This window comes from Plantactinospora endophytica (genome assembly GCF_016862915.1).
Lineage (GTDB): Bacteria > Actinomycetota > Actinomycetes > Mycobacteriales > Micromonosporaceae > Plantactinospora > Plantactinospora endophytica.
On the sequence record NZ_BONW01000002.1, the window covers coordinates 461,373 to 506,324 of the forward strand.

At 70.4% G+C, this 44,952-nt stretch carries 38 protein-coding genes, 1 tRNA gene, 1 other RNA gene and 1 pseudogene (1 of these 41 cut by a window edge); 26 read left to right on the top strand and 15 right to left on the bottom strand.

Going from position 1 to position 44,952, the window contains the following annotated elements; all coding sequences use genetic code 11:
- The 3 genes from Pen02_RS04970 to Pen02_RS04980 all read right to left on the bottom strand — a co-directional run.
- Positions 1–655: the 5' end (the start) of a DUF4350 domain-containing protein gene (locus Pen02_RS04970; RefSeq protein WP_203864677.1), read on the bottom strand. The gene continues 704 nt to the left of window position 1, outside the view; the window shows 655 of its 1,359 coding nt (coding positions 1–655); its start codon is at positions 653–655; its stop codon lies off the left edge, out of view.
- Between the two features lie 194 nt (positions 656–849).
- Complete coding sequence (locus tag Pen02_RS04975) at positions 850–1,449, bottom strand: DUF4129 domain-containing protein (protein ID WP_203864678.1); 600 nt, start codon at positions 1,447–1,449, stop codon at positions 850–852.
- Positions 1,446–2,291 carry a hypothetical protein gene (locus Pen02_RS04980; RefSeq protein ID WP_203864679.1) on the bottom strand — a complete coding sequence of 282 codons (846 nt, stop codon included), beginning with the start codon at positions 2,289–2,291 and terminating at the stop codon, positions 1,446–1,448. The genes Pen02_RS04975 and Pen02_RS04980 overlap by 4 nt, the downstream gene beginning before the upstream one ends.
- A gap of 331 nt (positions 2,292–2,622) precedes the next feature.
- Here Pen02_RS04980 and mtrA point away from each other — a divergent pair, with 331 nt between their 5' ends.
- The 5 genes from mtrA (at position 2,623) to hpf (ending at position 8,685) form a co-directional block, all read left to right on the top strand.
- Positions 2,623–3,312 (top strand): MtrAB system response regulator MtrA, encoded by a 690-nt coding sequence (mtrA, locus tag Pen02_RS04985; protein ID WP_101369873.1) that lies wholly within the window; start codon positions 2,623–2,625, stop codon positions 3,310–3,312.
- A 76-nt stretch (positions 3,313–3,388) separates the two neighbouring features.
- Positions 3,389–5,227 carry an MtrAB system histidine kinase MtrB gene (gene mtrB, locus Pen02_RS04990; RefSeq protein WP_372445577.1) on the top strand — a complete coding sequence of 613 codons (1,839 nt, stop codon included), beginning with the start codon at positions 3,389–3,391 and terminating at the stop codon, positions 5,225–5,227.
- The gene (locus Pen02_RS04995) at positions 5,224–7,041 is read left to right on the top strand and encodes an LpqB family beta-propeller domain-containing protein (RefSeq protein WP_203864680.1); all 1,818 of its coding nucleotides are present in this window, start codon (positions 5,224–5,226) and stop codon (positions 7,039–7,041) included. The genes mtrB and Pen02_RS04995 overlap by 4 nt, the downstream gene beginning before the upstream one ends.
- Positions 7,042–7,055: 14 nt before the next feature.
- On the top strand, positions 7,056–7,766 hold the full coding sequence (locus Pen02_RS05000; protein WP_203864681.1) for a ComF family protein: 711 nt from the start codon (positions 7,056–7,058) through the stop codon (positions 7,764–7,766).
- A gap of 265 nt (positions 7,767–8,031) precedes the next feature.
- A complete protein-coding gene (gene hpf / locus Pen02_RS05005; RefSeq protein ID WP_203864682.1) occupies positions 8,032–8,685 on the top strand; it encodes a ribosome hibernation-promoting factor, HPF/YfiA family in 654 nt (217 codons plus the stop codon).
- A 99-nt stretch (positions 8,686–8,784) separates the two neighbouring features.
- Here the strand turns inward: hpf and Pen02_RS05010 are convergent, their stop codons facing one another.
- Positions 8,785–10,074 (bottom strand): GNAT family N-acetyltransferase, encoded by a 1,290-nt coding sequence (locus Pen02_RS05010; protein WP_203864683.1) that lies wholly within the window; start codon positions 10,072–10,074, stop codon positions 8,785–8,787.
- Between the two features lie 171 nt (positions 10,075–10,245).
- Between Pen02_RS05010 and secA the strand changes: the two genes are divergently transcribed.
- A complete protein-coding gene (gene secA / locus Pen02_RS05015; RefSeq protein WP_203864684.1) occupies positions 10,246–13,107 on the top strand; it encodes a preprotein translocase subunit SecA in 2,862 nt (953 codons plus the stop codon).
- A gap of 221 nt (positions 13,108–13,328) precedes the next feature.
- Here the strand turns inward: secA and Pen02_RS05020 are convergent, their stop codons facing one another.
- The 3 genes from Pen02_RS05020 to Pen02_RS05030 form a co-directional block, all read right to left on the bottom strand.
- Positions 13,329–14,096 (bottom strand): Rv3235 family protein, encoded by a 768-nt coding sequence (locus Pen02_RS05020; protein ID WP_239140069.1) that lies wholly within the window; start codon positions 14,094–14,096, stop codon positions 13,329–13,331.
- A gap of 385 nt (positions 14,097–14,481) precedes the next feature.
- A complete protein-coding gene (locus tag Pen02_RS05025) occupies positions 14,482–14,709 on the bottom strand; it encodes a helix-turn-helix transcriptional regulator (RefSeq protein ID WP_203864685.1) in 228 nt (75 codons plus the stop codon).
- 28 nt (positions 14,710–14,737) lie between these two features.
- Positions 14,738–15,220 (bottom strand): Lrp/AsnC family transcriptional regulator, encoded by a 483-nt coding sequence (locus Pen02_RS05030; RefSeq protein WP_203864686.1) that lies wholly within the window; start codon positions 15,218–15,220, stop codon positions 14,738–14,740.
- Between the two features lie 93 nt (positions 15,221–15,313).
- On the opposite strand from Pen02_RS05030, the gene Pen02_RS05035 reads away from it, so the two are divergent.
- Both Pen02_RS05035 and Pen02_RS05040 read left to right on the top strand, forming a co-directional pair.
- Positions 15,314–15,775 carry a rhodanese-like domain-containing protein gene (locus tag Pen02_RS05035; RefSeq protein ID WP_203864687.1) on the top strand — a complete coding sequence of 154 codons (462 nt, stop codon included), beginning with the start codon at positions 15,314–15,316 and terminating at the stop codon, positions 15,773–15,775.
- A 150-nt stretch (positions 15,776–15,925) separates the two neighbouring features.
- Positions 15,926–16,438, top strand: coding sequence for a DUF6912 family protein (locus tag Pen02_RS05040; protein ID WP_203864688.1), 513 nt, complete (start codon positions 15,926–15,928; stop codon positions 16,436–16,438).
- Between the two features lie 33 nt (positions 16,439–16,471).
- On the opposite strand, the gene Pen02_RS05045 is transcribed toward Pen02_RS05040, so the two are convergent.
- On the bottom strand, positions 16,472–17,647 hold the full coding sequence (locus Pen02_RS05045) for a hypothetical protein (RefSeq protein WP_203864689.1): 1,176 nt from the start codon (positions 17,645–17,647) through the stop codon (positions 16,472–16,474).
- Positions 17,648–17,933: 286 nt separating this feature from the next.
- Here Pen02_RS05045 and pruA point away from each other — a divergent pair, with 286 nt between their 5' ends.
- The 9 genes from pruA (at position 17,934) to Pen02_RS05090 (ending at position 27,373) form a co-directional block, all read left to right on the top strand.
- Complete coding sequence (gene pruA, locus Pen02_RS05050) at positions 17,934–19,562, top strand: L-glutamate gamma-semialdehyde dehydrogenase (RefSeq protein ID WP_203864690.1); 1,629 nt, start codon at positions 17,934–17,936, stop codon at positions 19,560–19,562.
- Positions 19,563–19,816: 254 nt separating this feature from the next.
- Positions 19,817–21,292, top strand: a complete 1,476-nt coding sequence (locus Pen02_RS05055) for a serine/threonine-protein kinase (RefSeq protein ID WP_203864691.1) — start codon at positions 19,817–19,819, stop codon at positions 21,290–21,292.
- A 565-nt stretch (positions 21,293–21,857) separates the two neighbouring features.
- The gene (locus Pen02_RS05060) at positions 21,858–22,370 is read left to right on the top strand and encodes a PadR family transcriptional regulator (protein WP_203864692.1); all 513 of its coding nucleotides are present in this window, start codon (positions 21,858–21,860) and stop codon (positions 22,368–22,370) included.
- Positions 22,371–22,479: 109 nt separating this feature from the next.
- Positions 22,480–23,601, top strand: coding sequence for a peptide chain release factor 2 (gene prfB / locus Pen02_RS05065; protein ID WP_203864693.1), 1,122 nt, complete (start codon positions 22,480–22,482; stop codon positions 23,599–23,601).
- Between the two features lie 164 nt (positions 23,602–23,765).
- Positions 23,766–24,446 carry a cell division ATP-binding protein FtsE gene (ftsE, locus tag Pen02_RS05070; protein ID WP_101369892.1) on the top strand — a complete coding sequence of 227 codons (681 nt, stop codon included), beginning with the start codon at positions 23,766–23,768 and terminating at the stop codon, positions 24,444–24,446.
- Between the two features lie 104 nt (positions 24,447–24,550).
- Complete coding sequence (gene ftsX / locus Pen02_RS05075) at positions 24,551–25,426, top strand: permease-like cell division protein FtsX (RefSeq protein ID WP_203864694.1); 876 nt, start codon at positions 24,551–24,553, stop codon at positions 25,424–25,426.
- A 141-nt stretch (positions 25,427–25,567) separates the two neighbouring features.
- A complete protein-coding gene (smpB, locus tag Pen02_RS05080) occupies positions 25,568–26,044 on the top strand; it encodes an SsrA-binding protein SmpB (protein ID WP_101369894.1) in 477 nt (158 codons plus the stop codon).
- A gap of 231 nt (positions 26,045–26,275) precedes the next feature.
- Positions 26,276–26,651, top strand: a transfer-messenger RNA (tmRNA) gene (ssrA, locus tag Pen02_RS05085).
- Positions 26,652–26,959: 308 nt separating this feature from the next.
- Complete coding sequence (locus tag Pen02_RS05090) at positions 26,960–27,373, top strand: hemerythrin domain-containing protein (protein WP_203864695.1); 414 nt, start codon at positions 26,960–26,962, stop codon at positions 27,371–27,373.
- 41 nt (positions 27,374–27,414) lie between these two features.
- On the opposite strand, the gene Pen02_RS05095 is transcribed toward Pen02_RS05090, so the two are convergent.
- Positions 27,415–28,218 (bottom strand): S-methyl-5'-thioadenosine phosphorylase, encoded by an 804-nt coding sequence (locus Pen02_RS05095; RefSeq protein WP_203864696.1) that lies wholly within the window; start codon positions 28,216–28,218, stop codon positions 27,415–27,417.
- A 118-nt stretch (positions 28,219–28,336) separates the two neighbouring features.
- Between Pen02_RS05095 and Pen02_RS05100 the strand changes: the two genes are divergently transcribed.
- From Pen02_RS05100 to Pen02_RS05110, 3 genes are all read left to right on the top strand, one after another.
- Positions 28,337–28,474 carry a hypothetical protein gene (locus Pen02_RS05100; protein ID WP_203864697.1) on the top strand — a complete coding sequence of 46 codons (138 nt, stop codon included), beginning with the start codon at positions 28,337–28,339 and terminating at the stop codon, positions 28,472–28,474.
- Positions 28,475–28,486: 12 nt separating this feature from the next.
- Positions 28,487–29,077: a YqgE/AlgH family protein gene (locus tag Pen02_RS05105; protein WP_239140088.1), complete on the top strand. Its 591-nt coding sequence runs from the start codon at positions 28,487–28,489 to the stop codon at positions 29,075–29,077.
- A gap of 94 nt (positions 29,078–29,171) precedes the next feature.
- A tRNA-Ala gene (locus tag Pen02_RS05110) sits at positions 29,172–29,244 on the top strand.
- A gap of 562 nt (positions 29,245–29,806) precedes the next feature.
- Here the strand turns inward: Pen02_RS05110 and Pen02_RS05115 are convergent.
- Both Pen02_RS05115 and Pen02_RS05120 read right to left on the bottom strand, forming a co-directional pair.
- Positions 29,807–30,169 carry a nucleotide pyrophosphohydrolase gene (locus tag Pen02_RS05115; protein ID WP_203864698.1) on the bottom strand — a complete coding sequence of 121 codons (363 nt, stop codon included), beginning with the start codon at positions 30,167–30,169 and terminating at the stop codon, positions 29,807–29,809.
- Positions 30,170–30,255: 86 nt separating this feature from the next.
- Positions 30,256–32,211, bottom strand: coding sequence for a DNA/RNA helicase domain-containing protein (locus tag Pen02_RS05120; RefSeq protein ID WP_203864699.1), 1,956 nt, complete (start codon positions 32,209–32,211; stop codon positions 30,256–30,258).
- 904 nt (positions 32,212–33,115) lie between these two features.
- Here Pen02_RS05120 and Pen02_RS05125 point away from each other — a divergent pair.
- Positions 33,116–34,361: pseudogene (locus tag Pen02_RS05125) on the top strand (IS256 family transposase).
- 1,055 nt (positions 34,362–35,416) lie between these two features.
- A complete protein-coding gene (locus Pen02_RS05130; protein WP_203864700.1) occupies positions 35,417–36,172 on the top strand; it encodes an SDR family oxidoreductase in 756 nt (251 codons plus the stop codon).
- Between the two features lie 229 nt (positions 36,173–36,401).
- Here Pen02_RS05130 and Pen02_RS05135 read toward each other — a convergent pair whose 3' ends face one another.
- Positions 36,402–37,229 carry a helix-turn-helix transcriptional regulator gene (locus Pen02_RS05135; protein WP_203864701.1) on the bottom strand — a complete coding sequence of 276 codons (828 nt, stop codon included), beginning with the start codon at positions 37,227–37,229 and terminating at the stop codon, positions 36,402–36,404.
- 265 nt (positions 37,230–37,494) lie between these two features.
- On the opposite strand from Pen02_RS05135, the gene Pen02_RS05140 reads away from it, so the two are divergent.
- Positions 37,495–38,925 (top strand): aldehyde dehydrogenase family protein, encoded by a 1,431-nt coding sequence (locus Pen02_RS05140; protein ID WP_203864702.1) that lies wholly within the window; start codon positions 37,495–37,497, stop codon positions 38,923–38,925.
- 282 nt (positions 38,926–39,207) lie between these two features.
- On the opposite strand, the gene Pen02_RS05145 is transcribed toward Pen02_RS05140, so the two are convergent.
- Positions 39,208–39,462, bottom strand: coding sequence for a hypothetical protein (locus Pen02_RS05145; protein WP_203864703.1), 255 nt, complete (start codon positions 39,460–39,462; stop codon positions 39,208–39,210).
- 254 nt (positions 39,463–39,716) lie between these two features.
- Positions 39,717–40,232: a hypothetical protein gene (locus tag Pen02_RS05150; protein ID WP_203864704.1), complete on the bottom strand. Its 516-nt coding sequence runs from the start codon at positions 40,230–40,232 to the stop codon at positions 39,717–39,719.
- A 658-nt stretch (positions 40,233–40,890) separates the two neighbouring features.
- Here Pen02_RS05150 and Pen02_RS05155 point away from each other — a divergent pair.
- Together Pen02_RS05155 and Pen02_RS05160 are read left to right on the top strand one after the other, a co-directional pair.
- Entirely contained in the window at positions 40,891–41,253 is a 363-nt protein-coding gene (locus Pen02_RS05155; protein ID WP_203864705.1) for a hypothetical protein, read from the top strand.
- A 192-nt stretch (positions 41,254–41,445) separates the two neighbouring features.
- Positions 41,446–42,840: a cellulase family glycosylhydrolase gene (locus Pen02_RS05160; RefSeq protein WP_203864706.1), complete on the top strand. Its 1,395-nt coding sequence runs from the start codon at positions 41,446–41,448 to the stop codon at positions 42,838–42,840.
- A gap of 295 nt (positions 42,841–43,135) precedes the next feature.
- Here the strand turns inward: Pen02_RS05160 and Pen02_RS05165 are convergent, their stop codons facing one another.
- Entirely contained in the window at positions 43,136–44,101 is a 966-nt protein-coding gene (locus tag Pen02_RS05165) for a zinc-binding dehydrogenase (RefSeq protein WP_203864707.1), read from the bottom strand.
- A gap of 200 nt (positions 44,102–44,301) precedes the next feature.
- On the opposite strand from Pen02_RS05165, the gene Pen02_RS05170 reads away from it, so the two are divergent.
- Positions 44,302–44,784, top strand: coding sequence for an OsmC family protein (locus Pen02_RS05170; protein WP_203864708.1), 483 nt, complete (start codon positions 44,302–44,304; stop codon positions 44,782–44,784).
- Positions 44,785–44,952 lie beyond the last annotated feature (168 nt).

The window sequence follows — 44,952 nt, forward strand, 5'->3', positions numbered from 1 at the left end:
CGGCCAGCGCGGCGTTGCCCCGCTCTGCTATCCGGTCGTTCCGGAACGGGTCGCTGGCGCCGATCACCACCACCTCGCTGCCGCGCCGCTCCGTCCGGACCAGCCCGCCCGAGTAGCAGTAGTCGGTGCCGTCACCCAACCCGGACGGGTTGGCGTACCGCTGTAGCAGCGCGGCGGCCCGCCCGGCCGCCGCCACCTCGGGCAGCGGGCAGGGCCGGCCGTCCGTGTCGGCCTCGACCGCGTTGGCGGCCCACCGCCGGCCGGTTGCCGCCAGCGGCAGTTCGGCGCCCTCCAGCACCCGCTGGGGCGGGTCGACCAGCACCACCCGGGCGCGGGCGGCCGGCTCGGCGAGGAACGGCAGGTACAGCGGATGCACCAGCCCCGGCGAGGGTACGAACAGGGTGAACCCCTCGCTGGACGCCTCGATCAGGGCCTGGCGGGTACTGGTCATCCGCTCGACGGTGACGCCCTCGGCGCGCAGCCGGTCGGCGAGCCGGCTGCCGCCCTCGTCGTCGGCGTTGACCGGAGAGAGGAAGCCGGGGGAGCCGGGATCGGGCTGGTCGATCGCCTGGGTGATCCCGGTGACGGCGAGCAGCAGGGTGACGATGCCGAGCGGAATGGCGATCCGGTGCCAGCGACGCCGTCGACGGCCCACGGCCGAGGATGCCGGCGACCGGTCCGACGTGGACGATCCGGCACCGGCCGGCCGACCGTCACCCGGCCCGGACCCGTGTGGCCCGGACCCGGGTGAGGTGGACCCCTGCGAGGTGGGCCTGTGCGGAGTGGGGCTGTGCGGAGTGGGCTGGTGTGAGGTGGCGCCGTGCGGAGGTGGGGTGTCCGGGGCGACGGTCATTTCCGGGCCATCCCGTCGTCGTTGGCGGGTACCCCGTCGGTGAGGGTTCGGCCCAGCTCGGTCGCGAGGGCGCGCATCCGCTCGTCGTGCTCGGGTCGGGCGGGCCGCTGGGCGTACCAGAGGTCGGAGAAGACCCGACCGGCCTCGGAGAGCGGCGGATCCACCTCGGGCCGGTTCCGGGCGGCCGCCGCCGCGAGTTCGGTGACGGTCAACCCGGGTCGGTGCTCCAGCACTCCACGGTCGACCAGTTCCCGGATCATTCCCCGGAACCGTTCGCGGGCCGCCTCGGCGTACCGGCCCTCGGCGGCCAGCCGGTCGGCGAGGGCGACCAGCCTCTCCGCCGGTACGTCCGGCAGCTCCGGATCGTCGACCGCCGCCGGCTCCGGCGTGGGTTCCGGGGTCGGTCGGGTCCGCCGCTGTCGCCGCCACCGGGACAGGCGCCAGCGGGGCAGCTGGCGGGGCACCCATGCGGGGTAGTGGTACCAGCCGAGGCCGACCAGCACGGCGGCCAGTATCAGCACCAGTGCGACCAGGGAGAGCGGCAGGCGGTCGCCGAGTGCCGCCACCGTCTCCGTCCACCAGCGGCTGAAGCTCACGGTCGACCCGCCGTCGGAGTGCGGATCGGCTGCCCGGTCTGCCGGGCCCGGCTGACGACGATGTCCAGCCCTTCGGTGCGGATCCGCGTCTCCAGGTAGACGACCGCGTCGATGCAGGCGAGGGCGGGATAGGCGACGCTGTTCACCAGTGCCCAGATCGCCAGGGCGACCGGCACCCGCCACTCCGGCGCGAGCAGGCCGGCCGAGCCCAGGCCGGTGACGGCGCCCACCGCCAGCCCGATCCGCAGCACCCACCAGACCAGGTAGCCGAGTACGCGTACCGCCGCCGCTCGGGCGCCGGTGCGCAGCGCGAGCGTGCCGGAGCGCCAGAGCGCCCGGAACGGCCCGAGCCGGTCCAGCACGATCGCCGGCGCCACCGAGCCGAGCAGCGCGAACCCGACCACCCAGAGCGGCATGACCAGGGACGCCACGAACATGACGGCGCCGGCCAGCAACGCGACCAGGACCGTGGCCGGCAGCCGGGCGTCGCGCGGGCGGAGCAACCGGCGGACCCGGGTACCCGGATCGAGCAGCACCGTACCGCCGGCCCGCGCGGTCAGGTTGCCGAGCAGCGCGATGATCACCCCTTCGCAGGCGGCGCCGACGGCCAGCAGGAACCAGTACGCCGGCAGCTCGTCGATCCGGGGCAGGTAGGCGGGCGGGGTCACCTCGGCGACCAGACGCAGCGGGTGCAGCAGGAGCTGTTCGAGCACGGCCAGTACCAGCGCGACCGGCACCAGCACCCGGGCGTGGTCGCGGAGCAGCAGGACCGCCGAGTCGATCAGCTCACCGACGGTGAGTGGCCGCAGCGGCAGTACGGCGGTCGGGCCGGCGTCGGGCAAACGTACTCCTGGCGGGCTTCGGGGGAGGGCGGGAACGCGCCGCAGCAGTCATGGTGTCACGTCGGCTCATCCCGGGCCGAGCCGCTCGGCCGGTTCCCGTGTCACGGTCCGGTCGGCCGGGGCGGACGAGATCCGGACGGGCGCCGACCGGCGGGCCGGAGCCGCCCCGGGCGGCCGTCCGCACGCCGCTGATCAGCGGCGGTCCATGCCTGGTGCGGGGTGGTTGGCCGGGGTAAGCTTCTGCGCTTCGTGGCCCCGGCACGGGTCCTCGGCGCGCCGCGCCGGAGGGCGCGGGACCACGGTGTGGAAAAGAGAGTGGAATATTAGTGTCATGAGAGCCCGGGTACTGGTCGTCGACGATGACCCCGCGCTGGCCGAGATGCTCGGCATCGTGCTGCGCAGCGAGGGGTTCCTGCCCTCGTTCGTCGCCGACGGAGAACGGGCACTGGCCGCGTTCCGGGAGAATCGGCCCGACATCGTCCTGCTCGACCTGATGCTGCCGGGGATGAGCGGCATCGACGTCGCCCGCGCCATCCGCTCCGAATCGGGCATTCCGATCGTCATGCTCACCGCCAAGAGCGACACCGTCGACGTGGTGCTCGGGCTCGAGTCGGGCGCCGACGACTACGTGGTCAAGCCGTTCAAGCCCAAGGAACTGGTCGCCCGGATGCGGGCCCGGCTGCGCCGGGGCGAGGACGCCGCGCCGGAGCTGCTGACCATCGGCCCGCCCGGCAACCAGATCAACATCGACGTGCCGGCGCACACGGTGAGCCGGGACGGCGAAGAGGTCAAACTGACGCCGTTGGAGTTCGACCTGCTGGTGGCGCTGGCCCGTAAGCCGCGCCAGGTCTTCACCCGCGAGGTGCTGCTGGAGCAGGTCTGGGGCTACCGGCACGCCGCCGACACCCGGCTGGTCAACGTGCACGTCCAGCGGCTCCGGGCCAAGATCGAGCCGGATCCGGAGCGACCCGAGGTGATCCTGACGGTGCGGGGAGTCGGCTACAAGGCGGGTACCGGATAGCCTGGGCTGCACTGTGGCGCCCACCCTGACCTCGTCTTCCGCCCTGCTCGCCCGTGCCGCGGCGACCGGGCGGCGGTTGCGGCGTCTCGGCACGGTGCGGCTGGCGAGGTCCGCGACCGGCCTGCACCGCACCTGGCGGCGCTCGCTCCAGGTCCGGGTGGTCACCATCACCCTGGTGGCGTCCAGCCTGCTGGTCGGCGGGTTCGCCTATCTGGTCGCCGACAACATCACCGAGATCGTGCTGGACAACGCCACCAGCGACGTCAGGAGCCGGCTCGAGGACGGCCAGGAGTACGCCTCCGAGCAGCTCAGCAACCACACGAACGTGCTGGAACAGGGCCTGCGGGCGACCCTGGAGAACACGGTCAACTATCTGGCCGGCGGGGATCCGGCCCAGCTCGGTGGCGTGGTGGTGGCGCTGCGGGCGGGCAACTATCCCGGCGTACCACCCGCGACCTCGCCCCAGGTCGACGTCAGCGGCATCCTCACCCCCGGCCTGGAGGACAGGGTCAAGCGCGGCGACATCGCGCACCAGTTCCGCACCGGCGACCTCTTCGACGAGGGGCCGACGAAATACCTGGTCTACGGTTCGCCGGTGCCGACCCAGTTCGGTCAGGTCGAGCTCTACTACTTCGTACCGCTGACCCGGTGGGACCAGATCGCGGACGGCTCCCGGGCCACCGTGCTTGCCACCGGGTTCGCCCTGGTCGTCCTGCTCGGGCTGCTCTCCGGGCTGGTCACCCGGCTGGTGGTCAATCCGGTACGGGTGGCCGCCCGCACCGCCCAGCGGCTCTCGGCGGGGCTGCTCGACCAGCGGATGGTGGTCAACGGCGAGGACGACCTGGCGATGCTCGCCTCGTCGTTCAACCAGATGGCGACGAACCTGCAACGCCAGATCGTCCGGCTGGAGGAGATGTCCCGGCTGCAACGGCGGTTCACCTCGGACGTCTCGCACGAGCTGCGTACCCCGCTGACCACGGTACGGATGGCGGCCGACCTGATCTACGCGGAGCGGGACGGGTTCGACCCGGCCGTCACCCGTACCGCCGAGCTGCTGCACGCCGAACTCGACCGGTTCGAGGACCTGCTCACCGACCTGCTGGAGATCAGCCGGTTCGACGCCGGTTTCGCCATGCTGGACGCCGAGCCCACCGACGTGGTGCCGGTGGTGCGCCGGGTGGTCGACCGGCTGGAGTCGCTCGCCCGCCGCTGCGGTACGCCGCTGGAGGTGACCGTGCCGGACGCTCCGGTGATCGCCGAGGTGGATCCGCGCCGGGTGGAGCGGATCCTGCGCAACCTGGTCGGCAACGCGGTGGAGCACGGCGCCGGGCAACCGGTGGTGGTGGTGCTGGCCGCGGACGAGACCGCGGTGGCGATCACGGTCCGCGACCACGGCGTCGGACTCAAACCCGGCGAGGAGAAGCTCGTCTTCAACCGGTTCTGGCGGGCCGACCCGTCCCGGGCGCGGCAGACCGGCGGCACCGGACTCGGCCTCTCGATCAGCCTGGAGGACGCCCGGCTGCACGGCGGCTGGCTGGAGGCGTGGGGTGCGCCCGGTGAGGGTGCCCAGTTCCGGCTGACCCTGCCGGCCCGGGCCGGCGACCGGCTGACCTCGTCGCCGTTGCGACTGGTGCCGGCCGACGCGTCGATCGCGGTCGCCGACCCGCTCGGCTGGAGCGTCGCGATCCCGGGCGGCGGTGGCCGGCCCGGCGAGCCGGCCGAGCCGGACCTGCCGGCGGCCACCTCCGACACCGTACGTGCCACCTCCGACTCCGTACGTGCCGCCGCCGGACCGACCGGGCCGGTGCCGTCGGTCGGCCCGGCCGCCCCGGGCGGGGTCGCCGGATCCGCGCCCGGTGCGCTGACCGGGCCGAGGGAGCCGATCGACCCCGAGCGCAGCGAGGTGGCGGGATGAACCGACGGCGTCTGGCGCTCGGCGCCGTGGCGGTGCTGCTCTCCGGGCTGGTCGGCTGCGGTATCCCGGACGAGACCGACGTGCGGATCGACGGTAGGGGGCCGGTGGCCAACACCGCTCCGGAGGCGCGTACCGGTGGCCAGCCGCCGGGCCGTACGGACAGCGGCAGCGACCAGGAGACGTTCGCGATGAACTACCTGACCGCCGCCGCCGGTGAGCCGGGCGACGCCTACAAGCGGGTCAACGAGTTCATCCTGGAGGGGAGCCGGCTCAAGCCGAAGGCGGAGGACGACGGTGCGGTCAACGTCGTCCGGATCGACGCCGACAAGGGTGGGATAGTCGTCACCCAGCGCAATGACGGCACGAGTGTGGTGACGGTCTTCGTCCAGCAGGTCGGGGTGCTTCAGGGCAACGGGTCGATCGACGAGCCGGTCGAGGCGAAGACGTCGTACAGCTTCGTCATCGGTGGGGCACCGACCGACCCCGGGCTGGGCGGTGGGCTCTGGGTTCTCGAACCGCCGTCGGTCCTGCTGATGGCCGACACCGCCCTGGCCACCTACTACCAGGAAACCACCATCTACTTCTGGAACTTCGACAAGACCACCCTGCTGCCGGACCTGCGCTATCTGCCGAGGTCGGTACCGGTGCAGGCGCACGCCACCGCAGTGCTCAACTGGCTGATCGACGGGCCGTCGCACTGGCTCACCCCGGTCGCCGCCCGGCTGCCCGAGGGCACCACGCCGGTGGGCAACGTGCCGGTGCCCGAGCGCGGTGGTCGGCTCGAAGTCAACCTCTCGGTCAAGGCCGGTGCCCTGGAGACCGACCTCGACCTGCAACAGCTCTTCACACAGATCGTCTGGTCGCTGCGCCTCAACCAGTTGCTGGACAACGAGCTGGAGTTGAAGATCCAGAACCAGCCCCGGATGGTCGAGGTCGCCGACGACTACCGGCAGAAGCACCCGCTGTACCAGATCGACGGCGCACCGGTCGGGTACGCCGTGTTCGACGGCCGCATCCACGAGTTGGCCGGCTCGGCCAGTCCGGTTTCGGTCCCGATCCCGGCGACGGAGAACCAGAACATCGTCACCGCGGGGATGAGTCGGGACGGTGACGCCGTCGCGGTGGCGCTGGTCCGCCGCGAGGGTGACTCCGTCCGGTTGCGGACCGGCTCCGGCGTCAAGGTCGCGCAGACCCTGGTGAACAGCGGCGGCCGGTACACCACACTGGGGCGGCCGGTGTGGCTCAAGGAGACGGGGAACGGCGGCCCGGTCGGGCTCGTCGTCGCCGACGACCGGCTGATGACGTTCACCGCCGGTGGCCCGAACCTCAACGCGGTGTCCTTCTCCGGTACGGCTCCCTCGGTGAGCGCGGTGGGCGCGGCGATGGACGGCAACCGGATCGCCTTCGTCAGCAAGGGCCAGCTCTACGTGGCCGGGGTACGGCTGGAGAGCGACGGCCTCAAGGTCGTCTCGACCCGCCGCCTGTCGACCTCGCTGCACGAGTTGAGCGCGGTCGACTGGTTCGGCGAGAACCTGCTCGTGGTGGCCGGCATGGACGGTACCGGCCACCGGGCGATCCATCGCGTCAACGTCGACAGCGCGCGGGAGTCTCCGCAGGGCGTCAACCTCGGCGCCGCCCCCATCGAGGCGCTGGCCGCGTACCCCGTGGAGGGCCAGCCCTTCCAGTTGATGCACGAGGCGAACCAGGTGGCCTTCATGGGCGACCAGGCGATCAGCCCGAAGCAGGTCGCCCCGGGCGAGGTACCGCCACCGTCCAGTTCGACGTCGGCGAACGCGGCCTTCTACCTCTACTGACCAGGGGGAGCGCGGTGCTGGCGGGCGTATTGGCCGAACTGACCGACCTGGTACTGCCGGCCGAGTGCGCGGGCTGTCGCGGTGAGCGGCTACCACTGCGCCAGGGCACCTGCCCGGCCTGCGTCGCCGCCCTCGGTGCGTTGCGCCCGACCGCGGTACGCCCCACCCCGGCGCCGCCGGGACTGCCGGACTGCGTGGCGCTCGGCAGTTACCAGGGCGCGTTGCGGGAGTCGCTGCTGGCCTACAAGGAGCGCGGGCGGCACGGGCTGGCGCGCCCGCTGGGCCGGCTGCTCGCCGAGGTGGTGGCGGAGGCGGCCGGGAACCGCAGGCCGCTGCTCCTGGTGCCGGTACCGGCGACGGCGCGGGCGGTGCGGGCCCGGCACGGGGACCATCTGCGCAGGCTGGCCCGGCATGCGACGGCCCGGTTGCGGGCGGCCGGTTGGCCGGTCGCGGTGGCGCAGCCGCTCCGGGCGCTGCCCCGGCCGGACTCCGCGACGCTGGACAGCGCCGGCCGGGCGGCGGCGGCCAGCGAGGCGTTCCGGCTGCGGGCCGGCCGGTTGCGCGTGGTGCGCTGCAGTGCCGCCGGCCGCGCGGTGGTGCTGCTCGACGACATCGTGACCACCGGGGTCACGCTGGCTGCGGTGACCGGCCGGCTGGAGCAGGCCGGCATTCCGGTGTACGCGGCTGCGGTGCTCGCCGCCACCGTCCGGCGAGGCCGCTGCTAACTCTGCGTGCCACCAATTTCACCCAATCGTGCGCCTCCTGCAAATCTTCTCGAACTGGTCTTGGTGACCGGGGTGACGGACGGGTCGATTGGGGTTAGCGTCTTATTCACCGGGGGTATGACGGGTGTTCCATCGCCCCGCGGACGCACCTGGAGGGAGGCATCGCCGTTGTTCCCGATCCGGTCAAGCCGAATGGACACTCCAGGGGCGGGCTGACCGGGATTTTTGTTACCGCAGACTCTCCGATGGCGCAGGGAGGTCACGCATGGATCTCGTGGTCAAGGGTCGAAACGTCGAGGTGCCGGATCATTACCGGGTGCACGTAGCCGAGAAGCTCGCCAAGATCGAGCGCTACGACCACAAGCTAATTCGGATCGACGTGGAACTCTTTCACGAACGCAATCCGCGACAGTCCGATCACTGCCAGCGTATAGAGATTACCTGCTTCTCCCGGGGCCCCGTGGTCCGCGCGGAGGCGTGCGCGAAGGACTTCTACAGTGCCCTCGACGCGGCAATCTCGAAGCTCGACACCAGGTTGCGCCGGGCGGCCGACCGCCGTCGCGTACACCGTGGCCGGCACGCGCCGGTCTCCGTCGCCGCCGCCACGGCCCGGCTGCCGGTGGTGGACTCCGCCGACTCGGCGCTCGCCACCCTCACCGCGCCCGCACCCGCGCGCGCCAACGGCAACGGCCATGCGGCCCCCGAGCCCGAGTTCGACGAGTACGACGACGCGCAGCCCTGGCACATCGCCCGCGAGAAGCTGCACCCGGCCGATCCGATGACGGTCGACGACGCGCTGTTCCAGATGGAACTCGTCGGCCACGACTTCTATCTGTTCCTGGACAAGGAGTCCGGCCGCCCCAGCGTCGTCTACCGGCGCAAGGGCTACGACTACGGCATCATCGCCCTGGCCGGCTGATCCCCTGCGGTGTCCCACCGGCCCGGGGACCTGCCCCGGGCCGGTGGTACGACCGTTCCCGCCGTCGCTGCCGACGGTCCGGAAGTCGGCGGAAGCCGGTCAGCTGGCGACCTGGGCGTGCCCCGGGGCGGCCGAGAGGCCGAGATCTCCGGGCAGCAGGGCGCCGGACCAGGCGTCGACCCGGGTACCCCGGTGGTTGAGGGCGTGCCGGGCGGTGCCCTCGAAGGTGAAGCCGGCCTTCTCGACGGCCCGACGTGAGGCGGTGTTGCCCACGTTGGCCCGCCATTCGATCCGGGCCAGGTCCAGGGCGGTGAACCCCCAGGCGGAGACGGCGACGACCGCCGCCGGACAGTACCCGCGACCGCGCGCCTGCGGCGCGACCAGGAATCCGAGGTCGCCGATCTGCGGATCTTTCGGCGAGATCCGAAGTTCCATGATCCCGGCGTACCGGTCGGACTCGTCGGCGATCACGAAGACCGCGCCGGTGCCCTGGCGCCAGACGGTCGGGCCGTGTTCGTGCACGAAGAACTCCGCGTCCGACCACTGGTACGGGTCCGGCACGGTGGTCCAGCGGATGACCTCCGGATCGCGGCACGCCTGCACGATCGGCTCCAGGTCCGGCTCGTGCAGCGGGCGGAGCCGGAGTTCCGTACCGTCGCCGGACCGGGCGAAGAGCACCGGCTGGGGTGCGGCGAAGACGGCCGCCCGACGTGCCTGGAGCGAGCCGGGCCCGGCCGGTCCGTCCGCCGCCCGCCCGCCGTCGACCGCCCGTCCGTGGTCCGCCGCCCGCCCGTCGTCCATCGTCCGGTTGTCGTCGGACCGGTCCGGCTCGGCCAGGTCCTCGGGCAGCAGCGAGCCCACCCAGCCGTCCCGGGTGCCGCGCGGGTGCGGATCGGCGAGCCGGAGCCGCCCGTCGACCTGGAAACCGGCCCGCAGCGCGACCAGCCGGGACGCGTGGTTGCCGACCTCGGCCTGCCAGACCACCCGGCGCAGCTTCAACTGCCCGAACGCCCACCGGCAGACCGCCCGGGTGGCCCGGACGGCGACGCCCCGACCCCGGGCCCACGGAGCGGTCCAGTAGCCGACCTCGGCCGATCGGAGCACCGGGTCGACGCTGATCAGCCCGCACGAACCAAGGAGTTCGCCCGTGGCGGCGTCGCAGACCGCGAACGGCGCTCCGGAGCCGGCCGACCAGGCCTGCGGAGCCCGCTTGGTCACGAAGTCGATCGCGTCGTCGAGCCGGTACGGGCTGGGCACGGTGGTCCAGCGTTGGATGTCCGGATCCTGGCACGCCCGGCGTACGTCCTCGGCGTCCTCGGCCCGCCACGGCCGCAACAGCAGCCCCGCCTCGATGATCTCGACCCCGTCCGGCCTGCTGTTGGAGTTCATCGGGTCATCGTGCCGGAGGGTTCGCGCTGGGCGTAACCGGATTTACCGGCCCCCAAGGCTACTATCGGACAGATTGTCCGGTTCGAAGAACGGGAGGGGCGGCGCGACTGACGACAGGGCCGGTGATGCGCCTACGATGGTTCGGCAGACTGTCTAGGGGAGCGTTGATCCGTGTCGATTCTGGAAAAGGTCCTCCGCGCGGGCGAGGGGCGCATGGTGCGCCGGCTCAAGGCGATCGCCGCTGCCGTCAACTCGATCGAGGACGACTACGTCAACCTCACCGACGAGGAACTGCGGGCGCTCACCGACCAGTTCCGGGAGCGGCTGGCCGACGGCGAGACCCTCGACGACCTGCTGCCCGAGGCGTTCGCCACGGTCCGCGAGGCGGCGTCGCGGGTGCTCGGTCAGCGGCACTACGACGTGCAGATCATGGGTGGGGCGGCGCTGCACTTCGGCAACATCGCCGAGATGAAGACCGGTGAGGGCAAGACCCTGACCTCGGTGCTGCCGGCCTACCTCAACGCGCTCTCCGGCAAGGGCGTGCACATCGTCACCGTGAACGACTACCTCGCCGAGCGCGACGCGGCCTGGATGGGCCGGGTGCACGAGTTCCTCGGCCTGACCGTCGGGGTGATCCTGCCGAACCGGCCGGCCGCCGAGCACCGGGCCGCGTACGAGGCCGACATCACGTACGGCACCAACAACGAGTTCGGGTTCGACTACCTGCGGGACAACATGTCCTGGAGCCGGGAGGACCTGGTCCAACGCGGGCACAACTTCGCGATCGTGGACGAGGTCGACTCGATCCTGATCGACGAGGCCCGGACGCCGCTGATCATCTCCGGTCCGGCCGAGCACTCCGCCCGGTGGTACGGCGAGTTCGCCGGGGTGGTGGCCCGGCTCCAGGCCGGCAAGGACGGCGAGGGCGACTACGAGGTCGACTACGCCAAGCGGACCATCGCGGTGACCGAGCGGGGCGTCGCCAAGGTGGAGGACCGGCTCGGCATCGACAACCTCTACGAGTCGGTGAACACCCCGCTGGTCGGCTACCTGAACAACGCCATCAAGGCCAAGGAGCTCTACAAGCGGGACAAGGACTACATCGTCAACGAGGGCGAGGTCCTGATCGTCGACGAGTTCACCGGCCGCATCCTGCACGGCCGCCGCTACAACGAGGGCATGCACCAGGCGATCGAGGCCAAGGAAGGCGTGGAGATCAAGCAGGAGAACCAGACTCTTGCCACGATCACCCTGCAGAACTACTTCCGGCTCTACGGCAAGCTCTCCGGGATGACCGGTACCGCCCAGACCGAGGCCGGCGAGTTCAACAAGGTCTACAAGGTCGGCGTGGTGACCATTCCCACGCACCGCCCGATGGTCCGGGTCGACAAGCCGGACGTGATCTACAAGACCGAGAAGGCCAAGTTCAACGCGGTGGTCGAGGACATCGCCGAGCGGCACGCCCTCGGCCAGCCGGTGCTGGTCGGCACGGTCTCGGTGGAGAACTCGGAGATCCTGTCCCAGCTCCTCCGCCGCCGAGGCATCCCGCACGCCGTCCTGAACGCGAAGTTCCACGCCAAGGAGGCGGAGATCATCGCCCAGGCCGGCCGCAAGGGCGGGGTCACGGTGGCCACCAACATGGCCGGCCGAGGCACCGACATCCTGCTCGGCGGCAACCCGGAATACCTGGCCAACACCGAGCTGCGGCAGCGCGGGCTCGACCCGGTGGAGCACGCCGACGACTACGCCAAGGCGCTGGAGGAGATCCTTCCCCGCTGGAAGGAGGCCTGCGACGCCGAGGCCGACGAGGTCTCCTCGGTCGGCGGGCTCTACGTGCTCGGCACCGAGCGGCACGAGTCCCGGCGGATCGACAACCAGTTGCGCGGCCGGTCCGGCCGGCAGGGTGACCCGGGCGAGTCCCGGTTCTACCTCTCGCTCCAGGACGAGCTGATGAAGCGGTTCCGGGCCGGTGCGGTCGAGGCCGTGATGGAGCGGTTCAACATCCCGGAGGACGTCCCCATCGAGTCGAAGATGGTGACCCGGCAGATCAAGAGCGCCCAGGCCCAGATCGAGGGCCAGAACGCCGAGATCCGCAAGAACGTCCTCAAGTACGACGAGGTGATGAACAAGCAGCGCCAGGTGGTCTACGCCGAGCGCAAGCGGGTGCTCGACGGCGAGGACCTCAACGACCAGGTCCAGCACATGATCGAGGACGTGGTGACGGCGTACGTCACCGGTGCCACCTCGGACGGCTACGCCGAGGACTGGGATCTCGACCAGCTCTGGTCCAGCCTCAAGCAGCTCTACCCGATCGGCGTCACCATCGACGACCTGGTCGAGGAGTCCGGCGGCGAGCGCAACAGCCTGGATGCCGACTTCCTGCTGGAGCAGCTCAAGCAGGACGCCTTCGCGGCGTACCAGCGCCGGGAGGAGGAGCTCGGCACCGAGGCGATGCGCCAGTTGGAGCGGATGGTGCTGCTCCAGGTCATCGACCGCAAGTGGCGTGAGCACCTCTACGAGATGGACTACCTCCAGGAGGGCATCAGCCTCCGCGCCTACGCCCAGCGCGACCCGGTGGTGGAATACCAGCGCGAGGGCTTCGACATGTTCGCCACCATGATGGACGGGATCAAGGAGGAGACGGTCGGCTTCCTCTACAACCTGGAGGTCCAGGTCGAGGAGGCGAAGCCTGCCACTCCGGTCGACGCCGGTCCCGCACCGATGGCGATGCCGTCGGACCCGCCGGTCGAGATCAAGGCGAAGGGCCTGGGCCGGACGCCCCGGACCCAGGGCCTCCAGTACTCGGCGCCGACCATCGACGGCGAGGCCCCGGCGACCGGCGGGGTGGCGCTGGGGAGTCAGCAGACCCAGGCTCCGGCGCTCGGCATGGGCGGGCCGCCGCCGCCCTCGGCCGCTCGGCGTCCCGCCCAGGGGCAGGCCGCCGGTGCCAACGCCCCGTCCCGGAACGCCCCCTGCCCCTGTGGCTCGGGCCGGAAGTACAAGCGCTGCCACGGGGCGCCCGGCGGCGCCTGACGGATCATCCCGGTGCCCCCGATCGCCGAACGGCGACCGGGGGCACCGCTGTCTCTTCCCCGGCGCCATCCGATCCGGGACGCCACCGCCCAGGTACGGCGGTCGGGGCAACGCGCGGGACGTCATCGCCCAGGGTTGGTGGTCAGGGCAATGCGCGGGAGGCCATTGCTCAGGGCCGGTGGTCAGAGCAATGCGCGGGACGTCATCGCGAAGGCCGGCGGTCAGAGCAACGCGACCGAGGTACCGACCCAGCTTCCTCGGCGTCGCTCGATCCGGAACGCCATCGCCCAGGTACGCCCGGCGACCCCGACCGCCGCAGCCGCCTCGACCACCCCGGGCCGTGGCTCGCAGACCCGCAGCCGGCGCAGCCGTACGGTGCGGACGGGCTGGCCCGGTCGACGACGGCCGGAGACCCGGCTCGCGGCGGAGGTGAGTTGCGCGACCATCCCGGCGGCGTCGGGCGGGCTGGCCAGTGCCCGGACGTGTCCGGCCGGTCGGTAGCCGTTGACGATCTCCAGGCAGGTGTCCAGGAACCGCTTGGCCGCCTGTTTCGCCTCCGGAGTCGCGCCCGCGAGGGCGGCCGGGGCCGGCGGGAGAGTGCTTGCCCGGCCGTGGGCGGGTTCGGGGTGGACGCCCGGCCCGGTCGCCCGTCCGGCGGCCCGGGTGAGTGTCGCCGGCGCCGACCGGGCGGGCTGTGGCGGCGCCGACCGGGCGGGCTGTGCTGGCGTCGACCGGGTGGCTTGGGCTGGCGCCGACCGGGTGCGTGCTTCCGGCACCGGCCGGACGGGCTGTGGTGGCGTCGACCGGGTGTGTGCTTTGGCTGGTGCCGGCACGGCGACGGGCGTCGCCATCCCGCCGGGGCGGCGGTGCACTGTGGTCGGGGGCTGGGGCTGCTCGGTGCCGGGCGGCGCGGCACCGGGTCGGGGTGGTGGGGTGATCCAGGTCTCCGGGACGTACTCGTCGTCGAAGGGCGGATCAAGGGGCGGCACGGGGCGCAGGCGAACGGTGGGCCGGACGGATGGCCGAGTGCGGGCGAGGGGCATCCTCACTCCCTTCTTGATCTTGCGTTTGCTTTCGTTTGCCTCCGACGGGCTAATTTCTAGCCGACGTACTGGCCTTCGTCAATGACTTCACGCCGTCGGATGGGTAGATTGCGGAAATCCGTCTCCTGCTGGGAGTGGTCATCCAGCGAGGGAAGAGTGGCCGGGCGGGGTTGCGGCCACCATGGAACGTCCGCGTCGTCCGGGCGTACGACGCAGTCGTCGGCCCGGCGACCGGTCGGAGTGCACGCTAGCCGAGCGGTCTGACACGGAGCACCGAGCGAGGTCGGCGTCTGCTGCGAGGGAATCTCCGTCTCTCAGGGCGGAGAGATCGTCAATCGGGCAGGCGCTCGACCAACGGGTTGCCGGCCACCCACTCGGCGGTCTCGGCGTACTTGCGCTGGATGTACTCCTCCAGGCGGGCGCGCTCGACCCGCCACTGGCCCCGTCCACCGATCTTGATCGCCGGCAGTTCGCCGCTGCGCACCATGTGGTAGACCTGCGAGTCCGAGACGTTCAGCTCGGCGGCGACGTCGGACAACAGCAGGAACCTGGGTTCCACGGAGAACTCCCGGTAGTCGGTGGCCGCCTTAGTTTGCCATCGACTGCGGTGCTGTCGCCTCCGCCGTCAGGTCCCGCCCGGGCAGCGGGCTGGAGTAGACGACGCTGGTGGTGACCGGGCCGAGGCCGGCGATCCGGCCCGCGACCTGTTCGAGGTGGCGCATCGACCGGGCGACGACCTTGAGCACGAAACAGTCCTCGCCGGTCACGTGGTGCGCCTCGACGATCTCCGGGGTGCTGTCCAGCAGCGCGTGGAACGGTCGGTAGTTGCCGCTCGGGTAGCGGAGCCGGACGAAGGCGAGGATGTCCAGCCCGATCCGCTCCGGCACCACGACCGCCCGGTAGCCGGCGACCACGCCGGCCTCCTCCAACCGGCGGACCCGTTCGGTGACTGCGCTCGGCGACATCGCGACCAGCCGGGCGAGCTCGGCGAAGCTGGCCCGGCCGTGCCGCTGAAGCTCGGCGAGGATTCGCCAGTCGGTCGGGTCGAGCTGCGGGGAATCAGCGGCCATCGGCTCAGGATAGCGGGGATTCCCCGGCCGACCGTAGCCACTGCCGGGGAACTCTTGTTCAGCTGCCGAGGCTGCGGTCGTACCGTTTCGGTCATGACCACGACCACCTCGAACCCGGTGCTGGCGGTGCCGCCGGCCGCGCCCGAGCAGGCCGCCGCCTGGTTCGCCGCAAAGCTCGCGGTGCAGACGGACGTCTCCGACGTGCACGCCGCGCTCGACACCGGCGACCCCGGCTTCGTCCTGCTGGACACCCGCGACCTGGCCGCCTGGCGGCAGGGGCACATCCCCGGCGCGCTGCACCTGCCCACCCGGACGATCCCGCTGCGCGCCGCCCGACTGCTCGACCTCGCCGTCCCGGTGGTCACCTACTGCTGGGGGCCCGGCTGCGACGGCGCGACCAGGGCCGCCCTCGCGCTGAGCGGCCGGGGTTACCGGGTCAAGGAGATGATCGGCGGCATCGAGTACTGGATCCGGGAGGGCTTTCCGGTCCAGGTCGCCGAGTCCGGGCTGGTGACCGGGGACGTCGACCCGCTGACCGCGCCGGTCGGCCGCTGAGTCCCGGCACCCGACGCGCGCCCCGGCCCGAACCGGGTCCGCTGCGGCTTGGCACGCCGTGGGTGTACTACCGTCGCGGGTGAAGCACAGCGACGCCGCCGCCCGGCCCGGGCGCCGTCGCGGGCGGCGTCGAGGCGGGGGAGACCTACGGTGACAGACCAGCTCGTCCGGGTGTACGTCCCGGCCACCGTGCCGATGCTCGCCGAGTTGCGCCAGGAGGGCTGGATCATGACCGCCCAGGCACACGCGGTCACCCCCGAACTGCGCGAGTGGTACGCCGAGGGCGACGAGGAGGAGCTGGAGTACGTCGCCTTCACCCGAGCGGCCCAGGAGGCGTTGCGGCTGCTCCGGGCCGATCCACAGGCGCCCCGGCGTCGGGCGGTCGTCGCCGTCGACCTGCCCCCGGGGGCGGTCCACCGGGGTGACCCCGAACTCGGCTCCAGCACGGTACGACTGAACGGGCGGATCGCGATGGCTGCGGTCGCCGCGATCCACCTGGACGGTACCGACGCGACGGACGACGTGGCGGCGGCGGTCGAAGTGGTCGAGAAGGCGCTGGCCGGCGACCCGGACGCGCAGTTCACCGTGGACGGCGCCGAGGACCACGAGCTTGAGTGGTACGACCCCTCGGAGCTGGACGCGCTCTCCGGCGTCACCGGCTGACCCGCCGCTACATCCGGTACGGGCCTCTCGGGCTCAGCGGCCGGCGACCGGTTCCGGGCGGTCGGCTGGCTGGTGGTCGGTTCCGTCACCCGCGTCGCCGTCCGTGGTCGGTCTGTCGGACTCCGCCGTCGGCGCCCCGTCCGGGTCGTCGTCGTGCTCGGTCCGGTCCGCCGGCCCGTCCCCGCCGGCACCGTCCTCGTCCGGATCCCGGGGACCGGGCGTCGACGCCTCGGTGGACTCTTCCGTCGGCCGGAGCGTACGGCCGAAGGCGATCAGCGCGGTGAGCGCGCCGACGAAGAGCACCAGCAGCAGGTGGTTGATCCGGGAGCGTCCCAGGTCGTCCTGCACGACCTGATCGGCCTCGCTAATCGCGCCGGCCAGCCTGATCACCTCGGCTCCGGCGGTGCGGACGAGGATCTCGGTGGTGAGCAGCAGCAGACCCGGCCCGGCACCCGCGACCAGGTACGCCGGCCAGCGCAGCGGCGGTACGGCATCGGTGGCCCGCTCGGCGGTCCGTCGTGCAGCCGCCCGAAGGTATCCGAACACCAGCAGTCCGGCGGCCAGTCCGCTGGCCAGCGAGATGGTCCGGGAGAACCAGCGGTACGCGTTGACCTGGGACGCCTGGGTGTCGCCGAAGCCGTACAGGTCGAGGATCGGGTCCTTGAAGTAGTTCAGGGCGAAGCCGACCGCGAAGGCGGCCAGTCCGGCCGCGACGACGGCGGCCACCACCCGCGTGTTGCGCAGTCCGCCGGCGATGGCGCCGACCGTGGCAGCCGCTGCGGTGGTGCCGGCGAGAACCATGATCGCCGTACCCTCGCCGTAGCTGAGGGTCACCACCAGTGCGGCGAGGAAACCGACGCTGAGGCCGGTGGCCAGCGACACGGCGAACCGGGGGGTACTGCGCGAGATCCGGAGCCGGGTCATCAGGTTGCCCAGGACCAGGCTGACGGCGGCACCGCCGACCAGGCTCGCCGAGACCAGCTTGGGCAGGGCGTACGCGGCCAGGGTCGTCGTCATCGAGCTGAGCCCGGCCGTGGAGATCTCAGCCTTGGTCGACCAGAGCATCGCGGCCAGCCAGCCCAGGGCGAATACCGCGAGGACGAAAGCGCCGGGCGCCGGCAGCGGAGGCGGAGCGGCCGTCACCGGCGACTCCGGCTCGCCCGGTTGGTCGGGAGCCGGGATCGCGGTCGTGCCGGACTCTTTCGTCATCATCTCCCCTTCAGCAGGTGGCCGGCCGCGGCGGCGGGGCGGCGACGGGGGCTGCGGCGGTGTGGCCCGGCCGCCGGTCCCTCAGCGTACGCGGGCGGCCGGGAGCCACCGCCGCTACGGTGCCCCGGCGAGCGGGTCGGCGGCGACAACCATGTAAGGATTGGCGCAGGTCCCGCCCCCGTACTCCCGGCATCCTCCGGGGCACCGGGTCGAGGTGTCCGGCCGACCGGTCGGTACCGGCGGGTCCGGTTTCGCCGTCGTTGTCGAGATCGCCCAGGAGAATCCCATGGACGCCGTTCTCTCCGTACCCGAGCCGCGTAACGAGCCGGTCCGCGACTACGCGCCCGGCAGCGCCGAACGGGCCAGCCTGCAACGTCGGCTCGGCGAGCTGGCCGCCGAGCGGCACGAACTGCCGATGACCATCGGCGGTACGCAACGGATGGGTGCGGGTGCCGCGATCGACGTCGTACAGCCGCACCGGCACCAGCATGTGCTGGGGGTCACCCACAACGCAACCAACGCGGATGCGCAGGCGGCGGTGACGGCTGCGAAGCAAGCTGCCCCGATGTGGCGTGATTTGTCCTTTGCAGACCGGGCTGCCGTTTTCCTCCGCGCCGCCGACCTGCTCGCCGGACCCTGGCGGGACACCCTCAACGCGGCGACGATGCTCGGCCAGTCCAAGACGGCGATCCAGGCCGAGATCGATTCCGCCTGCGAGCTGATCGACTTCCTCCGCTTCAACGTCGCCTTCGCCCGCAAGCTCCTCGCCGAGCAACCGCTCTCGTCGAGCGGGGTGTGGAACCGGTTCGACCACCGGCCGCTGGAGGGCTTCGTCTACGCCGTCACCCCGTTCAACTTCACCGCGATCGCCGGCAACCTTCCGGCCGCGCCCGCGCTGCTCGGCAACACCGTCGTCTGGAAGCCCGCGCCGACCCAACAACTCGCGGCGCACTTCACCATGCGGCTCTTCGAGGCGGCCGGCCTGCCGCCCGGCGTGATCAACATGGTCACCGGGGACGGCATCGCGGTCTCCGAGGTGACCCTGGCCGACCCCGATCTGGCCGGCATTCACTTCACCGGCTCGACCAAGGTGTTCCAGAAGCTCTGGCAGGGCGTCGGCGAGAACATCGCGAACTACCGGGGCTACCCCCGGCTGGTCGGCGAGACCGGCGGCAAGGACTTCGTGGTCGCGCACCCCAGCGCCGACGCGGACGCGCTGCACACCGCGCTGATCCGCGGGGCGTACGAGTACCAGGGGCAGAAGTGCTCGGCCGCGTCCCGGGCGTACGTGCCGCGGTCGCTGTGGGAGGCCGGCCTGCGGGATCGGCTCGCCGCCACCGCCGACGGGCTGGCGTACGGCGACGTCACCGATTTCACCAACTTCGGTGGCGCGGTGATCGACGCCAAGGCGTTCGCCCGGCACACCGACGCGCTCGACATGATCGGCAGCGACTCCGCCTGCCGGATCGTGGCGGGCGGCACCGCCGACGACTCGGTCGGCTGGTTCGTCCGGCCGACCCTGTTCGAGTGCTCCGACCCCGGGCACAAGTCGTTCACCACCGAGTACTTCGGGCCGATCCTCGGGGTGCACGTCTACGAGGACGCCCGGTTCGAGGAGACGGTGCGGCAGGCCGAGTCCGTCGCCCCGTACGCCCTGACCGGCGCGATCTTCGCCACCGATCGCCGGGTGGTCGACTGGGCCACCGAGACCCTCCGGTACGCCGCCGGCAACTTCTACATCAACGACAAGCCGACCGGTGCGGTGGTCGGGCAGCAGCCGTTCGGCGGCGCCCGGGCCAGCGGTACCAACGACAAGGCCGGCTCGTGGCACAACCTGGCCCGGTGGATGTCGCCGCGCACCGTGAAGGAGACCTTCGCCCCGCCGACCGACCACCGCTACCCGCACATGGCCTGACCCGCGCCCTGCGGGCCTGACCGTCGAATGCACGTCGGGGTCCCGACCTCGTGTCGGGGCCCCGCCGATGTGCCGGGTCCCGGGTTCGTGCCAGCCGGGCACGCCCGGCGTCCCCGGTTCGTGCCAGCCCGGCTCCGGCCGGCTCGCCGCCCGATCCGATCGCCCTAGCGTCACTCCCAGACAGCGGAAGGTGACCGTCCGTCCGGCAACGGCGACGCGGCGGACGGCGACCCGGGGTCAGGGGAGGGCACGTGATGGATCGGGTGCTGGGCGACCGATACCGACTCACCCGGGAGGTCGCGCGCGGCGCGACCGGGATGGTCTGGCAGGCGGTCGACCTGCGCGACGGCAGACCGGTGGCGGTCAAGATGCTGCGTCCGCAGGCCGCCACCCGGCCGGACGTACTGGCAGCGTTCGCCGCCGAGACGGAGATCCTCGCCGGTCTCGACCACCCGTGCGTGGTCCGCGCCATCGAGGTACTCGGGCAGGGGTGGGACCGGGCGCTGGTGATGGAGTTGGTCGCCGGGGAGGACCTGCGGCGGCGGCTGTGGCGTACCGGACCGGTCCCGCCGGGGATCGCGGCCGAGGTGACGGCGCAACTCGCCGGGGCACTGGCCTACCTGCACGGCCGGGACATCGTGCACGGCGACGTGAAGCCGGGCAACCTGGTCGTACCGGCCGACGGCGGGCTGGTCCGGCTGGTCGACTTCGGCGCGGCCCGTCCGGTGGGTTCCGGACCGGCCTGGCCGGACACCCAGGCCACTCCGGAGTACGTGGCGCCGGAGGTGGTCGACGGCGGCCCGCCCACCCCCGCCAGCGACGTGTACGCGCTCGGCATCGTGCTCTTCGAACTGGTCACCGGGCGCAGCCCGTACCGGGGCGGGTCGCCGGCCGAGGTGCTCGACCGGCACCGCAACTGCCGGCCGGTACCGCCGCCCGGACTGCCGCCGGTGGTCTGGCAGTTCGTCGAGCACTGCCTGGCGACGGATCCGGCCGACCGCCCCGACGCGGTACGCGCCGCCGCCCGGCTACGCGGCATGGAGCCGGCCCTGGACGGGCTGACCGCCCTGCCCCGTCCCTCGGCCGACCTGGTCACCTGGTGGCCCCGGTCCGCCGGTACGGCCACCGGCTCGGCCCGGGTCGGCCGCACCACCGCCACCACGCCGACCCGGCCGGACCCACCGGCCACGTCGGGGTCGCTCGGTACGGCCACCGGCTCGGCCCGGGTCGGCCGCACCACCGCCACCACGCCGACCCCGCCGGACCGGCCGGATCCGCCGGCCACGTCGGGGTCGCTCTACCCCCGTCGGCCGACGGTCGCGGCGGCGTCGCCGTACTCCGGGCGGGCAACCGCCGTGTCGGCGTGGCCGTACCGGCGCCGGCCACCGGCCGCCGCTGCCGTGCTGGTGGGTGCCGGCGCGGTGTTCGCCGCCACGCTGCTGGCCACGCTCTCCGTCGATCCCGGGACGGCGCACGACCGGCACCGGAAAGCGAGCCCGGTCGCGCCGAGCCTGGTCGGGTCCGCTTCGAGTAGTGGTGCCGGCCCCTCGGTGGGCGGCCCGCCGCAGACCTCCGGCGCCGCACCGACCGGGCCGGTGCCCCGGTCGTCCGAGGGGATGCCGTCGGCAACTCCGACCGGAACGGCGGACGGTGTCGGGGCGCCGGACGGGGTTAGCCCGATGCCCGACGACATCCCGACCTCCGGTCACCCGGACCGACGGCTCCGGTAGGTGACCCGGACCCGACGGCCCTGGTGGGTGACCCGGACCGGACGGCTCCGGTAGGTGACCCGGGTCCGCCGACCCCGGGCGTCGAGCTGAACGCGGCCGGTGCGCGTAACATGGCCGGGCGCAAGCCCGATTGCGAGCCTTCCGGCAAAAGCCCACATAAGCGATGAAAGTTTACTAACCTCCCCAATTGGCGCACGGTGTAACCAGTGGTCGCGCGCTCGACGTCGGCCACGCCGGGAACCGGAGTGACCAGGGTGTGCAACGGCACACCGGTCACCGTCCGATCCCCCGCGGGGGGTTCCCGCACCGGGTCGCCGAGCGGCGGCCGGGTGTCCTGCCCCGGCCCGCCGGAACGCGGAACCGCCGCCCGCCCGGGTGGCGCGGCCGGGTCGCCGGAGCTGGCGCACCGCGCGCCCGGCGGTCGGCTCCGCCGTGCCCCGGTGGGCCCGATCCATCGATCGTCCTCATCCGACTGTCGCCCGAGAACAGTGCACAATGGAGACGGTTACCAGCGGATAGTGCCAAATCCTGGACGCGGCGCCGGCAAAGTGGCAGCGTGGAGGCCATGGCGGATACTGGTATCAACCCCACCGCGGCAGCCCTGCTCGGGCTGCTCCACGAAGGACCGATGACAGGCGGCCAGTTGATGGCCGCCGCCGAGCGCCGGCTGGCGCCGTACTGGTCGATGACCCGGAGCCAGGTCTACCGGGAGTTGCCGGCATTGGCCGAGCAGGGCCTGGTCCGGCTCGGCAAGCCCGGCCCCCGCTCCAGCCAGCCCTACGCGATCACGGCGGCCGGGAAACGGACGTTCTCCCGCTGGCTCACCGAGATGCCCGGGCGGGACACGGTGCGTAACCCGACGGCGCTCCGGGTCGCCTTCGGCCCGCAGCACTCGGCGACGCAGTTGCGCACCCTGATGAGCAGCGCTAACGAGTACCACGCCGAGGCGCTCGCGGCAGCCCGGGAGCAGGCCAAGGACGCCAAGAAGGCCGGCGACTCGTACGGCGCCGCCGCCTTGGAGTTCGCCGTCGCGTACCACAAGGCGGCGCTGTCCTGGCTGAAGAGCGCGCCCGTCTGAGCCGATTCCGGCCCGGCCGACCGGCCAGGGTGAGGCCCGGCGGACGCGCCGAAGCGCTTCGCTGCCGGCGCCGACCCGGTCGTGCGGACGACCAGTACTCTTGACTGTCGTGACCGCTGCCGATTACGCCGACCAACTCAAGGATCTTGACGCTACGCTCCGCAACATCGAGGCCGTCCTCGATGTTGATCGGCTGCGTCAGGCCAAGGCGGAACTGGAGGAGGCGGCCTCCGCGCCGGACCTGTGGGACGACCAGGCCCGCGCGCAGGATGTGACCTCCAAGCTTTCGTACGTCAACGGAGAGATCGCCAAGCTGGAGAGCCTGCGCGGTCGGCTCGACGACGCCCGGGTGCTGCTCGAACTCGCCGAGGCGGAGGCCGACGCGGGGGTGCTCGGCGAGGTCGAGACGGAGATCGGCGGGCTGACCAAGGCCATCCAGGAGATGGAGGTTCGTACCCTGCTGTCCGGGGAGTACGACTCCCGGGAGGCGCTGATCGCGATCCGGGCCGGTGCCGGTGGCGTCGACGCGGCCGACTTCGCCGAGATGCTGCTCCGGATGTACCTGCGCTGGGCCGAGCGGCACGGCTACCCGACCGAGGTCTACGAGACGTCGTACGCCGAGGAGGCGGGGCTGAAGTCGGCCACCTTCGCGGTCAAGGTCCCGTACGCGTACGGGACGCTCAGTGTCGAGGCCGGCACGCACCGGCTGGTCCGGATCAGCCCGTTCGACAACCAGGGCCGCCGGCAGACCAGCTTCGCCGGGGTCGAGGTGCTGCCGGTCACCGAGCAGACCGACCATATCGACATTCCGGAGAACGAGCTCCGGGTCGACGTCTACCGGTCGTCGGGTCCCGGCGGGCAGAGCGTGAACACCACCGACTCGGCGGTGCGGATCACGCACATCCCGACCGGCATCGTGGTGACCTGCCAGAACGAGAAGTCCCAGCTCCAGAACAAGGCGTCCGCGCTGCGGGTGCTCCAGGCCCGGCTGCTGGAGCGCAAGCGCCGGGAGGAGCAGGCCAAACTGGAGGGCCTGAAGACCGACGCCGCCGGCTCGTGGGGCGACCAGATGCGGTCGTACGTCCTGCACCCTTATCAGATGGTGAAGGATCTGCGTACAGAACAGGAGACGGGCAACCCGGCTTCGGTGTTCGACGGTGATTTGGACGGTTTTATCGAGGCCGGGATCCGCTGGCGGAAACAGCGGCAGCTTGCCGGTGACGCCGCGTGAACACGGCTCGCGTCCGTGTCGCTGCGTTGCGTCGACAGCGGTGATCGTTTCCATGTGCAGGGCGTGAGGAACGCCGGACGCAGTGCAGTTTCACGATAAATGTCGCACGGACAGGCCGGGCTCCGGGCTTGGCCTTTTCGTTACGACGCGTAGACTCACCACCCGTGATTCAGCTTGAGCAAGTGACGAAGACGTACCCGAAGGCGTCCCGGCCGTCGCTCGACAGCGTGTCGGTCTCGATCGAGAAGGGTGAGTTCGTCTTCTTCATCGGTCCCTCCGGTTCCGGCAAGTCGACAATCATCAAGCTGCTGCTGCACGAGGTGACGCCCAACAAGGGCCGGGTGATGGTCAACAACAAGGACGTCACCTCGATGCGTTCCTGGAAGATCCCGAACTTCCGGCGCTCGATCGGCTGCGTCTTCCAGGACTTCCGGCTGCTGCCCAACCGCACCGCGTACGAGAACGTCGCGTTCGCCCTCGAAGTCATCGGCAAGACCAAGGCGGTCGCCCGCCGGGTCGTGCCCGAGGTGCTGGAACTGGTCGGGCTCGGTGGCAAGGAGCACCGCTACCCGCACGAACTCTCCGGCGGTGAGCAGCAGCGCGTGGCGGTGGCCCGGGCGTTCGTCAACCGGCCGCTGATCCTGCTGGCCGACGAGCCCACCGGAAACCTCGACCCGGACACCTCGATCGAGATCATGCGTCTGCTGGACCGGATCAACCGCACCGGTACCACGGTCGTGATGGTCACCCACGACTCCAACATCGTCAACCAGATGCGCCGTCGCGTCATCGAGATCGAGAGTGGTCGCATCGTGCGTGACCAGGCCCGGGGCGTCTACGGCTGACCGTGTCCCCGTCGGCCCCGGCCGGACCTGCCCCCGGTCCGGCCCGACACCGGCCCTGATTCGACGACGAACGACTCCTGCGGAGATCCGGAAGGAACCCCCCGATGCGCTTGAAATACGTCCTGTCCGAGGTGTTGGTCGGGCTGTGGCGCAACGTGACCATGACCATCGCGATGATCATCACGATGGCGGTCTCACTGACCATGCTCGGCGCGAGCGGCCTGATGTACCTCCAGGTCGACGCCATGAAAGACGCGTACTACAAGGACATCGAGGTATCGATCTTCCTCGTCGCGGGCGTGACCGAGGAACAGCGCACCCAGTTGCAGACCGACCTGGAGGGCGACCCGCTCGTCCGGGAGGTCAAGTACGAGTCCAAGCAGGAGGCGTACGAGCGGTTCCAGAAGCTCTTCGCCGACTCGCCCGACCTCGTCAAGGCGGTGCAGGCGGACAAGCTCCCCGAGTCGTTCCGGGTCAATCTGGTCGACCCGGAGCAGTACCAGAAGATCTTCGACACCTACAAGGGTCGCGAGGGCATCGACGACATCATCGACCAGCGTCGCCTGCTCGAACAGATCTTCAACATCCTCGGCGCGGTCCAGAACATGGCCCTGGTGTCGGCCTCGGTGATGGCGATCGCCGCGCTGCTGCTGGTCGCGAACACGATCCAGGTGGCCGCCTACAGCAAGCGCCGCGAGGTCGCGGTGATGAAGCTGGTCGGTGCCTCGAACTGGTTCATCCAGGCGCCGTTCGTGCTGGAGGCGGTGGTGGCCGGCCTGCTCGGCGCGATCATCGGCTTCGGTGCGCTGGTGCTGGGCAAGATCTTCCTGCTGGACGGTTCGCTGCGGGACCTCACCGACCTGCTCACTCCGATCGAGTGGAGCACGGTGCTGCTGATGTTCCCGTTCATGGCCGGGGTCGGTGGTCTGGTCAGCGCCGTCACCGCCTGGGTGACGCTCCGGTTCTACCTGAGGGTCTAGCTTCCTCCCGCCGCTGACGCGGCTTCCGATCGACCGCAGGGCCTCCGGTGCGCGTGGAAAAGCGTGAGCCGGAGGCCCTGTGTCGCGAGGTAGCATTGCGCGGTTGTCCACAGGTACGACGAGGAGAGGGGTGTGGCGCCGATGCCACGGGAGAAGGGGCGGAAGGTCGTCGCCTCCAACCGCAAGGCGCGGCACGACTACGCCATCCTCGACACCTACGAGGCGGGCATGGCGCTGACCGGTACCGAGGTCAAGTCGCTGCGCGCCGGACGGGCGTCCCTGGTCGACGCCTTCGCCCAGGAGCGGGACGGCGAGATCTACCTACACGGGATGCACATCCCGGAGTACGCCCAGGGGACGTGGACCAACCACGAACCCCGGCGTACCCGCAAACTGCTGCTCAACCGCCAGGAGATCAGCCGACTGATCGGCAAGTTGAAGGAGAGCGGCCTGACCCTGGTGCCGCTGTCGGTGTACTTCTCGGACGGCTGGGCCAAGGTCGAGATCGGCCTGGCCAAGGGCAAGAAGTCGTACGACAAGCGGCAGGACCTGGCCAAGCGGGACGCCGATCGGGAGATCGCCAAGGTGGCCGGCCGGCGCGGCAAGGGCATGGGCTGACGTCCGGCCCCGGTCCTCCGGTGATTGCCCCGACGTCCCGTCCGGCCGGGAACGGTCCCACCCGGCCCGGAACGGCCTGTGACGCACGTTACCGCCGGCTGTCCGGCTCCGCCGGTGTGGCGGGCCGGTATCCGGAATGAAGTCGGCGGGCCGAGGCGTTAGGCTTGGGGTGGCCGCCGACAGGCGGTGCGGAAACTCTCTCGGTTCGTGTCCACGAGCCGGGAGGACACAGGGGGTGACTGGTTTCGACTTCGTACGTTAAGGCAGGGGAAGCGAGCCGAGGAAGCCGACGTCGTCTCGAGAATCGGTCGTCGGAAACCAATAAGCGCCAAGAGCAATCGCGCTGACTTCGCTCTCGCCGCCTGAGGCGAGTAGCAAGTCTGTCGGCCTGGGAGTGCCTTCGACCCAGCTAGCCGGCATCAGCTAGGAGGCTGGCCAACCGGACCCGGTCGCGGGGTCCGTGCGGCGAGATTAATCAGCGACTGGGCCCGTCACACCGACTCGCTCGCGTGATCGGAGGGGCCGAGTAGAGGCACAGCGAGCTGCGCTCGGAGAAGCCCTGGCAAGGCGACGAAGGACCCGGGTTCGATTCCCGGCACCTCCACGACGTCGATGGCTGCGCCCCGGTCCACCACGGACCGGGGCGCAGTCGCCTTTCCGGCTTCGCCGGTCCCGCCAGGGTGGTCGGCGGTGCTGCTGGGGTGGCTGAGGCCGCTGGGGCCAGTGGGGCAGATGAGCCGCACCGCAAGGCTCGACAGCGGTACGCGGCTGGCAGCACCATCGTGGATACATCCGGTAGGTGCCGCTCCGCGGGAGGTGGTTATGCCGACCAACCCGAACCAGCACCAGCTATCGATCCCCACGCCGCCCGCGTCGCCGTCACCGGAGACGCCGTCCGGGTCGGCCACGGTGCGGATGGTCAGACGTCGACGGGCGGCGTTGCGCAGCGAGATCCAGTTCCTGGAGCAGGCGCTCGCCGCACCGGCCCGGGATCCGGGCTGGCGACCCCGGGTCCGGTCCAGCCTCGGTGGACTGCGGGGCGCCTTCGCCGAGCACATGGTGGTCACCGAGGGGCCGGACGGGCTCTACGCCGAACTGCTGGACCACGCGCCCCGGCTGGCCCGGGGCGTACACGTGCTGATCCGGGAACATGTCGCGGTGGTCGCCACGATGGCTGCCCTGCAACGTCGGGTCGACCTGCCGGAGATCGGTGTGAGCGAGCTGCGGAACCGGGCCACCGATCTGCTCCGGGAACTGTCCCGGCACCGGCAGCGCGGCGCGGACCTGGTCTACGAGGCGTACCAGACGGACATCGGCGGGGAGACCTGACGGGGTACCCGGCGGGTTGTCCCGACCCGGGCTAGAAGTGCTCAGGGCAGGTCGATCGGCAGCTTGATGCCGTCGAGGCTGTGCGGGCACGGGCAGTCGCGGTCGGTGGAGAGCCGGCCGACGGCGTCGAGCAGTACCTCGCGTAGCCGCGCGGTGTTCTCGCCGAAGACCCGGAACACCTCCTCCTGGGTCACCGCGTGCCCGCCCTCCACGCCCGCGTCGAGGTCGGTGACCAGCGCCACGGCGGTGTAGCAGAGCGCCAGCTCGCGGGCGAGTACCGCCTCCGGATGACCGGTCATGTTGATGATCGCGCCACCGATCGCGGAGTACCAGCGGGACTCGGCCCGGGTGGAGAACCTCGGCCCCTCCACCACCACCATCGTGCCGCCGTCGTGCGCCTCGATGCCGTGCGCGGCCGTGGCGGCCAGCACCGTACCCCGGCCGCGCGGGCAGTACGGGTCGGCGAACGAGACGTGCACCGCGCCCTTGTCGTAGTAGGTCTGGGCCCGGCCACTGGTCCGGTCGACGAGCTGGTCCGGGACGACGAACGTGCCGGGGCCGAGTTCCGGCCGCAGCCCGCCGACCGCGCAGGGGGCGAGGATCTGGCGTACGCCGATCGACCGCAACGCCCACAGGTTCGCCCGGTACGGAATCAGGTGTGGCGGAAAGCGGTGGTCGCGCCCGTGCCGGGGCAGGAACGCGACCGCACGTCCGGCCACCCGCGCGACGGTGATCGGATCGGACGGCGGTCCGTACGGCGTCTCGACCTGGTGCTCGGTAGCGTCCTCCAGCAGCGCGTAGAGGCCGGATCCGCCGATCACCGCGAGTTCCGCCTGCGGACCCATCGTCCCCCGCCTCTCCCGTTCCGGTCTCGTCCGGCTCGCCAGATTGTCGTGAAAGCGCTCTGTGGACTAGCCCTACAGACCTTAACCAGCGCCAGTGCCGCAAGCTATGGTGCGTGGCATGGCGTTTACTGCGCGCAGGATCACCATCGATCCTGCGGATCCGGCGAGGCCGGTGAAGTACCGGGTCGTGGCGACCGACGACGAGACGCGGCGGCGGCCCGGGGAGTGGTCTCTGGTCCTCGGGCCGGCCGAGTAACGGGTGGCTGGCGTGTTCGGCGAGGGGCAGGCGATCGGGGGACGGTCAATGGAGTCGATGACCGGTCAACTACTGGTCGCGACCCCTGCGCTCAAGGACCCGAACTTCGACCGGACCGTGGTGCTGCTGGTCGCCCACGAGGCGGGCGGCGCACTCGGGGTGGTGCTCAACCGCGCCACCGAGGTACCGGTCTCCGAGGTACTCGGTGCCTGGGGCGGACTCGCCCGGGACCCGGCGGTGCTCTTCGAGGGCGGCCCGGTGCAGCCGGAGTCGGCGATCTGCCTGGCCCGGATGCGTACCCCGACCCAGCGGGTCAAGGGCATCCACCAGGTCACCGGCGCGGTCGGCACGGTGGATCTGTCGGTGGACCCGGACCGGCTCCGGGACGCGGTCACCGGCATCCGGGTCTTCGCCGGATACTCGGGCTGGTCGCCAGGGCAGGTGGAGGAGGAGGTCGCCCGGGGATCCTGGTTCGTCCTGGACGCGCTGCCCGGTGACGCGTTCATGGAGCGCCCCGACGATCTGTGGCCGATGGTGTTGCGCCGGCAGGGCGGGATCATGGCGGCGGTGGCGCACTTCCCACCGGACGTACTGCTGAACTGACCCGGGGCGGTACGACGGCCCCTCGGATGACCGGGGCCGTGCGGGTGTGTACTATTGCGCGGGTGCCCGGGAGATCGGGCAGGCAGTAAAGCAAGGGGCCGTGGCGCAGCTGGTAGCGCACCACACTGGCAGTGTGGGGGTCAGGGGTTCGAGTCCCCTCGGCTCCACCCTGAGCGTTACTGAGACCGAAGCCCTGGTCAGGAGCGAGCCTCCTGACCAGGGCTTCGGCTATTTTCGTAGTGGTGCGGCCGTACGTGCCACATCAAGTTGTGATCTTGGCCTGCGTTCAGTCGATCAGGCGTCTAATGCTTTGACCACGAGCATCCGTGGTCTTGCGCGACGCGTCGCGGGCGTTTGCCCGGGCGGCGTAGACCCGCTTCGTCCCAACCGGACTAGGACTCAGCGGGCGGGATCCATCGGTTCGACGAGTTTGATCGACACGGTCGCGTATGTGATCAAGGCGACGGGTCGAGGTGCGGGAATGGTAGAACGATCTACCATATATGCTCCCAAAACTTGTCAATTGGGAGACCGCATCAAGGTATGAGATCCAGCGATCGCCGTTGCAGGTTGATCGAACCCGGCCGGAATCCAGCAGGCGCTCAGCATGGCTGTTGGCGCGGAGCGGAACGCGAGCGCGACAACACCTGGCTGACCTTCGCACCGCGCACGGTACAGGGGCAGAGGTACGGCGGTAGAGAGCACCGCAACCGTCGTGATTTAAGGCGGCTACGGTTGACGGGGGTCTGTGCGCGATGCCTTGGCAGCCGATCCGCGCGCCTCCTCGATGGGGTATCGGATAGCGGAGTCTGTCAGCTTGTCGTGTGCTGCCTGTATCAGGTCGACCCCGAGAACGTCTGCGAGCCGGGTCAGGTAGATCATCACGTCGCCGATCTCCGCGCGGACGCCTTCAGCGGCGGAAGTGTCCATGACGACCACGGACTCCTCGGGTGTGAGCCACTGCAGTTCGGCCAGGAGTTCACCAACCTCCCCGGCCAAGGCCATTGCGAGGTTCTTGGGGGTATGAAACTGCTGCCAGTCCCGGCCCTCCGCGAATGCCCGTAACCGCGCGGCCAAGTCTTCGTAAGACATGGGCTCGCCCTTCCTTCCGTGGTCGACTCCAGCCGCAACGGTACGGGCCCGCCGGTCGCGACGACGGACCCGGCGAGCCCCGGTGGCTATGTCGCTGGTTGGGCGGGGTTGACGATCCGCTTGAGTAACGCCTGAGTTGCGGGGTCGGTGGAGTACAAGACGACGCTGCTCATGGCACGGGTGAGGAGCACGCGGTACTGGTTCCTGATCCGAACTTCTTCGGTGGGATCCTGTCGGCACAGCTGGACCAGCTTCTTGTAGTGGGAAGCCTCTATCTGGACGGTCAGACGCTGAACTGGGTCACTCCAAACCAGGTCAGGACCGATGATGACCCCACAGCGGTCGAACTCGAAGCCCTGAGCGGTGAAGACCGAGCCAACCTGATCTGCCCCATTGGAGTTGTGGGCCCATGCGGAGTCCTTGGGAAAGTTGTCAATGGAATTGCGGAGATTCCAGCGCTTCCGCCAACCGTTGATTTCGATGTCGTGGGGGATTTCGGCGATCGCCTTGGGGGACTTGGGCCAGGGCAGCCACTTCCAGCAGAAGCCGGCCATGAGCCGTGCGCTGCGGGCGGACGGGTCGCCGAGGACCAACTCCTCCAGGTCTTCGGGGGAGTTCGCGACCTGCACCGTGAACGCCTCCTCGTCTTGCCAGGCCGTGGGGGTGCCGTCGAGGAGGGCGTCGACCCAGGCTTCGTAGGTCTGCGAGCCACCGCTGCGGTGCTGCTCCTGTAGCTCCAGTACCTCAAATGAGGCGCCTGTGCGGTTGGCGATCTCGCGGGCGTGCTCGATGGTGGCGAAGTCGCGGTAGGTCGATGCCTGGTCCTCGTCGATGAAGAGCACCAGCACCCTTGCTGACTTCTTTAGCTCGAACAGTTGGGTGATGTTGTTGACTTCCAGGTGCCGCTGGACTTCGGGGCGATTGTTGTGTACCTCCCGGACGGTGTACCGCTCCAGACGATGGGCTTCATCGACGACGAGTAGGTCGAGAGGCTGCACCCATCGGGTTTTGTCCCAGTAGGTGCGGGCTGAGGTGATGAGCTTGTTGGCCTGGCCGACGCCGAATGTCTTTCTGAAGTTGGTCGACCGCTTGAGCGCTTGCACCAGCGAGGACGAATTTGTGGCGTAGCTGATCTGCCGGCCCGCGTGCGCGTTGGCGCCGAGCAGGTGCAACGCGATCCATGTCTTGCCCGTACCGGGGCCGCCCTTCACCACGATCACTGCGTGGCTGCGATCGGCGGTGACGTTCAGGGCATCGGAGACGGCATTTTGAATGGTCGCGAAGACGCCGTGCTGCTCGTCGGTGAGCGGGTACTGGCTCCGGTCGCTGAAGATTTGGGCGGCGGCTTCGAGGACGGCAGGTCCCTGGGCGTAGCGCGCCTCCAGTAGGCGATCCTTGGCATCCCGGCCGTCACCGGATGCGTCGAATAGCTTCTGGAGCAACTGCAGGAACCGGTTTCGTCCTTCGCCATCACCGCTGAAGGTGCCCCTTCCCTCCTCGTCGCCGGCCGTGCGTAGCGTACTGATGGGTCCCGCATTAGCGTTGTGTAGGTAGGCCGCCGCTTCGATGCGAACCCCGGCCTCGTCGTGCATTCCTTCCGTAAAGTTGCGGACAAACCAGGCGTAATCGCGGGCTTGGCGGTAGGGATGGCGCAAACCTCCGGTTCCCTCGTACCGTGATCCGGTACCGGTGACACGCTCGTGCACAGCGTCCCAGGCCGCAGCCTGCCACTGTTTGAGTTCCACGACCAGATAGGTGAGCCGACCATCACTTCCGATCCCCATGACGACCGCGTCGGCACGACCTGACCCTGCCTGAAACGGGTTGTACTCCACGGCTATCCACGATCGCTGGAGCCCTGCCGCCTCCAGAAGATCCGCCAACGCAGGTAGGCTGCGTGCCCACGACCCGGACTCGCCCTTAGAGTCCCAGCGGTCCGGCAGCGCGGATCCCCGCAGGTTGCGGACGAGACGCTCGATCGTCTGCGGCCGGGTGGCTCCGATGAACTCCGCAATGGGCGCTACGTAACGTGCCTGCCGCACGGACCCTCCTATGTGGTGCCTGCTGAAGCCTGGCGCCTAAGGTACTAAATCTCTCTGACACATCGCCGTAGGTTGAGCAGCGAGGGGCCTTGGAGCGCCTGGAGCCGGCCGGCGCCAGCCGGACGAGGCCCGGTCGGGAAGCGTGGGAGAGTCGCGGAAGACACTTGTGCTCATTTGGAGGGCCCGGCTTTGCTGGCCGGCTCCACCGTGGAGGTGCCGCCGGCAGTGTGGGGGTCAGGGGTTTCGGTTCCTCAGCTGACCGGCTCTGTATCGCAATCCGTCGCGGGTTGGCTGGTTCGGTAGCCGACTGTGACTGATCGACGTGGTCGCGCTGCCAAGCTCAGGTAGGGCTTCCGCCGAAGGGATGTACGAACCCTAGGGTTAGGGTGTCTAGCGTGATAAATCGGTCACGTGAACCGGGAGGTTCGGATCGGCACGGATGCCAGGCGATCGTTTGCGCTTGTTCACGCCACCTCGCACAATTCTGGCTGTCTTGACACGCGGCGTCGTCGCCACCGCAGTTCGGTCTGCTCCGCTGGAAAACGGCAATTGACGGGCGGCGACCTCGGCTTGGAACAGAATGCCGCCGAGCCGCCGCCGCTCGACGGATACCTCGGGGAACCGATGTTGTCCGGTACCCGCGGCCGTCGCTGCGGCTGCCGCCGACTCCGAGCCGTGCCGCCACTTCTGCCTGCCTAAATGCGATGCCGCGCGGATGATCCGGGCCGGCAGAGATGTCGCTCACGGGTTCTCCTCGGTCGGCGGGGACTGTTCCGCCGGGTAGGGGGTCACGTCCACTGGAGTGGTGTACGACTTGCCCGTGATAGGCGTGTTGCGTAGATAGGAGACGGCCACCGCGCGATCCTTCGAGACGGCTAAATTCAACAACGAAGGAGACAACGCGATGGCCGCATCTGAGAGTGTGAACCCTGTTGACCTGCTACGCGAGCAGGTGGAGTCCGCGTCACCGGACGTGTTGCGGACGATGGTCCAGACGTTCGCGCAGGCGTTGATGTCCGCCGAGGCGGACGCGGTCTGCGGCGCACCGTACGGGCAGCGCAGCGATGAGCGGGTCAATTCCCGGAACGGCTACCGAACCCGGGAGTGGGACATTCGCGGCGACACCATCGACTTCGCCGTGCCGAAACTGCGTACCGGCTCGTATTTCCTGGATTGGTTACTGACCCACCGACGGCGCGCCGAGCAGGCCCTGGTGTCGGTGGTCGCGACGTCGTATCTGCTCGGGGTATCGACCCGGCGGGTGGAGAAGCTTGTCGAGCAACTCGGGGTCCGGCAGCTGTCGAAGTCGCAGGTCTCGGAGATGGCGGCGCATCTGGACGCGCAGGTCGAAGCGTTCCGGAACCGGCCCCTCGACGCAGGGCCCTACGCATTCGTGTGGATGGACGCGTTGACGATGAAGGTCCGCGAGGCCGGCCGGACGGTCAACGTCCACGCCCTGATCGCCGTCGGAGTCAACGCCGACGGCCAGCGTGAGGTCCTCGGGCTGGACGTGGCCTCGGACGAGGACGGGGCCGGTTGGTTGGCGTTCCTTCGATCGTTGACCGCCCGCGGCCTGTCCGGGGTTACCCTCGTCATCTCCGACGCCCACCGTGGTCTCGTCGCCGCGATCGGCGCTGCCCTGCCCGGCGTCGCCTGGCAGCGATGCCGCTCCCACTACCTGCGGAACCTGCTCACGAAGGTCCCCAAGACCGCGCAGCCGTGGATCGCCACCCTCGTGCGGACGGTCTTTCGACCAGCCCGACGCCGACGCCGTCCGGGCCCAGTTCGACCGGGTCGTGATCACCATCGAGGCGAAGTTCCCCGCCGCCGCTGAACACCTCGCCACCGCCCGCGACGACCTCCTCGCCTTCACCGGATTCCCGCGTGAGATCTGGCGTCAGATCTGGTCCAACAACCCGCAAGAGAGGCTGAACAAGGAGGTCCGCCGCCGCACCGACGTCGTCGGGATCTTCCCGAACCGGCCAGCGATCATCCGCCTCGTCGGCGCCGTCCTGGCCGAACAGACCGACGAATGGACCGAAGGCCGCCGATACATGGGACTGGAACTACTGGCCAAAGCCCGGCACACCATCCTCCAACCCGACCAACACGGCACCACCGAGCCTGACCCGACCCCGATCGCCGCATAACATCAAACCGGATCCCGCGAAGGCCGTCTCCTACACCACCAGCGCGGACGTGACCGGTAGGGGTCGGGAGAATCGACGGCCGGATGCCGAACGAAGAACCCACACGAGCGCCTCCGCCGGCTGCTCGACGCGGCCGATGGGTACGTCGAGGATCCAGCTGGACGGGTTTACCAGGCGCTGCCCGAGATGGGCCACGGACGAAGCTCAGACGGTCGCGTCGGTCGGATCGCCCGGTCCGGCGAAGATGAGCCGTAGCGACCGGCGCGGTCTAGCGGTGACAACGACGTGGTCCAGCTCTGTCCAGGCGACGGACTCGGCGACAGCCCCCGGACCAGTGTGCTCCGGTGCCGTCCAGCACCAGCGTGAAGTCCTTGAGCAGCGTCGCCTGCCGACGGACGTACCTCCCGACGAACATCATCGGCGCAGCGACGCAGATCCCTCGGCCAGCCAAGAGAAACAGACCGGTGGCGAATCGTTGGTCGTCCCCGGATGTTCCACCGGATGCCGAGCAGCACGACGGCGACGATTGCCACGACGGTCGAGCCGCCCAGCAGGACACCGCCCGCGGACTCCATACCTTGGCCGAGAGCCGAGCGGAACGCTCCACCGGCAGGACGAGTCTTAATCGGCGGGCGAGCATTGGGCGTTGAATCCATCCGCGATCTCCGATCAACCTCGATGACACGAGACGAGGCACCGCTGGATGGTCGAAAGGTGGACCCATGCTAATGACCGGCAAGCCCGTCCGGGGCCCGTCACCGATCCGGTGTCCGTCGCCCTGGACCGGCGTTCAGGATCTCGTTCCGGATCGCCCGCCGAACTTGTCGTCCACGGTGGACAGGGGCGCGTGGAGGACGGCTGGTGCGGCCTTCCCGGCCTTCCGTCGGATGGCACGCCGGCCGGTCGACCTTCCGTGCTGAGGCGCGCGGCTTCGCCCGGTGGGATCGGATTCCCGGACGCTCGGCCGCCGGCCGTCACGAATCGCCGGTCCGTTCGGTCGTTGTAGGTGACAGGGCGTCTGTCGGCGCCACGAACACGTGAGCAAGGGAATCCTGATGAAGATCGTCGTCATCGGCGGTAGCGGACTTATCGGCTCCAAGGTCGTGAACCTACTCGGCGCGCAGGGCCACGAGGTGCTGGCGGCGTCGCCGAAGAGCGGGGTGAACGCGGTGACCGGCGAAGGACTGGCCGAGGCCCTCGATGGCGCCTCGGTCGTGGTCGACGTGTCGAACTCGCCCTCCTTCGACCCGGGCGCCGCGAAGCAGTTCTTCGAGACCTCCGCCGGTAACCTGGCGGCGGCCGAGGGCGCGGCCGGCGTGGGCCACCACGTGGCGCTGTCGGTCGTCGGGGCGGACCGGATGCCGAACGTCGGGTACATGCAGGCGAAGGTGGCCCAGGAGGCGATGATCACGGCGTCGCCGATCCCGTACTCGATCGTGCGGGCCACGCAGTTCTTCGAGTTCCTCGACGCCATCGCCGCCACCTCGACCGACGGCGACACCGTACGCCTGGGACCGGTGCTCTTCCAGCCGATCGCCGCCGACGATGTGGCGGCCACGGTGGCGGACGTCGCACTCGGCGCCCCGGTCGGCGGCATCGTCGAGGTGGCCGGCCCCGACCGGTTCCGTCTCGACGAGGTGATCCGGTCGGTGCTGCGCGGGGAGCAGGACCCGCGGCAGGTGGTGACCGACCCGGCAGCCGGGTACTACGGTGCCGCCGTGGCGGAGGACGCGCTGGTGCCGCTCGGTGCCGCCCGGACCGGTCAGATCCGGCTGGCCGATCGGCGGACGCTGGACGGGGCGGGGCAGTAGTCGCCGACCCGCCCTGTCGACCGTCCGACCTCCGGCCGGCCCGCCGCGCGAGATACGACGGTGCCAAGGTCTACCTGGACGCGGTGCCGGTCGGAGGCCAGGGTCGCCGCCGGACCGGGAACGTCGGCCGGACACGCGTGGCTCTGCGTACGACGTTCGGGGCGCTGCCGAACGTCCCGGAGAGGCGGCGCCGGTACCTCGGCGTCGCCCAACCGCCCGATGAGACCGTCTACGCGGCGACGACCGAGAGGAGGCGCAGTTTCTCGTAGCTTTCGCTGCCGGGGGTGGCGGTGAATACCTGCAACGACTGGGACTGGTCGGGATCGAGCAGCACCTGACAGTGCAGTTCGAGAAGTCCGAGCTGCGGATGGTCGATCCGTTTCTGGCCGCAGTACGCGGTCGGCACCGGATGCTCGCTCCAGAGCGCGGCGAACTCGGCGCTGCCGGCGAGCAGCGCGTCGACGATCTCCCCGGCCCGCGAGTCCCTCCCGTCCCTGGTGTACGCCCGATGCAGGTCTGCGGCGATCAGCCGGCTGTGCCGGGGATGGTCGTCCTCGGGGTGCACGCGTCGGGCGTCCGGATCGGTGAACCAGCGGTAGTGCAGGCTGCGGGCGAGGCCGGTGTAGCGGGTCTCGTCGCCGAGCAGGGCGGTGGCCAGCCGGGTCTGCCGCAACGTCTCGCCGAGGTCGCTCACCACCTGGGCGGTGGCGTCGCCGAGACCGTCGAAGATCCGCATCATGCCGGGGTTGATGTGGTCGGCGCGGCGTACCCGGTGCGGTGTCGGATATCCACCGAGCTGGAGCAGATGATCCCGTTCCTCCAGCGAGAGTCGCAGGCCACGGGCGATCGCGGCGAGCATCTGCTCGGACGGGCGGGGACCGCGCTGCTGTTCGATGCGGCTGTAGTAGTCGGTCGACATGTCACTCAGGGCGGCGACCTCCTCGCGGCGCAGCCCACCGGTACGCCGCCGCCGGTGTCCACGGGGCAGCCCGACGTCCTCCGGCTGCAACGCCTCGCGCCGGCTACGCAGGAACTCGGCGAGTCGTACCCGGTCCATGGTGCTTCCCTTCCTGGCTTCCCCCGGCGATCTCCCGGCCCGCCGACCTTGCGGCCCGGCGACCTCTCGGCATGGCACCCTTCCAGCGGTGACAACAACTGCCGGGTGATCGGTGTTTCCGCAGGCTGCTTCGAGGGTCGCGCGCAGGCCGGCGGGTAGCCAGGGATCGACGGGCCCCGGATATTCGCCGCGTCCGGGGCGGCCGAGTCAGCCAGGGATCGGTCGTACCTGGTTGCGCCGTTCGGGCCAACCAAGACTCGGGTCCATGACAGCGAATCCGAGCAGCAGCACCCCAGGCCACTGGATCAACGGCGAGGTGGTTCCCGCCGGATCCGACGAGACCATTCCGGTGGTGAATCCGGCGAACGGCGAGATCGTGGCGACCGTTCCGGCCGGTACCGCCGAGGACGTGGACCGGGCGGTCGCCGCCGCCCGTACCGCCTTCGCCGGTTGGGCCGCGACCCCGCCGGCCGAGCGGGCCGCCGTCGTGCGGCGGATCGGCGCGGGCCTGGGCGCCCGGGGCGAGGAGATCGCGGTGGCGATCACCGCCGAGATGGGCTCTCCGATCGGCATGTCCCGGACCGCACAGGTCAACTTTCCGGTCGCCGTCGCGGAGTCCTTCGCCGCACTGGCCGCCGACTTCGCCTGGACCGAGGAGGTCGGAAACTCCCTGCTCGTACGCGAGCCGGTCGGCGTCGTCGGCGCGATCACGCCGTGGAACTTCCCGTTGCAGCAGATCGTGTCGAAGCTGGCGCCCGCGCTGGTCGCCGGCAACACGATGGTCTTCAAGCCCTCCGAGGCCGCCCCGCTGACCGCGCGGATCCTCGCCGAGGTGACCGCCGAGGCGGGCCTGCCGGCCGGGGTCTTCAACGTCGTCTACGGCACGGGACCGGTGGTCGGCGAGGCGATCTCCGCCCACCGGGACATCGACATGATCTCGTTCACCGGGTCCACCCGGGCCGGCCGGCGGATCGGCGCGGTCGCGGCCGAGACGGTCAAGCGGGTGACCCTCGAACTCGGTGGCAAGGGCGCCAACGTGATCCTCGACGGCGCCGACCTGGGCACGGCGGTCCGGGCCGGGGTGACGATGGCGTTCGCCAACGGCGGCCAGGTCTGCGGCGCGTGGCCCCGGATGCTCGTACCGGCGTCGCGGCACGACGAGATCGTGGCGCTGGCGATCGCCGCCGCTCGGGAGTACACCGTGGGCGAGCCGACCGACGAGGCGACCCGGATCGGTCCGATGGCCTCCGAGGCGCACCGGGAGAAGGTCGACGGCTACATCCAACGTGGCATCGCCGACGGCGCGACACTGGTCTTCGGTGGCCCCGGCCGACCGGACGGGCTGGAGAAGGGCGCCTACGTCCGACCGACGATCTTCACGAACGTCGACCCGTACTCGGCCATCGCCCAGGAGGAGATCTTCGGGCCGGTCCTGACCGTCATCCCGTACGCGGACGAGGACGAGGCGGTCGAGATCGCCAACAGCACCACGTACGGCCTCACCAGCGGTGTCTTCGGCGAACCGGAGCAGGCGACGGCGGTGGCCCGGCGGCTGCGGGTGGGGCAGGTCGACGTCAACGGCGGGCACTGGAACCCGTTCGCCCCGTTCGGCGGCTACAAGCAGTCCGGCAACGGTCGGGAGTTCGGCCGCGCCGGTCTGGAGGAGTTCCTGGAGACCAAGTCAATCCAGTGCTGACCACGGGGCGCGTCCCGGAAACCGCCGGTAGGGCGAGATTCCGGGACGCGTCCGGCCGGAGACCCGCGACCGGGTGCTCACTTCCGAGCGACCGAGCGACCGAGTGATCGAGTGACCGAGTGATCGAGCGGGCGGGCGATCGAGTGACCGAGTGATCGAGCGGGCGGGCGGCCGAGCGGCCGAGCGGCCGGGCCGCACTGGCGGGAGGCGACCGCGAAGGGGGCGGCGGCTTTGCGCCACCGGCGCTGCTCAGGGTGGCGGCCACAGCGCGTACGTGCCCGGTCATCGACGGGGTGGCCGCGCCGCCGGGCCGGACGCGCCGGGGCCGGTGCCGAGGGGAAGGACGCACCGGGTGGCCTGTACGGCGACGCCGGTGATGGCGGCGGTGGTCAGCACACACATCTCGGGGGCGATCCCGAGCATCAGCATCGTCAGGGCGAGCCCGTAGGTCCCGCCGAGGAGCAGGACCACGGCCACTATGGCGTGCGCGCACCGGACTGCGGGGGCGAGATGCGGCAGGCGAACCAGGGATTTCACGGTACTCGTGCCCTTTCAGCATGAGCCGCCCGGCTCAGGGCGAGCACGGGGCGGAGGTTCGGGTTCAGCGTGTTGTCGACGATCTCCGCGACGACCCCTGCCTCAGGCCGGAGGTTCGCTACCACACCTGGTTGAGGACGCGGTTGTTCGTCCACAGGGCGCTTTGTTATCCACAGAACCGCCGTCGCGGCGTTGTCGCCCGGCGGCCGGACGTGCAGTGTCGACGGGGTGCAGCGCCGTCACCCCTCGTCGCGTCAGCCGAACAGCTGCGCCCGCCTCAGCACGGCCACCTCCGTCGCCGACAGACCGGGCGGCGGTGTCCGGGCTGCGGGCGATCGAGCAGGTCTTCCGGGCAGATCTCGCGCCCACCGGCGATGCGGCAGTGGTCGGGGCGGTCGACCTGGCGACGCCGATCGCGCCGGCCGGTCGGCCGATGGTGCCGGCCGGTCACCGAAGAGGCTGGTTGCGACGAGGATCGCGGCGACCACGGCGCCCAGTGTCGCGGTGGTGCCCGGCATTGCGCCGGACCCGAGCCAGATACCGAGGGCGATTGTGGGCGGCAGCGTCACGTCGCTCCGCAGGGCCAGCCAGGTCGGCAGTTTCGACGGCGCGAGAACCTGCCCACCGATGCGCCATGTCCACGACAGCTTGAACGACATTCGACATTTGAATTCACCTTCATCTTCATCGTGCGGCTCGCCTCGGATGTCGGCGGCGTATCCCCTGGGGTTGAGATGACCATCCGGATTCGACGGGTCGGTGAGGTCCACATGATCCGAAGGTTCCGGTGGGAGGGGGGCCTCCGTCACTTGACTGCCCTTCTTCCGAGAGTCACGGACAAGTCCTCCTCGACTGGTCCGACGGGCCACTGTGTGTGTCTGCCGCATCACGGAACATACATCTGGAGGGGTGCTGACTGCATCAATGGCTCAGGTCCGGCGCGTCGACCGGATGAAGCCGGCAAACTGGGCATACACCGATGTATCCTGACTGGACAGTCTTATGGCGCTGGGCCACGCAAAATGGCCGGTAGAATGCGCGTGAACGCGAATGATGCTCCGAATGAGTGCGAAATGAGACGCTCGCCGAAGCTTTCTTGAGTATGAACTTCTCCGGCGTGTCAAATTCTGGGGCGGCAGTCGCACAAACTGTCCGTCGTTCCGTACCGTCGACAGTGAGAGTCGGGTTGACGACAGCCTTGTCTGAGCGACAGAGATTAGCTTCCTGCGGACCATCGCAGCTAATGCTGCGGCTAGAGCGACAAACACGCTCACCGCTTCTGCGGCGACTTCCGCGTTGGAGCGGTCAGCCGACAACTCCAGGTACCGGAAGGGAACATCGTGATCGAACCGGGAATTGTGCCCCGCGGCCGGAGACATCCCTGGCGCGCAGGATCACAGCCCGGAAGCGATGCGAAGGACCGCTCGCATGACTGATGACCGCGCCGACGCCTCCATCCAGGCGACCCCAGTACCCGAGATCCCCGCCAGCCGCGACCGATCCGCCGATCCGCCGGACGACACGGTCACCGTCCGGGACGGCAAGGAGCGGGGTGGCCCCGATCCGGCGACCGACGCCGGTCGTGGTCTGGTGCGGATGACCTTCAACCTCACCCCACGTGCCGCCGACGCCCTCGACTCCTCGTGCGCGAAGACCAAGGACACCAAGACCGACACGATCAACCGCGCTCTGGTGGTCTACAACGTCGTACTCGACCTTATCGAGCAGGGGGGTGGGAAGCTCACCCTCCAGCACCCGGACGGCCAGACCGCCACCGTCCACCTACTCTGACCTGGGTCGGGCGAGGTGGCCGGCCGGCGGACGCCCCGGGACGTGCCCTCGACCGGCCGCAGGGCTGCGCGGCCGGCGGGGGTCCATCGTGTTGCGGGGGTAGTTAGTTGTCTTTATAGTTCGACAACAATTGATGGCTTGCTGACCTGACGGGCTGGTGGGCCGCCGCCGATCGAGCGAACCGGAGGCACCGTGAGGCGTACCCGTAGATTGCTCCTACTGGTCGGGCTCGCCACCGTGGTCGCAGCGGTGCCGGTGGCGGTGGTCGCCCAGGCGGCGACGACCCCGACGGCCTCGTTCGCCAAGGTCTCCGAATGGAGTTCGGGCTGGGAGGGCCGCTACACCATCACCAACGGGGGCAGCACCGCGATCACCTCCTGGCGGGTGGAGTTCGACCTGCCGGCCGGCACCACCCTCGGCTCCTACTGGAACGCGACGCTTACCAGCAGCGGCCAGCGGCACACCTTCGGCAACCTGTCCTGGAACGGCCGGATCGCCCCCGGTGCCTCGGTGACCTTCGGCTTCATCGGCAGCGGATCCGGTGCCCCGAACGGCTGCCGGCTCAACGGCCAGCCCTGCACCGGCGGCACCGCGCCCACCCCGACCCCGACGGTCAGCCCGACCGGCGTCCCGCCGACGGTTCCGCCGGGCGGGCGTACTCCGGTGGCGGCGAACGGGCAGCTCCGGGTCTGCGGCCGGCAGCTCTGCAACGCCGCTGGCAAGGCGATCCAGTTGCGCGGGATGAGCACGCACGGCCTTCAGTGGTACGCGAGCTGCGCCACCCCGGCCTCGCTGGACGTACTCGCCCGGGAGTGGCAGGCCGACGTGCTGCGGATCTCGATGTACATCCAGGAGGGCGGCTACGAGACCGACCCGCGCCGCTTCACCGACCTGGTGCACAACTACATCGAGCTGGCCACCGCCCGGGGCATGTACGCCATCGTGGACTGGCACATGCTGACCCCCGGCGACCCGAACCACAACCTGGAGCGGGCGCGTACGTTCTTCGCCGAGATCGCGGACCGGCACCGGGCCAAGAACAACGTGATCTACGAGATCGCCAACGAGCCGAACGGGGTGGCCTGGAGCGCCGTCAAGAGCTACGCGGACCAGATCATCCCGGTCATCCGTACCCGGGACTCCGACGCCGTGGTGCTGGTCGGCACCCCCGACTGGTCGTCGCTCGGCGCCTCCGGCAGCGGCGGCGGAGCCGACGTGATCGCCGCCAACCCGGTCAACGCGACAAACGTCATGTACGTCTTCCACTTCTACGCCGCCTTGCACGACGACTACTACCTGAACACCGTGAGCGCGGCGGCGGACCGGCTGCCGCTCTTCGTCACCGAGTTCGGCACCCAGGACTACTCCGGCGACGGGCCGAACAACTTCACGATGGCCCAGCGCTACCTGGACCTCTTCGCCAGTCGGAAGATCAGTTGGGTGAACTGGAACTTCTCCGACGACTTCCGCTCCGGCGCGGTCTTCACCACCGGTACCTGTGCGGCCGGCGCGTTCGGCGGCACCGCGCGGTTGAAGGAGGCGGGGGTCTGGATCCGGGACCGGATCCGCACCCCGGACGACTTCTAGCAGCCCTGACCGTCCCGCCCGCGCCCGCCCGGAATCCGGCGGCACGGGCGGGACGCCTCACGCCTCCCGGCGAGAGCCGCTGGGGCTTCCCGGCCGGAGCTGTCGCAGCTTCCCAGCGGGAGCTGTCGGGACTTGCCGGCGGAAGCCGCCGGGACCTGTCGGCGGAAGCTGCCGGGACCTGTCGGCGGAAGCTGCCGGGGCTTCCCTGGCGTGAACTGCTGGGGCCGTCCGCGCGGGAGCCGGCGGGCTTCCAGGCGAGGGCTCAAGCTTCCCGTCGGCACGACGACCGGGCGGGTCAGATCAGCAGCAGGGTCTTGCCGATCGCGGTGCGGTTCTCGATCGCGGCGTGCGCGTCGGCGGCCCGTTCCAGCGGGAACGTCTGACCGACCAGTGGCGTGATCCGGCCCGCCGCCACCTCGGCCAACGCCTGTCGCAGATAGGCGTGGAACTGGTCCGGGCCGAACTGCACCGCCTCGATACCGGTCACGGTGATTCCGCGAGCCCGGGCCAACTCCGGGTCGACGCTGCCGAACGCGCCCGCCGGGGTGCCGTGGGCCGAGTACCTGCCGCCGCGTTCGACCAGCTCGAAGGCGGCGGGTCCGTATTCGCCGCCGGCACCGTCGAGCACCACGTCGAGCCCGCCGGTCGCCTCGCGTACCCGGTCGGTCCAGTTCGGCGCGGAGTAGTCGACAAGTACGTCGGCGCCGAGCCGGCCGACCCGGTCGAGCTTGGCCTCGCCCCGGGCGGCGGCAACCACGACGGCCCCGGCCGTCCGGGCGAGCTGGACCAGGATCGCGCCGAGGCCGCCGCCGGCCGCGGTCACCAGTACCCGGTCGCCTGCGGCGAGCTTGACGATCTCGGCCAGCGCCAGCGCGGTGACGCCGTCGTGCAGTACGGCGGCGGCGTCCCGCAGCTCGACGTCGTCGGGTACCGCCACCAGGCCGTCGGCCGGCACGACGGCGCGTTCGACGTATCCGCCCGCCGGGCCGCTGCGGCTGACCACCCGCTTGCCGATCCAGTGTGGATGGACGGTCGGGCCGACCGCCGCGACGGTGCCGGCGACGCCGACTCCGGGCCGGTACGGCGGCTGCACCGGGAACACCACCCCGCCACGGCCGGCGCGCACCATCGTCTCCAGCCAGAGTGTGTCGGCCACCTCCACGTCGACCACGACCTCGCCGGGCCCGGGAGCCGGATCCGGCGCGTCGATCGGTACCAGCACCTCGGGTCCACCGAACCGGGCCACCTCGATGGCGCGCATCCTGCCCACCCCCGCATCGTTCTCGTCGAATCGGGGTGCGGGATCGCGCACGCCCGTACCGCCAAGCGTGCGACCTCAGCCGTGCTTGAGGTCAATGAGCACGTTCGAGATCGTGTGGCCCGTCACCACCTCGCCCGGGTTGCTGACGGACCACGGCCCTCCCGAGGCATACTTCCGGCAGCGAGCCGAGGGGGGCAGCAGTGCCGAGAAGCCACGACTACGAGCTGACCCTCACCTGGACCGGTGCCGGCGACGCGGGCACGGTCAACTACCGCGACTACGGCCGGGACCACCGGATCGAGGCCGACGGGCCGCCCGTGCTGCTCGGCTCCGCCGACCCGACGTTCCGGGGCGACCCGGCCCGGTGGAACCCGGAGCAGTTGCTGCTGGCCGCGCTCGTCCAGTGCCACATGCTGTCGTACCTCAGCCTCTGCGCACGGGGCCGGGTGGTGGTCACCGGGTACCTCGACGAGGCGGTCGGCACGATGGTCGAGAGCGGGGACGGCGGGGGCGCCTTCACCGAGGTCGTACTCCGGCCCCGGGTGACCGTGGCCACGCCGGAGATGGCCGACCGGGCCGCCGAGCTGCACGAGAAGGCGCACCAACTCTGCTTCATCGCCAGCTCGGTCAACTTCCCGGTACGCCACGAACCGGTCATCGTGGTCGCGAACGCCGACGCCTGACCGCCGACGCACGCCCGCCGCTCGGCTGTGGGCGTCGGACCCGGCCGGGTCGAGCCCGGGGCGCCGCCGCCCTCGACAGGGTAGGGACCCAGCGCTCGCCCCTGGCGCGTCCGGCCGAAACACCCGGTGTGCGCCACTTTCCGGGTCAGGCCGGGACCCGAGCGCCGG

Excerpts from the sequence above, each read along its gene's own strand:
- Pen02_RS05165 (WP_203864707.1), bottom strand. The coding sequence starts at position 44,101 with ATGCGCGCCATCGAGGTGGCCCGGTTCGGTGGACCCGAGGTGCTGGTA.
- Pen02_RS05115 (WP_203864698.1), bottom strand. The coding sequence starts at position 30,169 with ATGTCTTACGAAGACTTGGCCGCGCGGTTACGGGCATTCGCGGAGGGC.
- Pen02_RS05030 (WP_203864686.1), bottom strand. The coding sequence starts at position 15,220 with ATGGCCGCTGATTCCCCGCAGCTCGACCCGACCGACTGGCGAATCCTC.
- Pen02_RS05135 (WP_203864701.1), bottom strand. The coding sequence starts at position 37,229 with ATGGACCGGGTACGACTCGCCGAGTTCCTGCGTAGCCGGCGCGAGGCG.
- Pen02_RS04995 (WP_203864680.1), top strand. The coding sequence starts at position 5,224 with ATGAACCGACGGCGTCTGGCGCTCGGCGCCGTGGCGGTGCTGCTCTCC.
- Pen02_RS05045 (WP_203864689.1), bottom strand. The coding sequence starts at position 17,647 with ATGACGAAAGAGTCCGGCACGACCGCGATCCCGGCTCCCGACCAACCG.
- Pen02_RS05035 (WP_203864687.1), top strand. The coding sequence starts at position 15,314 with ATGACCACGACCACCTCGAACCCGGTGCTGGCGGTGCCGCCGGCCGCG.
- Pen02_RS05055 (WP_203864691.1), top strand. The coding sequence starts at position 19,817 with ATGGATCGGGTGCTGGGCGACCGATACCGACTCACCCGGGAGGTCGCG.
- smpB (WP_101369894.1), top strand. The coding sequence starts at position 25,568 with ATGCCACGGGAGAAGGGGCGGAAGGTCGTCGCCTCCAACCGCAAGGCG.
- Pen02_RS05010 (WP_203864683.1), bottom strand. The coding sequence starts at position 10,074 with ATGAACTCCAACAGCAGGCCGGACGGGGTCGAGATCATCGAGGCGGGG.
- Pen02_RS05140 (WP_203864702.1), top strand. The coding sequence starts at position 37,495 with ATGACAGCGAATCCGAGCAGCAGCACCCCAGGCCACTGGATCAACGGC.
- Pen02_RS05060 (WP_203864692.1), top strand. The coding sequence starts at position 21,858 with ATGGCGGATACTGGTATCAACCCCACCGCGGCAGCCCTGCTCGGGCTG.
- hpf (WP_203864682.1), top strand. The coding sequence starts at position 8,032 with ATGGATCTCGTGGTCAAGGGTCGAAACGTCGAGGTGCCGGATCATTAC.
- Pen02_RS05130 (WP_203864700.1), top strand. The coding sequence starts at position 35,417 with ATGAAGATCGTCGTCATCGGCGGTAGCGGACTTATCGGCTCCAAGGTC.
- mtrA (WP_101369873.1), top strand. The coding sequence starts at position 2,623 with ATGAGAGCCCGGGTACTGGTCGTCGACGATGACCCCGCGCTGGCCGAG.
- ftsX (WP_203864694.1), top strand. The coding sequence starts at position 24,551 with ATGCGCTTGAAATACGTCCTGTCCGAGGTGTTGGTCGGGCTGTGGCGC.
- Pen02_RS05095 (WP_203864696.1), bottom strand. The coding sequence starts at position 28,218 with ATGGGTCCGCAGGCGGAACTCGCGGTGATCGGCGGATCCGGCCTCTAC.
- Pen02_RS05090 (WP_203864695.1), top strand. The coding sequence starts at position 26,960 with ATGGTCAGACGTCGACGGGCGGCGTTGCGCAGCGAGATCCAGTTCCTG.
- Pen02_RS05155 (WP_203864705.1), top strand. The coding sequence starts at position 40,891 with ATGACTGATGACCGCGCCGACGCCTCCATCCAGGCGACCCCAGTACCC.
- Pen02_RS05100 (WP_203864697.1), top strand. The coding sequence starts at position 28,337 with ATGGCGTTTACTGCGCGCAGGATCACCATCGATCCTGCGGATCCGGCG.
- pruA (WP_203864690.1), top strand. The coding sequence starts at position 17,934 with ATGGACGCCGTTCTCTCCGTACCCGAGCCGCGTAACGAGCCGGTCCGC.